Origin of the sequence: uncultured Streptomyces sp. (assembly GCF_947488945.1) — a bacterium.
Taxonomy (GTDB): Bacteria; Actinomycetota; Actinomycetes; order Streptomycetales; family Streptomycetaceae; genus Streptomyces.
Genome location: NZ_CANLBS010000022.1, coordinates 57,672 through 113,234 on the forward strand (window position 1 = coordinate 57,672; position 55,563 = coordinate 113,234).

Genomic DNA, 55,563 nt, shown 5'->3' on the forward strand with positions numbered 1-55,563 from the left:
GCCGATATATTCCCAGCACACCGACCATTACCCGAGGCTTCCGATGCCCGCCCAGCGGAATATCGAAAGTTTCGAAAGATCGACAGAAAGTTTTTTGGTCAGGAGTGTTGACGCTACAACGTCACTGCCTCAATCATTCCTGTCGGAATAACCGGTCACGGGCTCGACACGTCGAGCGTGCCGGCTCGAACGACCCGGCCCCGTGGCTAGATCGGCGCACCACCGCTCTGCACATCCGCACCGCACATCCGCACCGCACATCCGCGCACCACCGCACCCCCACCAGCCCGATTCCGGTGAGGTCGCACCGAACCCGTCCCGGCTCTCCACCCGGTGGGAGAGGTACGCGGCGGCGCGCGGCGGCCCCCGGCTGAGCAGCGAGGGAGTACCGCCGTGCCCGCGTGCCGAGGATCGCCCCGCCCCACGACCGCTGTGTCCGGCGACTCCGCACTGCGCGGGCCCCGGTCCGCCCTGTCCGACCGTCCGTCTGTCCGCCCGTCCGTGATTTCTACCTTGGAGGCACAGCCATGGGCTCGTACGCCCTTCCCGGACCCTTTGTCCGCCGAAAGATCCGCGACCTGCTGTTAGCCCTGATCGTCGGAGTCCTCGGCGCCGTCACCGCACTCGTCGCGGCACCGCCTGCCGGCGCCGCCGAGAGCACGCTCGGCGCCGCTGCGGCGCAGAGCGGCCGCTACTTCGGCACCGCCGTCGCCTCGGGCAAGCTGAGCGACTCGACGTACGCGACGATCGCGAGCCGTGAGTTCAACTCGGTGACGGCCGAGAACGAGATGAAGATCGACGCCACCGAACCGCAGCGGGGCCAGTTCAACTTCACCGCTGCCGACCGCGTCTACAACTGGGCGGTGCAGAACGGCAAGCAGGTGCGCGGCCACACCCTGGCCTGGCACTCCCAGCAGCCCGGCTGGATGCAGAGCCTCAGCGGCAGCGCTCTGCGCCAGGCGATGACCGACCACATCAACGGCGTCATGGCCCACTACAAGGGCAAGATCGCGCAGTGGGACGTCGTGAACGAGGCCTTCGCCGACGGCAGTTCAGGAGCCCGGCGGGACTCCAACCTCCAGCGCAGCGGCAATGACTGGATCGAGGTCGCCTTCCGCGCCGCGCGCGCCGCCGACCCGGCGGCCAAGCTGTGCTACAACGACTACAACGTCGAGGACTGGACCTGGGCCAAGACCCAGGCCATGTACGCCATGGTCCGGGACTTCAAGCAACGCGGCGTTCCGATCGACTGCGTCGGCTTCCAGTCGCACTTCAACAGCGGCAGCCCCTACAACAGCAACTTCCGGACCACCCTGCAGAACTTCGCCGCGCTCGGCGTCGACGTGGCGGTCACCGAACTCGACATCCAGGGCGCCCCGGCCTCGACCTACGCCAGCGTGACCAACGACTGCCTGGCCGTCCCGCGCTGCCTCGGCATCACCGTCTGGGGCGTGCGCGACACCGACTCCTGGCGATCGGAACAGTCACCGCTGCTGTTCAACGGCGACGGCAGCAAGAAGCCCGCCTACACCGCCGTCCTCAACGCGCTCAACGGCGGTTCCACCACGCCCACCACGCCCCCTGCGGGTTCCGGACCGATCAAGGGTGTCGGCTCGGGCCGCTGCCTGGACGTGCCCGCCGCCAGCACCACCGACGGCACCCAGCTCCAACTGTGGGACTGCCACAACGCCACCAATCAGCAGTGGACGTACACCGCCGCCGGGGAGCTCCGGGTCTACGGCGACAAATGCCTGGACGCCGCCGGCACCGGCAACGGCGCCAAAGTCCAGATCTACAGCTGCTGGGGAGGCGACAACCAGAAATGGCGCCTCGCCTCCGACGGATCCATCGTCGGCGTCCAGTCCGGCCTCTGCCTCGACAGCGTCGCAGCCGGCACCGCCAATGGAACCCTGATCCAGCTCTACTCCTGCTCGACCGGCAGCAACCAGCGCTGGACCCGCGCCTGACGGGACCCCGCACGAACGCGAAAACGGAACGGCCGCTGCCCGAGCCGGCACCCACCGGCTCCGGCAGCGGCCGGACTGCCACGTCCCGCCCCGACGGGGGCCGCAGGGGTGGTCGCGGCGCACCTGGTCTCGACCGTTCTGCAGAACACCCCCGACTCCTACAACCAAGATCTTCGCCAGTTAACCGAGGGCTGGCCCATACCGGGTTGGCGGTTCTTCGCCCCGAACCCGGGTGTGCAGAACGTCCACCTGCTGGTGCGCGACGTCAGGGCGGGCGACGCTCAGCCGAGCCCTTGGCGCGACGTGACCCCGAAGGTCCCGCACGGGGGTGGACGCAGGTCATCTGGAATCCCGCGAGCCGGGGCCCCAAAGCCCTGTTCGACGCCATGCAGCAGCTCTCCTTGATGAGCGCGAACCAAGCAGGTTTCTCGTGGGTCACGCCTGCTGGAGAGCAGGCGTGGTGAGCGCAAGGTCGACACGGTCGAAGCAGATTTCCGGGGCCTTCAGCTCGATTCCGCTTTCGACGTAGTCACCATGTCCAAGAACACGTTCTTCCTGGCACAGAGCCACGACGAGAATCGAGCTTCTGCGTGCCATCGGGCGGCACCTCAAGCCGGGAGGTGCCGCCCTCCTCGACTGCACCGACCCCGTCGAGTACCTCCGAGCGGACGGGACCGCCCACACCGTCACCTATCCCCTGGGCCGTGACCGGATGGTGACGATCACTCAGACCGCCGACCGGGCGACCCATACACTGCACGCTCACGAAGGATGCTCGTGGTTCTGGAGGCGAAGTGACCGCTGCTCCCATCCTCGCTGCCGAGCGTGCCACGGTCACCATGGGCGACGTCACCCTGCTGGAGCCGACCTCGTTCGCGGTGCTGCCGGGCGAAATCTGGTGCCTTACCGGCGGCAACGGGTCGGGGAAGACGACGCTCCTGCGGGCCTTCCTGGGCAGCCGGAGTCTCACCGCCGGTTCGTGTTCGGTGCGCGGCGAACCCGCGGACATGGCCAAGCCGCAGCACCGACGCCTCGTGGCTTCCTTGGTCGACGCGATCCCGTTCGCCCGTGACATGACACTGCGCGAGCAGGTGACCCTGGTGGCCGCCCCCTGGTACGGCAACAGCGCGACGACCGCCGAAGCCGCAGAAGAGGTCATCGAGCGACTGGGACTGTCCCCGCTGGGCGAGCGGTTCCCCCATCAGGTCTCCTCGGGGCAGTTGCAACTCTTCGGCATCGCGCACGCGGCTGTGCCTCAACGGCCACCTGCAATTCTCCTCCGTGGACGAGTAGCCGCTACCACGAGGCCCTCGCCCATCCCGCCCTGGGTCAAGAGCCCTTCGCGGCAGGCTCAAGGATCGCGACGCACTCCACATGGTGGGTCATCGGGAACAGGTCGAACGCCCGCAGGGTCCGGACCTTGTAGCCGCCGTCCGCGAAGTACGCGAGGTCGCGGGCCAGGGCCGCCGGGTCGCAGGCGACGTAGGCGATCTTGCGGGCGCCGAGGCCGGAGAGGTGCTTGACGACCTGCTTGCCGGCGCCGGCGCGGGGCGGGTCGAGGACGATGAGGTCGCACTCGGTGATGCCGGTGCGCGGGAGGATCTGGTCGACCTTGCCGTGTTCGATGCGGACGCGGTCGAGGTCCTGGAGGTTGTGGCGGGCGTCCTCGACGGCGCGCTTGCCGGACTCGATGCCGAGCACCGCGCCCTTCTCGCCGATGCGCTGGCCGATCGCGCCGGCGAACAGGCCGACGCCGCAGTAGAGGTCGAGGGCGGTGTCGTTCTTGCGGGGCAGCAGTCCCTGCATGACCGCCCGGACCAGGGTGTTGGCCGCCTGCGGGTGGACCTGCCAGAAGCCGCCGGAACCGACGCGGTACGTGCGGTCGTCGGCGACCTCGCGGACGAAGGCGCGGCCATGGACGCGGTGGACGCCGCCGTCCTTCTCGTCGACGCGCAGCACGGAGACCGGCCGGTCGAGCTCCACCAGCGGCAGCCGGCCGCCGGGCTTCGGGGTGAGGATGACCTGGCGGTCGCTGGAGCCGGTGGCGGTGATGGCCTCGACGGCCGCCATCTGGGGCCATTCGCGCTGCTCGACGCCGAGTTCGGAGACGCCGGGCGCCGCGATGAGGCAGCGGTCGATCGGCTGCACCTCGTGCGAGCGGTGCTTGCGCAGCCCCGCACGCCCGTCCTCGGTGACGGCGTACTGGACGCGGGTACGCCACGCCGGCACCTCGCCCGCGGGCAGCTTGTCGCCCTCGGCCGGCATCACGGTGCCGTCCCAGCCGACGTCCTCCGGGGTGAGCCCGGCGAGGCGCATGAGCTGCTCGGCGACCACCTCGCCCTTGAGCCGCCGCTGCGCGCCCGGCTTGGCGTGCTGCCAGTCGCAGCCGCCGCACAGGCCGGGGCCGGCGTACGGGCACGGCGCCTCGACCCGGTCCTTGGAGGGTTCGAGGATGGTGACGGCGTCCGCGCGCAGGAAGCGGGAGTCGGAGTCGCCGTCGGTGATCCGGGCCACGACCTTCTCGCCGGGCAGCGTGTGCCGGACGAACAGGACCCGGCCCGCGTCGGTACGGGCGATGCAGTGACCACCGTGCGCGACGGGCCCGACCTCGACCTCGTACTCCTCCCCGACCAGCGACAACGTCGGCGTGGGCGCCGACGACGACGTGGATGCGTTGGATTCGTTCTGCATGAGGTGAGGCTCCAGGGATCAGGGGGGCAGGGCCAGCCGGAGGGAAGGGGCCAGGGCCGAAGGTCCGGCGGGCGGGCTGCGGGACAGCAGCCCACCAGTCTACGTGCGCTCCGCCGGACCGCTCACCACGCCGGAGGCCGGGTCCGGCAGGCACCCACCCGCTCACCACGCCGGAGGCCGGGCCCGGCAGGCACCCACCCGCACCCACGCCGGAGGCCAGGTCCGGCAGGCGCCCACCCGCACCCACGCCGGAGGCCGGGCCCGGCGGGGCCCACCGCGCCGGGGCCGTGGCGGGGCCGGGTCCGGCCGGGCACCGGGGCGCGCGGGTCAGGTGGCTCGGGTCAGGCCCGAGCCCTCGGAGGCCCGGAATCCGGAATCCGGACCACCGCCGCCCGCCGCCCGCCGCTCCCGGACCACCGCCGCTCCGGACCGCCGCCCGCCGCCGCGGCCCGCCCCGTCCCGCCGCCCGCGGCCCGCCCCGTCCTGCCGCGGCTCTCAGCCCTTGCGCCCCGGCTCCTTCGGCCGGCGCTCGGCCGTTCCACGGCGCTCGACCGGTCCCCGGCGCACCGAGCCCGGTGCGATCCAGTTCGCGCCGCGCCTGGCGCGCTTCTTCGCGGCCTCGGAGGACTCCAGCTGGTAGGGCACCGAGGTGACCATCACGCCGGGGGTGAAGAGCAGCCGGCCCTTGAGGCGCAGCGCGGTCTGGTTGTGCAGGACGTGCTCGTACCAGTGCCCGACGACGTACTCGGGGATGTAGACGCTCACCACGTCGCGCGGGCTCTCGCGGCGCAGCCCCTTGACGTACTCGATGACCGGGCGGGTCACCTCGCGGTAGGGGGAGTCGAGGATCTTCAACGGGACGTTGATGCCGCGTCGCTCCCAGTCCTCCCGGAGCGCCTTGGTCTCCGCGGCGTCGACGCTGATGGACAGCGCCTCCAGGTGGTCGGTGCGGATGAGCTTGGCGTACGCGAGGGCGCGCAGGGTGGGGCGGTGGAGCTTGGAGACGAGCACGATGGCGTGGACCCGGGACGGCCGGACGGTCTCGTCGGACGGCGTCTCGTCGGCGGCGATCTCACGGGCGACCCGGTCGTAGTGCTTGCGGATCGCGGTCATCGTGCCGTAGAAGATCAGCATGCCGAGCAGTGCGACCCAGGCGCCGTGGGTGAACTTGGTGGCCAGCACCACGACCAGGACGAGGCCGGTGAAGAAGGCGCCGAAGGTGTTGATCGCGCGGGAGCGGATCATGTGGCGGCGCTTGGCGGTGTCCTTCTCGGTGCGCAGGTGGCGGTTCCAGTGCCGGACCATGCCGGTCTGGCTCAGGGTGAAGGAGACGAAGACGCCGACGATGTAGAGCTGGATCAGGCGGGTGGAGTCGGCGCCGTAGACGGCGACGAGCGCGATGGCCGCGCCGGCCAGCAGCACGATGCCGTTGGAGAACGCGAGGCGGTCGCCGCGGGTGTGGAGCTGGCGGGGCAGGTACCGGTCCTGGGCGAGGATCGACCCGAGCAGCGGGAAGCCGTTGTACGCGGTGTTCGCGGCGAGGAAGAGCACCAGGGCGGTGGCGGTGGCGAGGACCACGAAGAGGAACGAGCCGTCGCCGAACACGGCGGCCGCGACCTGCGAGATCACCGGGTCCTGGACGAATCCGGCGCCCACCGGGGAGCCGTCGTGGATGAGGTCGGCGGCCGGGTTCTCCGCCATCTTCACCTTGGTGGCCATGGCCAGCCCGATGATGCCGCAGAACATGGTGACGGCCAGCAGCCCCATCATCGCCAGCGTGGTGGCGGCGTTCTTGCTCTTCGGCTTGCGGAAGGCGGGCACACCGTTGCTGATCGCCTCGACGCCGGTGAGCGCGGCACAGCCGGAGGAGAACGCCCGCAGCAGCAGGAAGACCAGGGCGAAGCCGGCCAGTCCCTGGTGTTCGGGTTTGATCTCGAAGGCGGCGGTCGGCGCGTGCATGGTGTCGCCGAGCACCAGGCCCCGGAACGCCCCCCAGACGATCATGATGAAGACGCCGGCGACGAAGAGGTAGGTGGGGATCGCGAAGAGCTTGCCCGACTCCTTGACGCCCCGGAGGTTCATCAGGGTGAGCAGGACGATGGCGGCGATCGCGCAGGTCGTCTTGTGCTCGACCACGAAGGGGATGGCGGAGCCGAGGTTCTCGACGCCGGAGGAGATCGACACGGCGACGGTGAGGACGTAGTCGACCAGCAGGGCGCTGGCGACGGTGAGGCCGGCCCGGGGGCCGAGGTTGGTGGTGGCGACCTCGTAGTCGCCGCCGCCGCTCGGGTACGCGTGGACGTTCTGCCGGTACGAGGCGACGACCGTGAACATGAGGACCACGACGGCGACCGCGATCCACGGGCTGAAGTGGTACGCCGACACGCCCGCGATGGAGAGCACCAGGAGGACTTCCCCCGGTGCGTACGCCACCGAGGACAGCGGGTCGGATGCGAAGACGGGCAGGGCGATGCGCTTCGGGAGGAGCGTTTCTCCCAGCTTGTCGCTGCGCAGCGCCCGTCCGATCAGAATCCGTTTGGGCACGTCGGTCAGTTTGGACACGCAGAGGATCGTAAGCGCTGGCCGGGCCGCTCATCGCGCCGCCGATCCGGCGCACCCCCAATCTCCTGCGATCAGCGGAGAAACACGCTGAATCCTTAACGAAATCCTTGCACGGGGAAGGCCGCACCGGGGCCGGACGGGGACCGGGTGTGGTCGCGCGGTGACGGTCGGCGCACCGCGCATCCGCACCCGCCCGCTTTCCGCCCGCCCCCTCCGCTCCCTCGCCGCTTTCCCCTCCCCGCCCCGTCCGCTCCCCCGCCCGCCCGCTTTGCCCGTGGCCCTGAGTCGGACGCAGACTCGGTGGGGGCGGCGTGGGCGCGGGCGCTTAAGCTCGTGCCCCTGGGCAACACCTGCGGTGGTTGCCCGTTTGTTTGCCCGGCAAGCTGAGGAAGAAGTGTGAGCAGGGTGTTTTCGCAGGTCAGCCGGACGACCAGGAGTGCGGGGTAGGCACGAGGTGCACATCGTCATCATGGGCTGCGGCCGAGTCGGAGCCGCACTCGCGCAGACCCTCGAACAGCAGGGGCACACGGTCGCCGTGATCGACCAGGACCCCACGGCGTTCCGCCGGCTCGGTTCCGGTTTCGGCGGCCGTCGGGTCACCGGGGTCGGGTTCGACCAGGACACCCTCCGTGAAGCGGGGATCGAGGACGCCGGAGCGTTCGCCGCGGTGAGCAGCGGCGACAACTCCAACATCATCGCGGCCCGGGTGGCGCGCGAGATGTTCGACGTGGAGAACGTCGCGGCCCGCATCTACGACCCGCGGCGGGCCGAGGTGTACCAGCGCCTCGGCATCCCGACCGTGGCCACCGTGCGCTGGACCGCCGACCAGATGCTGCGGCGTCTGCTGCCGTCCGGGGCCGAGCCGCTGTGGCGGGACCCGAGCGGCGGGGTGCAGCTCGCGGAGGTGCACACCACACCGGGCTGGATCGGCCACAAGATCAGCACGTTGCAGGAGGAGACCGGCGTCCGCGTCGCCTTCCTCACCCGTCTGGGCGAGGCGATCCTGCCCAGCTCGCAGACGGTGTTGCAGGAGGGCGACCTCGTCCACGTGATGATGCGCACGGACGAGGTCGAGAAGGTCGAGGCGGCCTTCGCCGAGGGCCCCGAGGAGGGCGGTCACTGATGCGTGTGGCGATTGCCGGTGCCGGCGCGGTGGGCCGTTCCATCGCGGCCGAGCTGCTGGAGAACGGGCACGAGGTGCTGCTCATCGACAAGGCGCCCACCGCCATCTCGGTGGAGCGGGTGCCGATGGCCGAGTGGCTGCTGGCCGACGCGTGCGAGATCACGTCGCTCGACGAGGCGGCGCTGCAGCGGTGCAACGTCGTGATCGCGGCGACGGGTGACGACAAGGTCAACCTGGTGGTCTCGCTGCTGGCCAAGACGGAGTACGGGGTGCCGCGGGTGGTGGCCCGCGTCAACAACCCGAAGAACGAGTGGCTGTTCAACGAGTCCTGGGGCGTCGACGTCGCGGTCTCCACGCCGCGGCTGATGTCGGCGCTGGTGGAGGAGGCGGTGAGCGTCGGTGACCTGGTCCGGCTGCTGCGCTTCAGCCACGGCGACGCCAACCTGGTCGAGCTCACCCTGCCGCCGGAGTCGGCGCTGGCGGGCACGCAGGTCGGCGAGGTGGAGTGGCCCGAGGACACCTCGCTGGTCACCATCATCCGCGGCACGCGGGTGCTGACGCCGAACTCCGAGGAGACGCTGGAGGCCGGCGACGAGCTGCTCTTCGTGGCCGCGCAGGCCCGCGAGGAGCAGTTGGAGGACCTGCTGTCGGTGCGCAGCGGGGAGACCGCGGACGAGTGACGCCCCCACCGTCGCCGTACGGGGTACGGCGACGGAGGGCGGCGTGACGTGTGAGGGGCCCGGCCGGTGGAATCGCTTCCACCGGCCGGGCCCCTCGTACGTGCGGCGTCCGCCGGTTCAGAACCCGTCGCGGCCGGTGTCGGCCGGCGTGTCGGGCACGGTGGCGGCGGCCTTGCGGGCCCGCTCCGCCTCCTTCTCGGCCTCCTCCTCCGCTTCCATCTCGGCGAAGACGTCGATGGGCGGCGGCGCCTTGGCGAGGAAGATCCAGGTCAGCCAGACCGCGAGCAGGAAGGGCGGAATCTTCAGCGCGACCAGGACCCAGCCGAGCTGGGCGGTGTCGGCCCACCAGTAGAGCGGGAAGAGGATCGCGCACTTGGCGAGCAGGATCAGACCCCAGGCGTAGCTGGCCCTGGCGTACGCCTTCTTGCGGCCGGGGTTCCGGGTGCGCCAGGAGAGGTTCTCCTTGAAGACCGGGCCGAGGATCAGGCCGAGCAGGGGGACGCCCGCGAGGGTGGTGACCAGGTAGGCGAGGGCCAGGCCGAGCGTGTAGAGCATGCCCGGGAGGTAGAAGTCCTTGGCGTTGCCCGTCATCATGGCGAAGACCACGCCGAAGGCGACGCCGAAGACGCCGCTGAAGGCGTGCTTGACGGTGTCCTTGCGGACCAGCCGGACGACGACGAGGACCAGCGAGATCGCCAGGGCGGCGATGGCCGAGGACTTCAGGTCCTTGTTGATGGTGAAGATCGTGACGAAGAGCAGCCCGGGCAGGACTGTCTCCACCATGCCCCGGACCCCGCCGAACGCCTCGAAGAGCGCGGCTTCGGTGACCGCCCTGTCGGCGGCGTGCTGGGGTGCGGTGCGGTGGGGCTCGTCCGTGTCGGACGTCGGCTTGTCGTGAGACGTCACCGGCTACTCCTTGCCGAGCGGTCGCAGTTCGTATTTGGGGTTGAACAGCACCCGGCGCCCGTGACTCATGGAGAGGCGGCCCGAGGCGATGAGCTTGCGTCCGGGCTCGATGCCGACGATCGAGCGCCGGCCGAGCCAGACCACGTCCAGCGGCGCGGTGCCGTCGAAGAGCTCCGCCTCCAAGGCGGGCACGCCCGCGCGCGGACGCAGGGTGACGGTCCGCAACGTACCAGCAACCTTCACGATCTGGCGGTCCGAGCACTCGGCGATGCGCGTGCACCCGGAGGCGTGCGCGTCCTCGCGCAGCTCCTCGGTGTCGAGTTCCTCCTGGGAGCTGGACAGCCGGTCGAGCATGCGGCGGAACCTGCCGGAGGACCGGCCTGCCTTCTCTGCTTCGTGGGATCGGGAAACAGCGCTCATAACCGAAGGGTACCGCCCGTCGGCGGCGCCGGAGGGTCCGGCCGAACTCCACCCGGACGGGGGACGCGGGGCGGGGTCAGCCGCGCTCGAAGCGGTACCCCATGCCGGGTTCGGTGACGAAGTGGCGGGGGTGCGAGGGGTCGGCCTCCAGCTTGCGTCGGAGCTGGGCCATGTAGACGCGCAGGTAGTTGGTCTCGGTGCCGTACGAGGGTCCCCAGACCTCCTGGAGGAGCTGCTTCTGGCTGACCAGGCGGCCGCTGTTGCGGACCAGGACCTCCAGCAGGTGCCACTCGGTCGGGGTGAGCCGGACGTCACGGCCGGCGCGGTGGACCTTCTTGGCGGCGAGGTCGACGGTGAACCCCTCGGTCTCGACCACGACGACGTCGTCGGCGCCGTCCTGCCCGACGGGCTCGGCGCGGCGTACGGAGGCGCGGAGCCGGGCCAGCAGCTCGTCCATCCCGAAGGGCTTGGTGACGTAGTCGTCGGCGCCGGCGTCGAGCGCCTCGACCTTCTCGTCGGAGGTGTGGCGGGCGGAGAGGACCAGGATCGGGACCCGTGTCCAGCCGCGCAGCCCCCTGATGACCTCGACGCCGTCCATGTCCGGCAGGCCGAGGTCGAGGACGACCACGTCGGGGTGGCGGGCTGCGGCGAGCTGGAGGGCGGTCGCTCCGTCGGGCGCGGCGTCCACCTCGTACTTGCGCGCCTTCAGGTTGATCACGAGGGCGCGTACGATCTGCGGCTCGTCGTCGACCACAAGCACCCGGGTCATCGCGGACCTGCCTTTCTGCTGCTGTAGGGAGCGAGTGTGCTGCACGGAGATGTCGGGCGCGTGACGCGCGGGTCCGGCCCGCCACAGGGGCCGGGCGCGGCGGTCATGTGAGGGCCCGGTCGGAGAGATCCGGGGCCGGGGGGAGGTGTCCCGGCGCGGCCCGGAGGGTGAGGACCATGGTCATGCCGCCGCCGGGGGTGTCCTCGGCGTCGAGGGTGCCGTTCATGGCCTCCGCGAAGCCGCGGGCCACCGCGAGGCCGAGGCCGACTCCGGCGCCGCGCGGGGCGTCGCCGTAGCGCTGGAAGGGTTCGAAGATCCGTTCCTTGCTGTCGTCGGGCACGCCGGGGCCCCGGTCGGAGACGCGGAGTTCGACACGTCCGCCGAGGGCGCTGGCGGCGACGGTGACGCGGGCTTCCTCGGGGCTGTACTTGACGGCGTTCTCCACGATGTTGGCGACGGTGCGCTCCAGCAGGCCGGGGTCGACGGCGACCATCGGCAGCGTCTCGGGGATGTCCAGGTCGACGCTGTCCTCCGGTACGCCTCCGAGCGCCATCGGCACCACCTCGTCCAGGTCGATCTCGCGGATCAGCGGGGTGACGGTGCCGGTCTGGAGGCGGGACATGTCGAGGAGGTTGCCGACGAGGTTGTCGAGCCGGTCGGCGCCGTTCTCGATCCCCTCGAGGAGTTCGGCCTCGTCCTCGTCGGACCAGGCGACGTCGGTGGAGCGCAGCGAGCTGACGGCGGCCTTGATGGCGGCGAGGGGGGTGCGCAGGTCGTGGCTGACGGCGGCGAGCAGCGCGGTCCTGATGCGGTTGCCCTCGGCGAGCCTGCGGGCCTTCTCGGCCTCGCCGACGAGCCGCTGGCGGTCCAGCACGACCGCGGCCTGGGCGGCGAAGGCGCCGAGCACCCGGCGGTCCTCGGCGGGCAGCACCCGGCCGGACAGGGCGAGCGCCATGTGGTCGCCGACCGGCATGTCCACGTCGGCGTCGTCGGGCCGGTCGGCGGGGGCGGGCCCGACCGCACCGGCGCGGGTCCAGGGCGCGACGTCGCTCTGCCGCTCCAGCAGGGCGACCGATTCCATGGCGAACGTCTCGCGGACCCGTTCCAGGAGGGCGTCGAGGGTCGTCTCGCCGCGCAGCACGCTGCCGGCGAGGAAGGAGAGGATCTCCGACTCGGCGCGCAGCCGGGCGGCCTGGTGGGTGCGCCGGGCCGCGAGGTCGACCACGGAGGCGACCGCGACGGCCACCGCGAAGAAGATCACGATGGCGACGATGTTCTCGGGGTCCTGGACGGTCAGGGTGTGGGTGGGCGGGGTGAACCAGTAGTTCAGCAGGAAGGATCCTGCGGCGGCCGAGGCGAGCGCGGGCAGCAGCCCGCCGGTGAGGGCCGCGGCGACGGTGAGGAAGAGGAAGAGCAGGACGTCGTTGGCGAGGCCGGGTCCGTTCTCCAGGCTGCGCAGCAGTACGGAGAGCAGCACGGGGCCGGCGACGCCGACGAGCCAGCCCCAGATGATGCGGTTGCGTCCGAGCCGGGCGCCGCCGGACAGCGGCAGGCCGCGCCCCTTGGCGACCTCCTCGTGGGTGACGATGTGGACGTCGAGGTCGGGGCCGGAGTCGCGGGCGACGGTGGCGCCGACGCCGGGCCCGTAGACGTACTGCCAGGCCTTGCGGCGGCTGGAGCCGAGGACGATCTGGGTGGCGTTGACGCCGCGGGCGAACGCGAGGAGGGCCGAGGGTATGTCGTCGCCGATGACGTGGTGGAAGGTGCCGCCGAGGTCTTCGACGAGGGTGCGCTGGACGGTCAGCTCCTTCGGCGAGGCCGAGGTCAGTCCGTCGCTGCGGGCGATGTAGACGGCGAGGATCTCGCTGCCGGAGCCCTTCGCGGCGACCCGGGCGGCGCGGCGGATGAGGGTGCGTCCCTCGGGGCCGCCGGTGAGGCCGACGACGATCCGTTCGCGTGCCTGCCAGGTGGTGCGGATGTTGTGCTCGCCGCGGTACTGCTGAAGGTATTCGTCGACCCGGTCGGCGACCCAGAGCAGCGCCAGTTCGCGCAGTGCGGTGAGGTTGCCGGGGCGGAAGTAGTTGGAGAGGGCGGCGTCCATCTTGTCGGGCTTGTAGATGTTGCCGTGGGCCATGCGGCGGCGGAGCGCCTGGGGCGACATGTCGACCAGTTCGATCTGGTCGGCGCGCCGGACCACCTCGTCGGGCACGGTCTCGCGCTGGCGTACGCCGGTTATGGACTCCACCACGTCGCCGAGTGATTCCAGGTGCTGGATGTTGACGGTGGAGACCACGTCGATGCCGGCGGCGAGGAGTTCCTCGACGTCCTGCCAGCGCTTGGCGTTGCGGGAGCCCGGCACGTTGGTGTGGGCGAGCTCGTCGACGAGGGCGACGGCGGGGGCCCGTTCCAGGACGGCGTCCACGTCCATCTCGGTGAAGACGGCGGTGCGGTACTCGATCTCGGCGCGGCGGATCTGTTCGAGGCCGTGCAGCATCACCTCGGTGCGGGGCCGGTCGTGGTGCTCCACGAAGGCGACGACGCAGTCGGTGCCCCGCTCGACCCTGCGGTGGGCCTCGGAGAGCATCGCGTACGTCTTGCCGACGCCGGGCGCCGCGCCCAGGTAGATACGAAGCTTGCCGCGTGCCATGGCCCCATTGTCTTCTTCTCCGACGGCTGCGGCCGGTGCGGCAGCCGGTCCCGACGTTACTCCCACGATTGGGGACATCCGGGACGGCGGGTCGCCCCGGGGACCCGTCTTGACGGAACCCTGATGCCGCCCGGCACGTGGGTGCCGGGCGGCATCGGGTCCGTGTCCGGGCGCCGCGCGGGGACGGTCGCCCGGGCACGGTGTCAGGCGCCGTCCACGAGGTCGCGCAGGGCGAGGTTGAGCCGGAGGACGTTGACGGTCGGCTCCCCCATGAAGCCGAGGATCCGGCCGTCGGTGTGCTCCCGGACCAGTTCGCGGACCCGGTCGACGGGGAGGTGGTTGCGCTCGGCGACCCGGCGGACCTGGAGGCCGGCGTACGCGGGCGAGATCGCCGGGTCCAGGCCGGAGCCGGAGGAGGTGACGGCGTCGGCCGGCACGTCGTCGGGGTCGACCGGGTGGCCGGGCACGGAGTTGTCCGCGACGACGGCGGCCTTGGCGTCGGTCACCTGGTCGATCAGCTCCTGGTTGTCCCCGGAGCGGTTGGTGGCTCCGGAGAGGATGAGCTCGTACTCGGTGTTGACGCTGTTGGCGCCGAGTCCGTCGGAGGGACGCGGCTGGAACCACCTGAGGTCGGGGCCGGGTGTCTCCTGGCCGTCCTTCGGCGGCAGGTCGTAGCGCTGGCCGATCAGGGAGGAGCCGACGGACTTCCCCCCGCTGGTGATCTCGGAGCCGTCGGCCCGGCCGGGGAAGAGCCCCTGCGCCACGCCGGTGACGGCGAGCGGGTAGATCACGCCGCACAGCACGGTGAGGACCATCAGGGCCCGGAGTCCGGCGCCGAGCTGCCGGACGGTGGAGGTCACGGATGTGTTCATGGCGGATCAGCCGATTCCGGGGATGAGGGAGACGATCAGGTCGATGATCTTGATGCCGGCGAAGGGGGCGACGAGGCCGCCGAGGCCGTAGATCCCGAGGTTGCGCCGGAGCATGCGGTCGGCGGACGCGGGGCGGTAGCGGACGCCGCGCAGGGCGAGCGGCACCAGCGCCACGATGATCAGGGCGTTGAAGACGACGGCGGACAGGATCGCCGACTCCGGGGAGTCGAGCCGCATGATGTTCAGCTTGTCCAGGCCCGGGTAGAGGGCCGCGAACATGGCCGGGATGATCGCGAAGTACTTCGCGACGTCGTTGGCGAGGGAGAACGTGGTGAGGGCTCCCCGGGTGATCAGCAACTGCTTGCCGATCGCGACGATCTCGATGAGTTTGGTGGGGTCGGAGTCCAGGTCCACCATGTTCCCGGCCTCCTTGGCGGCCGAGGTGCCGGTGTTCATGGCGACGCCGACGTCCGCCTTGGCGAGCGCGGGGGCGTCGTTGGTGCCGTCGCCGGTCATGGCGACGAGCTTGCCGCCCGACTGCTCCCGCACGATGAGGGCCATCTTGTCCTCGGGGGTGGCCTCGGCGAGGAAGTCGTCGACGCCCGCCTCCTGCGCGATGGCCTTGGCGGTGAGCGGGTTGTCGCCGGTGATCATCACGGTCCGGATGCCCATCCGGCGCAGCTCGTCGAACCGCTCCCGCATGCCCTCCTTGACGACGTCCTTCAGGTGGACGACGCCGAGCACGCGGGCGCCGTCGGCGTCGTCCACGGCGACCAGCAGCGGGGTGCCGCCGCCTTCGGCGATCCGGTCGGTGAGCCGCCGGGCGTCTTCCGAGGCCCGGCCGCCGCGCCGCTCGACCCAGGCGAGCACGGAGCCGGTCGCGCCCTTGCGTACGGCGCGGCCGTCCACGTCGACGCCGGACATCCGGGTCTGGGCGGTGAAGGCGACCCAGGTGGCGCCCCGGGGGGCGTCTGCGGCGGCGTCCTGCCGGCGCAGTCCGTACCGCTCGCGGGCGAGGGTGACGACGGAGCGGCCCTCGGGGGTCTCGTCGGCCAGCGAGGAGAGCTGGGCGGCGTCCGCGAGTTCGGCCTCGGACACTCCGGGGACGGGCAGGAACGCGGCGGCCTGCCGGTTGCCGAGGGTGATGGTGCCGGTCTTGTCGAGGAGCAGGGTGGAGACGTCTCCGGCGGCCTCGACGGCCCGGCCGGACAGGGCGAGCACGTTGCGCTGCACCAGCCGGTCCATGCCGGCGATGCCGATGGCGGAGAGCAGCGCCCCGATGGTGGTGGGGATGAGGCAGACCAGGAGCGCCACCAGGACGATCATCGACTGCTTCTGGCCGGCGTGGACGGCGAACGGCTGGAGCGTGACGACGACGAGCAGGAAGACGACGGTGAGCGAGGCGAGCAGGATGTTGAGCGCGATCTCGTTCGGCGTCTTCTGCCGGGCGGCGCCCTCGACCAGGTTGATCATGCGGTCGATGAAGGTCTCGCCGGGTTTGGTGGTGATGGCGACGACGATCCGGTCGGAGAGCACCTTGGTGCCGCCGGTGACGGCACTGCGGTCGCCGCCGGACTCCCGGATGACGGGTGCGGACTCGCCGGTGATGGCGGACTCGTCGACGCTGGCGACGCCTTCGACGACGTCCCCGTCGCCGGGCACGGTGTCGCCGGCCTCGCAGACCACCCGGTCGCCGACGCGCAGGTCGGTGCCGGGGACCCGTTCCTCGCGGCCGTCGACGAGCCGGCGGGCCACGGTGTCGGTCTTGGCCTTGCGCAGGGTGTCGGCCTGCGCCTTGCCGCGGCCCTCGGCCACCGCCTCGGCGAGGTTGGCGAAGATCGTGGTCAGCCAGAGCCAGCCGGCGATGGCCCACCCGAAGCCGTCGGTGGGGTCGAGCACGGCGAGCACGGTGGTGAAGACCGAGCCGACCAGCACCACGAACATCACCGGGCTCTTCACCATCACGCGGGGGTCGAGCTTGCGCAGCGCCTCCGGGAGGGAGGTGAGGAGCTGCCCCGGATCGAAGAAGCCTCCCCCGACCCGCCCGGCGGGCCCCGGTCCCTGCGGGTCGCCCTGGTGCGGCGCATGGGCCGGTGCGGCGGTGGACATCGGTTCCTCGTGTTCCGTGCGTGCGGTCATGACGCCAGCCCTTCGGCGAGCGGGCCCAGTGCGAGGGCGGGGAAGAAGGTCAGACCGGTGACGACCATGATCGCGCCGGCCAGCAGCCCGCTGAAGAGCGGTGTGTGGGTGCCGAGCGTGCCGGTCGTCGCCGGTACGGGTTTCTGGGAGGCCAGCGACCCGGCCAGGGCCAGCACGAAGACCATCGGCACGAACCGGCCGAGCAGCATCGCGAGCCCGATGGTGGTGTTGAACCACTGGGTGTCGGCGTTGAGCCCGGCGAAGGCGGATCCGTTGTTGTTGGCGCCGGAGGTGTAGGCGTACAGGATCTCCGAGAAGCCGTGCGCGCCGGAGTTGGTCATCGAGTCGGCCGGGGCGGGCAGCGCCAGCGCCAGGGCGGTGAAGCAGAGCACCAGCGCCGGGGTGATCAGGATGTAGCAGGCGGCCAGCTTGATCTCGCGGGTGCCGATCTTCTTGCCGAGGTACTCGGGGGTGCGGCCGACCATCAGTCCGGCCAGGAAGACGGCGACCACGGCCATCACCAGCATCCCGTAGAGCCCGGAGCCGACGCCGCCGGGCGCGATCTCGCCGAGCTGCATGCCGAGCATGGTGATGCCGCCGCCGAGGCCGGTGAACGAGGAGTGGAAGGAGTTGACCGCGCCGGTGGAGGTGAGGGTGGTGGCGACCGCGAAGATCGACGAGCCGCCGATGCCGAATCGATTCTCCTTACCCTCCATGGCTCCGCCGGCGAGCTCGAACGCGGGCCCGTGGTGGGCGAATTCGGTCCACATCATCAGGCCGGTGAAGACGAGCCAGATGGCGCCCATGGTGGCGAGGATCGCGTACCCCTGGCGGAGCGAGCCGACCATCCGGCCGAAGGTACGGGTCATCGCGAACGGGACGAGGAGGATCAGGAAGACCTCGAAGAGGTTGGAGAAGCCGTTCGGGTTCTCGAAGGGGTGGGCGGAGTTGGCGTTGAAGTAGCCGCCGCCGTTGGTGCCGAGCTCCTTGATGGCCTCCTGCGAGGCGACCGCGCCGCCGTTCCACTGCTGAGTGCCGCCCGTGAACTGCCCGACGTCGTGGATGCCGGAGAAGTTCTGGATGACGCCGCAGGCCGCCAGCACCAGGGCGCCGACGACGGCGAGGGGCAGCAGGACGCGGACGGTGCCGCGCACCAGGTCGGCCCAGAAGTTGCCGAGTTCACCGGTACGGGACCGGGCGAAGCCGCGGACCAGCGCCACCGCGACCGCCATGCCGACGGCCGCGGAGACGAAGTTCTGCACCGCGAGGCCGCCGGTCTGCACCACGTGGCCCATGGCCTGTTCGCCGTAGTAGGACTGCCAGTTGGTGTTGGCGACGAACGAGGCGGCCGTGTTGAACGCCTGGTCCGGGTCGATCGACGCGAACCCGAGCGAGCCGGGCAGTACGCCCTGGAGCCGCTGGAGGAGGTACAGGAACAGGACGCTCACGGCGGAGAAGGCGAGCACCGCGCGGAGGTAGGCGGGCCAGCGCATCGCGATGCGCGGGTCGGCGCCCACGGCCTTGTACATCCACTTCTCCACCCGCAGGTCGCGGTCGCCGGAGTAGACGCGGGCCATGTGGTCGCCGAGGGGGCGGTAGGCCAGACCGAGCGCCGCGATCAGCGCGAGGACCTGGAGCACACCGGCGAGGACGGGACTCATGACGTTCTCAGAACCTCTCCGGGTGGAGGAGGGCGAGGACGAGGTAGCCCAGCAGGGCGGCGGCGACCACGAGGCCGGCGATGTTGTCGGCGGTCACAGCTTGGCCACCCCCTTGGCGATGAGGGCCACCAGCGCGAAGAGCGCGATCGTGGTGACGACGAAGGCCGCATCGGCCATCGTGAGCTCCCGGGTGAGGTTGGTTTCTCGGACCCCTTGAGCAAACCCCCGTCCGGGCCCGGCACCGTCCGCGTTGACGCCTCCCATACGTCCGGGGCCCGAGCCCTGACGTCGTCCATACGTGCGCGATACGCGCTCTTGACGGCGGCCCCGTCCGCGCGCCGGAGGCCCCGCACCACCGCACCGAAAAGGCCGGTGGGCCGCACCCCCGGGAAAGGGGTGCGGCCCACCGGCCGTGCGTACGGGTGGGATCAGCGGATCTCGCTGATCTCCGGGCCGCGCTGGAGGCGGCCCATGCCGCCGGAGAACTTCGAGCTCTCTTGGTCCTCCTGCTGGACGCCCTCGGGCACCATCTGGGCGTCCTCGGGCAGCTTCAGGACCAGCGGGTCGCGCGGGGCCATCGGCCCGTCGCCGCGGACCACCACGGTGTCCCGGAAGATCGTCTCCAGCAGACCGGCGGCCTCCGGCTGGACGGCTCCCTGGCCGGAGATCACGCCGCGCAGGAACCAGCGCGGGCCGTCGACGCCGACGAACCGCACCAGCTGCACGCCGGTCTTGCCGTCGGGCAGCGGCACCGGCACCTGGGCCCGCAGCTCCCAGCCGAGCGGTCCCTCGACCTCGTCGATGACACCGCCCTGCTTGGTGATGCCGGAGGCGATCTCCTCGCGGACCTCGCCCCAGATGCCCTCGTTCTTGGGCGCGGCGAACGCCTGGAGCTGGATGGCGGTGTCCCGCAGGACGACCGTGGCGGCGACGATGGCGTCCCCGGCCACCTCGACCCTCAGCTCCATGCCCTCGACGCCGGGCACGAACAGGCCGCCCAGGTCGACGCGTCCCTCACCGGGCCGGGAGACCTCGGCGAGGTCCCACGGTCCGTCCGGCCGGGGGGCCGGGGGCAGGTTGGTGCGGCGGCCGCCCGCGGCACCGTCGTCATCGAGCTCGTCGGCGACCTGCTCGGTCTCGCGCGCTTCGTCCGCCACGTCCTCGGCGGAACCACTCTTCTTGCGACGTCCGAACACGTCACTGTCCTTCCCGGTCGGATACGACCGAAGCGTAGTTCTTCCCACCCGGGGTGAGACCGCCCGTGTCGCCGTCCACCGCGGCATGACCGCCGGTGGACCCGAAGCCCCCCTCGGCCCGAGCCGAACCGGGAAGCTCCGCCACCTCGTGGAAGCGCACCTTCTCGACCTGCTGGACGATCAACTGGGCGATCCGGTCGAAACGCTCGAACCGCACGGTCTCGCGCGGGTCGAGGTTGACCACGATCACCTTGATCTCTCCACGGTACCCGGCATCCACCGTCCCGGGGGCATTCACGAGAGCCACTCCGCAGCGGGCCGCGAGCCCGGAGCGGGGGTGCACGAAGGCCGCGTAGCCGTCCGGCAGCGCGATCGAGACGCCGGTGGGCAGCACCGCCCGCTCCCCCGGCGCCAGTTCGGCGGCCTCGGTGGTCACCAGGTCGGCGCCCGCGTCGCCCGGGTGCCCGTAGGACGGCACCGGTACGTCGGGGTCGAGGCGGCGCAGGAGTACGTCGACGGGTCCGGACATCAGGGGTTCACCTCGAAGGCTCGGGCGCGCTTGACCAGGTCGGGATCGGACATCGCGGCGCGGATCTCCTCCGGGCGGCCGTTGTCCACGAAGTGGTCGATCTTGACCTCGACGAAGAGGGCGTCGGCCCGGACGGCCACCGGCCCGTCGGGGCCGCCGATCCGGCCGGTAGCCGAGGAGTAGATCTTGCGGCCGTGCACCGCGGTCACCCGGGCGTCCAGGTGCAGCTCGGTGCCGACCGGTACGGGCAGCAGGTAGTCCGTCTCCAGCCGTCCGGTGACCGCGACGACCCGCAGCAGCCAGCTCAGCGCGCCGAGCGTCTCGTCCAGCGCGGTGGCGAGGATCCCGCCGTGCGCAAGGCCGGGGGCGCCCTGGTGTTCGGGGGCCACGGTGAAGCCGGCGGTGACGTCCACGCCCTGCCCGGCCCGCGCGCTCAGGTGCAGTCCGTGCGGCTGCCCGTCACCACAACCGAAACAGTGTTCGTAGTGCGAACCCAGGAGCTCGCCGGGGGCGGGGGCTTCGGGGTGCCGGACGGGGGCCACCGCGTCGGGGGGAGGCGTCAACGCCGCAGATGTTCCACTCACACGCGCAGACCTTACCCGCGCGGCGGAGCGCGGGGCACGCCGTGCCAAGCTTGGTTCCATGCAGCCTTCGCGACCGCGCTTCGACGAACGTCTCACCACGCCCCGCTCCTGGTGGTTCCTCGCCTTCGGGATCGGTGTGGCGTGCGCCCTGATGCTGCTGCCGTTCGGGGTGCTGCCGCTGCTCGGCGGCCTGGTCGGCGGCACCGCGGCGACCGCCGTCGTGATGAGCGCGTACGGCTCGGTGCGGATCCGGGTGGTGGCGGGCTCGCTGGTCGCGGGCGACGCGAACATCCCGCTGACGGCGCTCGGCGCGGTGAGCGTGCTGGACGCCGAGGAGGCGCGGGAGTGGCGGACCCACCGGGCGGACGCGCGGGCGTTCATGCTGCTGCGCAGCTATGTGCCGACGGCCGTCAAGGTCGAGGTGACGGACCCGGAGGATCCCACTCCGTATCTCTACCTCTCCACGCGTGAGCCCGAGGCGCTGGCGGCGGCGCTGGCCGCCGTACCGGCCGGCTGAGGGCGCACGGCGGCGGCCTCAGGCGCCCTTGCCGGCGCCGCGGTCACCCCCGGTCTCCTCGCCGGCGGCCGGCGGGAGGGTGTTCCCGGTGACCTCGGGGGGCAGCGGGTGGGGGTCGGCGGGCTGTTCCAGCGGGGGCAGCGCGGGCAGCCGGTCCCAGCCGACCTGGTGGGCGCGCAGGTCCTCGCGGACGCGCTCGGCCAGCTTCCTGGTGTCACGGCGGTTCATCACCGCGCCGACCGTCGCGCCGACCATGAACGGGATCAGATTGGGGAGGTTGCGCACCATCCGCTTCATGATCTGCTGGCGCAGCTCGCGCTTCATCTGGCCGCCGAGGGCGGAGTTGAGCGTGGTGGGCTTGGTGACGTCGATGCCGCGCTCTTCGGTCCAGGCCGTGAGGTAGGCGGTGGAACGCTGCCCCAGATTGCCGGGCGGGCGCCTGCCGTAGACCTCGTGCAGCTCGGCGACGAGCTTCATCTCGATGGCGGCGACGCCGGTGATCTCGGCCGCCAGCTCGGCCAGCATGGCGGGGGGTACGGGCATCATCGCCGCGGCCCCGATGCCCGCTCCGACGGCCGCGGTGGCGCGGCCGGCGCCCGCGACGAGCCGGTCGGCGATCTCCTCCGGGCCCAGGCCAGGAAAGTGCCGGCGCAGGGTGGCGAGGTCGCGGACCGGGACGCGGGGGGCGATGTCGATGATCCGGTCGGCCAGCATCGAGACGACCGCCTTGGCGGACTCGCCGCCCTTGCGGATGCCCCGTTTCACCGTGTGCCGACGGCCGGCCCCGGTCGTGCCGTGTTCCTGTCCGCCCGCCACTTCGAGCGAGGCCCTGGGGCCCCGCTCGTCGACGGACGTGCCGGAGGTGTCGAGGGGGGCGGGCCGGTGCTCGGCGGACGCCTCAGCGTCCTTCCCCGGGCCCGTACCGCCCTGTTGCGCCTCCGGCCCTTCGGTGCGCCGTGAGCGCCGCTTCCTGAACGGGTTCTCGCCTGCCACGGCGGCCCCGCCTCAGTCGCAGTCGCGGCAGATGGGCTGACCGTTCTTCTCGCGCGCGAGCTGGCTGCGGTGGTGCACCAGGAAGCAGCTCATGCAGGTGAACTCGTCGGCCTGCTTGGGCAGGACGCGGACGGCGAGTTCTTCGTTGGACAGGTCCGCGCCGGGCAGTTCCAGGCCTTCGGCGGCGTCGAACTCGTCGACGTCGACGGCCGAGGCCGTCTTGTCGCTCCGACGAGCCTTGAGCTCTTCGAGGCTGTCCTGGTCCACGTCGTCGTCGGTCTTGCGTGGGGTGTCGTAATCCGTTGCCATGTCGCTCTCCCCCTCTTGGGTGTCTGCGGGTGTCTCAGCGCACGTAACGCATGAGAGGCCGGACTTGTGCCCGACCTGAGGCGGAGATTTTGCCTCACATCAAGGTCTGTTACTCAATCGACACCCGGCCGGGCCCCGTTCACGGCGGTCGGCTCAGGTGGCGATGGGGACCGTACACGGTCCCCGTACCGCGGTCGTCGGGTGCCACCCCGTGTACTTCCCGTGATAAAGCCCCGGGAAAACTCGGGCGATCCCAGTGTTTCCGGCCCTGCGGGGTTCACGCAGAGTAGAACGTCCCCGATGCGGCACTGTGATCGATCACACAGCGCTCAACCGGTGACTCGTCCCGAAAATTCCGCTTAAAGCGAACGCATCGCCGGAGAACGCGCTCACGGTGCGCAGTCTCTCAGACCGGGAGAGTGACGCGCATCACGAGTCCGCCGCCCTCGCGGGGCTCCGCGATGATACGGCCGCCGTGGGCACGCGCCACGGACCTCGCGATCGACAGGCCGAGGCCGACGCCCTTGTCGCTCCCCGTCCGCTCCGTGCGAAGCCTGCGGAACGGCTCGAAGAGGTTGTCGACCTCGTAGGCCGGGACCACCGGGCCGGTGTTGGAGACCGTCAGCAGCGCCTGCCCGGCCACCACCGCGGTGGTGACCTCCACCCAGCCGTCCCGCGGCACGTTGTACCGGACGGCGTTCTGCACGAGGTTCAGCGCGATCCGCTCCAGCAGGACGCCGTTGCCCTGCACCACGGCCCCGGCCCGCTCACCCCGGATCTCCACGCCCTTGTCCGCCGCCTCGCCGAGCGACTGGTCGACGGCGCGCTCGGCCACCTCGGCGAGGTCGACCGGCTTGCGCTCCACGATCTGGTTGTCGCTGCGGGCCAGCAGCAGCAGCCCCTCGACGAGCTGCTCGCTGCGCTCGTTGGTGGCGAGCAGGGTCTTGCCGAGCTGCTGGAGCTCCGGCGGCGCCTCGGGATCGGAGAGGTGCACCTCCAGCAGCGTCCGGTTGATGGCGAGCGGGGTGCGCAGTTCGTGCGAGGCGTTGCCGACGAACCGCTGCTGGGCGGTGAACGCCCGCTCCAGCCGGTCGAGCATCTCGTCGAAGGTGTCGGACAGCTCCTTGAGCTCGTCGTCCGGGCCGTCCAGCTCGATGCGCCGGGTCAGGTCCGTGCCGGCCACCCGGCGGGCGGTCCGGGTGATCTTGCCGAGCGGCGAGAGGACCCGGCCGGCCATGGCGTAGCCGAAGGCGAAGGCGATGACGGTGAGCCCCACCAGGGCCAGCAGGGCCCGGTTGAGCAGGCTGTCCAGGGCGTGCTGCCGCTGGGCGGCCGTGCACGCCTTGAGGGCCTCGTTGAGCTGGCTGTTGTCCTGGGCGGTGGCGAGCTGCGGACAGGTCTCGCTGGCGATCCGCACATTGGTGCCGGACACCTGGAACGCGATGTTCCCGGCGTCGTGCAGGGCTTGAGCGGCGAGCATGTAGATGATCGACAGCAGCAGGATGCCCGCGATCAGGAACATCCCGCCGTAGAGCAGCGTGAGCCGTATCCGGATGGTCGGACGCAGCCACGGGTAGGTGGGTTCCTGCTTGGGGTCCCAGGTGGGCTTGGGCGGTGCCGTGACCGGCACCTGCGGGGCTGCCATGGGGGTCCTCAGATCCGGTAGCCGGAGCCGGGGACGGTGACGATGACCGGGGGCTCGCCGAGCTTGCGGCGCAGGGTCATGACCGTCACCCGCACCACGTTGGTGAACGGGTCGGTGTTCTCGTCCCAGGCCTTCTCCAGCAGCTGTTCCGCCGAGACCACGGCCCCCTCGCTGCGCATCAGGACCTCCAGCACCGCGAACTCCTTGGGGGCGAGCTGGATCTCCTGGTCGTCGCGGTGGACCTCGCGGCGGTTCGGGTCGAGCTTGATGCCCGCGCGTTCGAGGACCGGCGGCAGCGCCACGGTCGTACGGCGCCCGAGGGCGCGGACCCGGGCGGTCAGCTCGGTGAAGGCGAAGGGCTTGGGCAGGTAGTCGTCCGCGCCCAGTTCCAGCCCCTCCACCCGGTCGCTGACGTCGCCGGAGGCGGTGAGCATGAGCACCCGGGTGGGCATGCCCAGCTCCACGATCTTGCGGCAGACGTCGTCGCCGTGGACCAGCGGGAGGTCGCGGTCCAGGACCACGACGTCGTAGTCGTTGACGCCGACCCGCTCCAGGGCGGCCGCCCCGTCGTACACGACGTCGACGGCCATCGCCTCGCGGCGGAGTCCGGTGGCCACCGCATCGGCGAGCAGCTGCTCGTCCTCGACGACGAGTACGCGCACGGCGCTGTCCTTCCTTCGGTCCTTCGGATCATGGGTGCACGGTCCGTCGCCCCTCCCCGGCCGGCTACGGCGGTGTCCGGAGCGTTCCGTCCGGGGGCGCCGGCACGGGCGTGCGCGTCCATCCTGCCTGCAACGCGCATAAACCGGCGGTAAGACGGCGGGTGACGGCACGGGGGCCGGACGGCCACGCCCGGGAAGACGGCGGAATCTCGGGCCAGTTGAGGTTTCTGCCGGGCACGGGGTGGGGATGACGGTTGCACACCCCGCGATCACGCCACGCATGTGGCGTCCACCACGGCCCGTTCCGTCACCGCCGGAGCCGCGTGATCGCCCGTCCCCGGGCTCGTTGCCCGGGGCACTCCCGGGCACACCCCCGTGCCACCCACCCACGACGAGGGGGCGCTTCCATGGACGCTTTCACCGCAGGTCTGCTGCACCGCATCAGGACCACCGAGTCCGACCTCACCCGGGCGCGTGAGACGGGCGACGACTTCCTCGCCGACGTCGAACAGAGCGAGCTGGAGGACCTCCTCCGCCTCGCCGCCGAGCACGGTGTCGACATCGGCGCCACGGCCGTCTGAGCCACCGCGGGACGCCCCGGCGCCCACCGGCGCCGGCGGAGCCGCCGCCCGCCCGCACGCGAAGCCCGTCGGAGCCCCCACCAGGGGCCCGGCGGGCTTTTCGTGCGCCGGGGCAAGGGGGATTGGCCCCGGTCAGTCGTGCCAGGCGCCCAGCTCTTCGAGGAGCGCCTGGAGGGGCGCGAAGACCGCGGGGGTGGCGGCCACCGTGAGGTCGCCGTCGGCAGGGAGGCCGGGGCGTCCGCCGGTCAGCGCGCCCGCCTCGCGGGCGATCAGGTCGCCCGCCGCCAGGTCCCAGGGGTGCAGGCCGCGCTCGTAGTAGCCGTCGAGCCGGCCGGCCGCCACGTCGCACAGGTCGACGGCGGCCGAGCCGCCGCGGCGGATGTCCCGCAGCCGCGGGATCAGCCGCTGGGCGACGTCCGCCTGGTGCGTGCGGACGGTGGTGACGTAGTTGAAGCCGGTCGACACCAGCGCCCGGTCGAGCGGGGCCGCCGGACGGCAGGCCAGCCGGGCGCCGTTCAGGTGGGCGCCGCCGCCGAGCACCGCGTGGAAGGTCTCGCGCCGCATCGGGACCTCGACGACGCCGGCGATCCGTTCGCCGTCGCGCTCGGCCGCGATGGAGACGGCCCAGGTCGGCAGCCCGTAGAGGTAGTTCACGGTGCCGTCGAGGGGGTCGATGACCCAGCGGACGCCGCTGCTGCCGGGCGAGCCGGCGCCCTCCTCGCCGAGGAAGCCGTCGTCGGGGCGGTGCTCGGCGAGGAAACCGGTGATCAGCTTCTCGGCGGCGATGTCCATCTCGGTGACCACGTCGACGGGGCTGGACTTCGTCGCCGCCACGGCGAGGTCGGCGGGCCGTCCGTCGCGGAGCAGCGCTCCGGCGCGGCGGGCCGCCTCCAGGGCGAGGTCGAGCAGTTCGGTCGGCAGGGGGTCGGTCACGGCGCTCCCGGAGTGGTGGTGGCGGTTCGGGGGTCGGTGGGTCGGGGCCGGGTCAGAACGGGCTGTCGGCGCCCGCGGCGGCGGGCTTCGGGGCCCTGGCCGGGCAGCACCCCACGGGGCACACGTCGTGCGAGGGGCCCAGCAGGCCCAGCGCGCAGCGCTCCACGGACCGGCCGTTCTCGGCGGCGGTGCGCTCCAGGAAAAGGTCGCGGACGGCGGCCGCGAACCGGGGGTCTGCGCCGACGGTGGCGGAGCGGCGGACCGGCAGGCCCAGCTCGGCGGCCTTGGCGGTGGCCTCCGTGTCGAGGTCGTAGAGGACCTCCATGTGGTCGGAGACGAAGCCGATCGGGACCATCACGACGGCGGGGACGCCGTCGCCGTGCAGCGTCTCCAGGTGGTCGCAGATGTCGGGCTCCAGCCACGGGATGTGCGGGGCGCCGCTGCGGGACTGGTAGACGAGCTGCCACGGGTGGTCGACGCCGGTCTGCTCGCGGACGGCGTCCACGACGACGCGGGCGACGTCCAGGTGCTCGGCGACGTACGCGCCGCCGCCGCCGTGGTCCTCGGCGGGGCCGGAGGCGTCCGCCGCGGTGACCGGGATGGAGTGCGTGGTGAAGGCCAGGTGGGCGCGGCCCCTGACGTCCTCGGGCAGCTCGGCGAGCGAGGCGAGCACGCCGTCCACCATCGGCCGTACGAAGCCGGGGTGGTTGAAGTAGTGCCGCAGCTTGTCCACCCGCGGCACCGGCAGCCCTTCGGCCTCCAGTTCGGCGAGCGACTGGGCGAGGTTCTCGCGGTACTGGCGGCAGCCGGAGTAGGAGGCGTACGCGCTGGTGGCGAGGACCGCGATGCGGCGGTGGCCGTCGCGGACCATCTCCCGCAGGGTGTCGGTGAGGTAAGGCGCCCAGTTGCGGTTGCCCCAGTACACCGGGACGTCCAGGCCGTGCTCGGCGAAGTCGGCGCGCAGGGTGCCGAGCAGGTCGCGGTTCTGGGCGTTGATCGGGCTCACGCCGCCGAACAGGAAGTAGTGCTGCCCCACCTCCTTCAGCCGTTCCTCGGGGATGCCCCGGCCGCGGGTGACGTTCCGGAGGAACGGAACCACGTCGTCCGGTCCTTCGGGGCCGCCGAAGGAGAGCAGGAGCAGGGCGTCGTACACAGCGGGATCACGCACATCGGACATGCCTCGATCCTGCCATCCGCCGCCGACAGCGCGGCGACCGACATCCCCTCCGCCGCACGGGCCGGCGCGGACCGGGGGCGTCGTCCGGCGGGCCGGCCCGGGGTGCCGGTGGGCGGGGGCGGAGCGGACGTCCCCGGCCGTAAGCTGTGTCGGCCCTCTTCACGCATGACAGGTCCGACCGGAGTCCCCGTGCCCAGCCCCTACCGCGCCCTCTTCACCGCCCCCGGCTCCACCGCCTTCTCGGCCGCCGGACTCCTCGGCCGGATGCCGCTGTCCATGATGGGCATCGGCGTGGTGACCATGGTGTCCCAGCTGACCGGCCGTTACGGACTGGCGGGCGCGCTCTCCGCGACCCTCGCGATGGCGGCGGCGGTCTTCGGCCCGCAGGTCTCCCGGCTGGTGGACCGCTACGGGCAACGGCGGGTGCTGCGCCCGGTCACCCTGTTCGCGGCGGCGGCCGTGGCGGGGCTGCTGGTCTGCGCGCAGCAGGGCTTCCCGGACTGGACGCTGTTCGTCTTCTCGGCGGCGGCGGGCTGCGTCCCCAGCGTGGGATCGATGGTCCGGGCCCGGTGGGCGGAGATCCACCGGGGCTCGCCGCGCGAGCTGCACACCGCGTACTCGTGGGAGTCGATCGTCGACGAGGTGTGCTTCATCTTCGGGCCGATCGTCTCGATCGGGCTGTCCACCGCCTGGTTCCCCGAAGCGGGCCCGCTGCTCGCCGGGGTCTTCCTGGTGATCGGGGTGTTCTGGCTGACCGCGCAGCGGGCCACCGAGCCGGCGGCCCACCCGAAGTCGCCGCAGTCCGGCGGCTCCGCGCTCCGCTCCCCCGGCCTCCAGGTGCTGGCGCTCACCTTCGTGGCGACCGGGGCGATCTTCGGCTCGATCGACGTGGTGACGGTGGCGTTCGCCGAGGAGCGCGGCCACAAGGCGGCGGCCAGTCTGGTGCTCGCCGTCTACGCCCTCGGGTCCTGTCTGGCCGGTGCGGTCTTCGGGCTGCTGCACCTCACGGGCCGTGCCTCCACCCGGTGGCTGGTGGGGGTCTGCGCGATGGCCGTGAGTATGATCCCCCTCCAACTGGCCGGGAGCCTCCCGTTCCTGGCCGTGGCGCTCTTTGTCGCGGGCCTCGCCATCGCACCGACGATGGTGACCACCATGGCCCTCGTCGAGCAGCACGTCCCCCGCACCAAGCTGACCGAGGGCATGACCTGGACCAGCACCGGGCTCGCCGTCGGGGTCGCGCTCGGCTCCTCGGCCGCCGGCTGGGTGGTCGACGCCTCGGGCGCCGGTGCGGGGTACGTGGTGTCCGCGGCGGCCGGAGTGACCGCGGCCGCGGTGGCGCTCCTGGGGCACCGCCGGCTCGCGGAGCCGGCGAAGACGGGAAGGCGCGGGGAAGATGACCGAGACCTACGCTCGGACGACGCGGGGCACGTGGCACAACTGGGCGGGGAACGTGACCGCGCGGCCGGCCCGGAGCGTGGCCCCGGCATCGGTGGACGAGCTCGCGGACGCGGTCCGCGCGGCGGCCGCTGAGGGCCTGCGGGTCAAGGCGGTCGGCACCGGCCACTCCTTCACCGCGGCGGCGGCCACCGACGGGGTGCTGATACGCCCCGGCCTGCTGACGGGCATCCGCGACATCGACCGCGCGGCCATGACCGTGACGGTCGAGGCGGGCACCCCGCTCAAGCGCCTCAACGCCGCGCTGGCACGGGAAGGGCTCTCGCTCACCAACATGGGCGACATCATGGAGCAGACCGTGGCGGGGGCGACCTCCACCGGCACCCACGGCACCGGCCGCGACTCGGCCTCCATAGCGGCGCAGATCAGGGCGCTGGAAATGGTCACCGCCGCCGGCGAGGTGCTGCGCTGCTCTCCGCAGGAGAACCCGGAGGTGTTCGCGGCGGCCCGGATCGGGCTCGGCGCGCTCGGCGTGGTGACGGCCCTCACCTTCGCCGTGGAGCCGGTGTTCCTGCTGACGGCCCGCGAGGAGCCGATGAGCTTCGAGCGGGTCACCTCGGAGTTCGACGCGCTCGTGGCCGAGAACGAGCACTTCGAGTTCTACTGGTTCCCGCACACGGGCAACTGCACCACCAAGCGCAACAACCGCAGCGCCGGACCGGCCGCCCCTCCCGGCCGGATCAGCGGCTGGATCGAGGACGAGCTCCTCTCCAACGCGGTGTTCCAGGTGGCCTGCTCGGTCGGCCGGGCGGTCCCCGCGGCCATCCCGTCGATCGCCAGGATCTCCAGCCGGGCCCTGTCGGCCCGCACCTACACCGACATCCCCTACAAGGTGTTCACCAGCCCGCGCCGGGTGCGCTTCGTGGAGATGGAGTACGCGCTGCCGCGTTCCGAGGCGGCCGGGGCGCTGCGGGAGCTGAAGGCGATGGTCGAGCGGTCGCCGCTGCGGGTGAGCTTCCCGGTGGAGGTGCGGACCGCTCCCGCCGACGACATCGCCCTGTCCACCGCGTCGGGCCGCGAGTCGGTGTACATCGCGGTGCACCTGTACAAGGGCACCCCGTACCAGGCGTACTTCACCGCGGTGGAGCGGCTGATGACCGAGCGCGCGGGCCGGCCGCACTGGGGCAAGGTGCACACCCGCGACGCGGCCTACCTGTCCGAGGTCTATCCCCGGTTCGGGGAGTTCACCGCGCTGCGCGACCGGCTCGACCCGGACCGCGTCTTCGCCAACGACTACCTGCGCCGGGTGCTGGGCGACTGAGGCGTCCCGGTCCCGGAGCGGCGAGGGCCGGGGCCCCCACCCTCGTGGTGGGGGCCCCGGCCCTCGCGCCGTCGTCGGCCGCGCCGGAGCGCGCCGGTTCACTCGCCGTCGGCGCCGGTCCCCGGCTGCTCGCCGTTCTCGCCGTTCTCGCCGGAGCCGTCGTCGCCGGTCTCCGCCGGCGCCGTGGCCGTGCCGCCGTCGGTGGCGGACGGCGTGGGCGTCGGAGCCTGCGAGGCCCCGCCGTCCGCACCGGACGGGGCGGTGGTCGGCGCGTCGGTGGCGTCGGTGCCCGCTCCGCCCTCCGGGGTCGGGCTCGCGGTGCCGGTGCCGGGGGTGGCGCTCGTCCCGGTGTCCGGGCTCTGCCGCTCGTCGCCCTGCTCGTCGCCCCGCTCGTCGCCGCCGGTGCTGGTGGCGGGCGAGGGGTCGGTGGAGCCGGAACCGCCGCTGCCGCCGCGGACGACCGAACCCACGGTGGTGCCGCGGCCGCCGCTGAGGTCGCTGCCCGAGATCATCTCGAACGCGGTGATCCCGACCATCGCCACGACGAACACGACGACGGCAGCGAGGACGGGCCTCTTCCAGCCGCGCCGCACGGCGTGGGTGGTGCCGTCCGACCAGTCGTCGTCCTGCGGGGCGTCCTGCGCCGGCACGCCCGCGGCGTCCGCCTGCCGCAGCAGCATGGTGCTGTCGGCCTCGTTCACCGGGACCGCCCGGAGCATCCGGGTGCGCTCGGGGTCCGTCTCCGGGGCCGCCCGCAGCATCCGGGTCGCGTCGTCGTCCTCGGGAACGGTGCCGAGGAGCTGGGTGCGGTCGGCGTCGCCGCCGGGCACCGCGCCGAGCAGCCGCGTGCCGTCCGTGTCGTTCACCGGGACGCCCCAGGTGACGGGTCCGGTGGCGGCGCCGGGTGCCGGTACCGGACGGGTCGCGTCGTTCCCCGCGAAGGCCGCGCCGGAGGCGCCGTACGGGTCGGGCTCCCGGGGTCCGGCGGTGCACCGGTCGTCCGGCGGCCACGGCTCCCGGGTGGTCTCACGGGTCCGCACCGAGACCTGACGGCCCGTGGGGTGGGTGACCTGGACGGTGACCTCGCGGATCTGCTCGCCGGTGCGGCGGAAGAAGTGCTGGAAGACCGAGCTTCCGCAGGTGGCGACGATGCTCATCACCCCCGCCCCGACGATCGTGCCGTACACCCCCAGTTGCGAGGCCGCGACCGCCGCCGCCACCGCGGCCAGCGCGCTGCCGGCGACCTGCGGCAGATTCAGATCGATGCGCCTCTCTTCGGGTTCCGTGTCCTTTTCCGCCCTCTGAACCATGACCAGCCCTTGCTTGACATCTCTCCCACCCTGCACCAGGAAGGGACAAACGAGCGAAGGGGATAGTTCCGTTTCTGGTGATTCTGTGAAGCAGGACACGCAACACGGGCAAATGGCGGGCAAGTGGGTAACAGGACCCGCGTGCCCGCCGAGAACTCGAACGGCGCGCCGGACCACCCCGGTGGCCCGAATGGAGTACTGTGACGAGCCCTGGGACCGTGCTCCTGCGTGGGTGGCACGGGACACACGAAGGGGGCCGAAGGCGGCAGTCGAACCGGCGGCGCCAAGGCATCGCACGGCGCTTCCGTGCACGGACGGCCGTCCCGGTCGCCCGCGGCGCGGCAGGTGATCGTGTCAGGACGGTGTGAGGGGCCGCGGCCCGACACGCCGGGCAACTTGGCAAGGTTGTGGCAGGCTGCACCCGGGCAGGCCACACTCGACTAGCGGAAGCAGCGACGCACGTGACGTCGGCAGGCACCACCCGGGAGGTCCCCATGCCCGAACTGCGTGTCGTGGCCGTCTCCAACGACGGCACACGACTGGTGCTCAAGGCTGCGGACAGCACGGAGTACACGCTTCCGATCGATGAGCGTCTCCGTGCGGCGGTGCGCAACGACCGCGCGCGGCTCGGTCAGATCGAGATCGAGGTGGAGAGCCATCTCCGCCCACGCGACATCCAGGCCCGTATAAGGGCCGGCGCCTCCGCCGAGGAGGTGGCCCAGTTCGCGGGCATCCCCGTCGACCGGGTGCGCCGTTTCGAGGGCCCGGTCCTGGCGGAGCGCGCCTTCATGGCCGAACGCGCCCGGAAGACCCCCGTGCGCCGCCCCGGCGAGAACACCGGCCCCCAGCTCGGCGACGCGGTACAGGAACGCCTGCTGCTGCGCGGCGCCGACAAGGAGACCGTCCAGTGGGACTCCTGGCGCCGCGACGACGGCACCTGGGAGGTCCTGCTGGTCTACCGCGTCGCGGGCGAGCCGCACTCGGCGAGCTGGACCTACGATCCGCCCCGCCGCCTGGTCCAGGCCGTGGACGACGAGGCGCGTTCGCTGATCGGCGAGAGCGAGGCCGCCGCCCCGGAGCCGAGCTTCCCGTTCGTGCCCCGGATCGCCCGGCTGCCGCGCGACCGGCCCCTGGACCGTGCTCTCGACCGGCAGATGGAGCGCTACCACGCCCCGGCTTCCTCCGAACCCGAGGAGTACACCGCTCCGTCGGCTGCCGAGCGCGACTCGCTGACCAGTCTCCTGGAGGCGGTGCCGAGCTTCCGCGGCGACATGGTGGTGCCCGAGCGGCCCTCCCCGCCGGAGCCGTCGGCCATGGAACCGGCCGCCGAGGAGCCCGAGGCCGACGAACCGCCGGCCGCCGCGGCCTCCGCGGGTGCCGGTTCGGCCTACGCCGACGTGCTCATGCCCCGTGCGGTCGCGGGCCACCGCGACCGCCTGACCGGGACGACCGACCGGCAGGCCGAGGCGGACGGAGTCCGGCCGGGCCGACGGGCCGCGGTGCCGAGCTGGGACGAGATCGTCTTCGGCACCCGCAGGAAGAAGCAGGACTGATCCGGGCGGAGCCCCGCTCCCCGCCCGCCGCCGGAGGCCCGTCCGCGAGAATCCCTCGCGCACGGGCCTCCGGCACGTCCGGCAGGGCTCACTTCCGGGTGTCCGGCCGGGGGCACCGGGCTACTGCGGGTCGGGGCCGGTGGCGACCGGACGGTGTTCGTCCGCACTCCACTCCGACCACGAGCCGGGGTACAGCACCCCGCGCAGGCCCGCGATCTCCAGCGCGAGCACCTGGTGCGCGCCGGACACCCCGGAGCCGCAGTACACGCCGACCTCGCCGCCGTCCCGCGCGCCCAGCGCACCGAACCGCTCGGCCAGCCGCTCCGCGGGCAGGTACCGCCCGTCGGCTCCCACGTTCTCCCCCGTCGGCGCCGAGACCGCGCCCGGGATGTGCCCGCCGACCCGGTCGATGGGCTCCACGTCGCCCCGGTAGCGCTCCGCGGCCCGCGCGTCCAGCAGCAGCCCGGTCCGGGCCAGGGCCGCCGCGCCGTCCGCGTCCACCACCGGCAGCGCACCGGGCCGTGGCCGGAAGTCACCCTCCTGCGGCGCGGGGATCTCCTTCGACAGCTCACCGGTCCAGGCCGGCAGCCCGCCGTCCAGTACCCGGACGTCCTCGTGCCCGGCCCAGCGCAGCAGCCACCAGGCGCGGGCGGCGGCCCAGCCCTGGCCGCCGTCGTAGACCACCACCGGCCGGTCGGCCCGCACCCCGGCCCGGCGCATGGCGGCGCCGAAGGCCTCCGGGTCCGGGAGGGGGTGGCGGCCGCCGGAACCGGGTGGACCGGCGAGCTCCGTGTCGAGGTCGACGAAGACGGCGCCGGGGAGGTGACCGGCCTCGTAGTCGGGCCGTCCGTTCGGGCCGCCCAGTTGCCAGCGGACGTCCAGGAACACCGGCGGACGGGGGCCCGCCGACTCGCTGAGGCATGCGGATGCGGTGATGATGGGCTTCATGGACGCCATCTTCGCGCAGTGGCCCGTCCGCGCGTAGGGGTACCCGCCCGACATACCGGCGCACCACGTCCGCGCCGGGTCGAGAACCCGCACCGTGCGGCGCGGCAGGGGGCGCCCGGCGGGCCCGGTGGTGAAAGCATCGGGGCCGGGGCTTACTCAGCCGGGCCGTGACCTGGACCCGCTGCCGGCCCCGTTCCCGCGTACGGCCACCACGATGGTCCGAGGAGAGACGACGATGACCGAGGCCGCCACCCGGCGCACGCCCGGAACGCCTTGCTGGGTGAGTCTGATCGTGCACAGCCTGACCGCGACCCAGGATTTCTACGGAGCCCTGTTCGGCTGGGAGTTCCGCCCCGGCCCCGAGCAACTCGGCCCGTACGTAAGGGGCCGGCTGGACGGCAGGGAAGTGGCCGGCATCGGGCAGTTGCCGCCCGACCGGCATCTCCCGGTCGCCTGGACGCCGTACCTCGCCTCCGACGACGTCGCGCTGACCGCCGAGACGATCCGGTCCTGCGGCGGCACCGTCGCCGTCGGCCCGATCGACGCGGACGACGCGGGCCGGCTCGCCATCGCGTCCGACCCGGGCGGAGCGGTCTTCGGGGTGTGGCAGGCCGCCGCGCACATCGGGACGCAGCTCGCGGGCACCGCCGGAACCCCGGTCTGGAACGAGCTGCTGACCCGCGAGACGGCGACCGTCGGCAAGTTCTACCAGGCGGTGTTCGGTTACGAGGCGGAGGCGGTCGTGTCGGCCGACTTCGACTACCAGACGCTGCACCTGGACGGCCGGCCCGTCGCCGCCCTGCACGGGGTGGGCCACGCCCTGCCGCGCGACCGCGGCCCGCACTGGATGACGTACTTCGAGGTGGACGACACCGACGACGCCGCGCGTCGGGTGGTGGAGCTGGGCGGTCACGTCCTGCAACCGCCGCGGGAGGGGTCGAACGGGCGGATCGCCACCGTCTGCGACCCGGAGGGCGCGGTCTTCACGATCGTCCGCACCGAGCGGTCCTGAGACCGGCCGCGGCGCCGGGACCGGCGCCGGGACCGGGCGGGGGGTGGAGCAACGGGGGCGCGGGACCGGGGAGCGCAGGACCGGGAGGTGTAGGACCGGGGGCCGAGCGCAATCGCGACGGCCGCCCGAGGCGCGCGGCCCGCGAGGCGGCTGGAATGGCGGGATGAACTCTTCGCCGCCGCCCGCCGCACCACCGCTACCGTCCGCCGCCGTCCACGAACGGCTGGCCCGGGAACGTAATGCCTGGCTGTGCACCGTGCGCCCGGACGGCACCCCGCACGCGACACCGGTCTGGTTCGTGTTCTCGCGGGGCAGTTGGTGGGTCGGCACGGACGCCTCGTCCGTCAAGGTCCGCAACATCGAGCGGTTCCCTGGCGTCTGTCTGATGCTGGAGGGCGGTGACCGTCCGGTCGTCGCGGAGGGCGAAGCGGTGCTGTACAGGGGCCCGTTCCCCGAACGGATCACGGAGGCGTTCACCGAGAAGTACGCCTGGGACGCGGTCGCCCCGTACGAAGGGGGCGGAGCACGGGTCCTGCTCGAAATCCCGGTACGCCGCTGGTTGTTGGCAGGTACGGCACCGTGAGACGCCGCACGGCGCACGGCCGGACGCTCGCGCGGGGCACGGGGGTGCGCGGCCTTGACGCGGGACATCGCGGGACCCGTATCGGGACCCGTCGCGGCCCCGTCGCGGCCCCGGAAACCGGATGGTGGTGCGCGCGGGACGACGGCTAATCTCCCGGGGTGACGAGCACGGGGGACCCACGCCTGGACACGGCCGTCGACGAGGCGTTGTCGGCGGGCCCGGCCGTCGCGCGGGCGTTGCGCGCCGTCCCCGCGGACCTGCTGGCGGAACGGCTCCACGACCGCCTGGAGGGCGGGGCGTGGGGGTGCCTCGACCTGCTGGACGGCCGTCCGCTGCTGCGTACCCCGGCGCTGGAGCGAGCCCTGGGACGGTTGCGCGACGAGGGGCGGGACGACCTCGCGGACCGGACCCTGCTGGTCGACGGGGTGCTGCGGGACCCGGACGCGGCACGCCGGGACGCGCAGGCGTGGGCGGCGGCGCGGGTTCGTCCGGGGCCGGGCGCGACGCCGCGCGCCGCGTCCCGGCAGGAGTCGCTGGATCTCGCCAGGACCGGGACCCCGACCCAGGTACGCAGGGCGCTGACCCGGCTTGCGGTCGCGCCCGGCGGGGAGGAGGACCCGGAACTCCGCCGTCTGGTGGACGAGTTGCTGCACCACCCGGTGGCCGGGGTGCGGCTGCACGCCCACCGCGCCTCGCGGACCGCGCTGGACCGCCGGACGTACCTCGGGCACACCGAGGTGCTGCTGGGCGATCCGCAGCCCTCCGTGGTCCGCTCGGCGATCCGGATCGTGTGCCACGCCCGCTGGGAGCCCGCCGCACCCGCGGTGACCGATCTGCTCGGGCACCCGCACCCCGTGGTCCGCGAGGCGGCGGCCGAAGGGCTGGTCCGGCTGGGCGCCTCGGGGGTGCCCCCGCTCCGGCACGCCGCCGCCCGCGCCCGGCCGGACCACAGGGCCCGCTACACGGACGTGCTCGAACGGATCACGACCGCGCGGGCCTGATCCGGGCCCCGGACGGTTCCGGCCCTACGCCGCAGAGGCTTCGGGCCGTACGCCGTCGGCTCGGACCACTGGGGAGGCCAAGGGCTCGGAGCTCCGGGGAGGCCCAAGGGCTCGGACCGCTGGGGGGCGGCTCGGCCGCTGGGAGGCCCAAGGGCTCGGACCGTGCGCCCGCCGGCGGTTCCTACGGCGTACGGTCGCTCCGCGGAGTGCGCAAGGCCGCTCGGAGGGCGTACGGCTGTCCAGGGGCGGGGCGCCGGCCGTCCCGGCGGACGTACACTCGGCCCATGCGCCGCACCAGCGTCATGACGGAGGACCGCCCGCACCGGGCCGGCTCCGACGTGCCCGCTGTCCGCCGCGCGCCGCTGCCGGGTCTCGGCTAGCGATCTTCTTCGCCTCCTGGGGCGTTCGACGCACCGTTCCCGGACCGTTCTTCCCGGGCGGTCCGGCAGACGGTTCACCCAGTGGTTCCCGACCGGGGCAAGGCCCCGTCCCGCTGTGCTCCGCGCGCGCCCGCCTCCGTCGGCCGCGCGAGCCCGGCTTCACCACCGCGGTCCCGGCGCACTGCCGTCGGCCGCGTTCCGGCGACGGCCGCACCCCGGCCGCAGCCGCCTTCTGAGGGGATCATTTTTGAAGCTGAGCGAACTCCTGGCCGGCCAGGAGCACACCGTCCTGCACGGGGACCCCGAGAAGACGTGGATCTCGGCCGGTACGACGTTCGACGCCGACCGGGTCGCCCCCGGGTCGTTGTTCGTCGCGGTGCCCGGACACCTGGAGGGCGGGCCCGGAGCCGTCGGTCCGGCACTCGCCCGGGGCGCGGCCGCGGCCGTCGTGGACGGCGACTGCGTGCTGCCGCCCGGCGCGTCCGAGAGGTGCGTGGTACGCGTCCCCGACACCCGGCGCGCCGCGGCCGTGCTCACCTCGCGCTACTTCGGCGAACCGGGCAGGGCGTTCGACCTCATCGCGGTCACCGGAACCAACGGGAAGACCTCCGTCTCGTACATGGTCGAGTCCGTCCTTCGGATCGCGGAGGGCGCCCGGACCGGTGTGATCGGCACGGCCGGCAGCCGCATCGGCGACGAACCGGTCCCGATGCCCCCGTCGGTGCTGACCACCCCGGAATCCCCCGATCTGCAGTACCTGTTGGGGCACATGCGGGACCGGGGGGTGACCGGGGTGGTGCTGGAGGCGACCTCGATGGGCCTGCTGACGCACCGGATGGACCGCACCTTCGTGGACGTGGGGATCTTCACCAACCTCAGTCAGGACCATCTGGACGACCACGGCACCATGGAGAACTACCGGGACGCGAAACTCCGGTTGTTCCAGGGGCTGTGCCGGCACGCCGTCGTGAACGCCGACGACCCGGTGGGGGCCGGAATCGACGCGCTGATGCCGGGCGCGGTGACCACGTACGCCCTCGACGCGGACGCCGACTACCGGGCCACCGATCTGATGGTGGACGCCTCGGGGACCCGCTTCACGCTGCACCACGACGGCCGCGCGTATGCGGCGGCGATCCCGTCGCCCGGCCGGTTCTCGGTGGCCAACGCGCTCGCCACGGTGGCCGCCTGCCATCACCTCGGGCACGACCTGGCCGGGCTCGTGGCCGCGCTCGCACACATGCCGCAGATCCCGGGCCGTTTCGAGCGCTTGACCACGGAGGGGGGAACCTCCGTGATCGTGGACTACGCGCACTCCCCCGACTCCCTCGACAAGGTGCTCCGCACCGTGCGGGGGTTCGCCCCGGCCTCCGTGATCACCGTCTTCGGCTGCGGCGGGGACCGTGACAGCACCAAGCGCGCCGCGATGGGGACGATCGCCGGTACCCACTCCGACCTGTGCGTCCTCACCTCGGACAATCCGCGCCACGAGAACCCCGAGACGATCATGGACGAGGTCGCTCGGGGCATCGGGGCGACCGGCACTCCGTGGGAGCGCTTCTCCGACCGCCGCGCGGCCATCGCCCACGCCCTCTCGGCGGCCGGCCCGAAGGACATCGTCCTGATCGCCGGGAAGGGCAGTGAGCCGCACCAGATCGTGGGCGACGCGCTGCTGCCCTTCAGCGACATGGCGACCGTGCGGGAGCTGACGGGACGGTAGACGCAGCTGCCGACAGGGCGGCGGACGGGAAGCAGTGAGGGCCGTGGAGGGCAGGCAGGGGTGACCGGGCGGTCCCCGCACCTCCCCGCGGCTCGCACCCCCGTACCGCTCGCAACACCGCGCCGCTCGCATCCCCCGCGCGGTTCGCCGCTACGCGCGTTTCGCCACGCCGGCGGCGCGGACCGGACCGGCCTGTCATCATGCTCCTGTCACATCACCGTCCTCCGAGGAGCACCGCCGACCATGCGCACGACCCGCATCGCCACCGCCGTCCTGGCCACCACGCTCGGCCTGGCCGGAGCCCTCGTCACCGCCCCCGCCGCAGGCGCGGCCGCACAGGCAGGCTGCCAGTACAAGGTCGTCTGGCCGACCGCCGGGGTGTACGAGAACCCGAACCCGAACAGCGCGGTCGTCAAGACCAAGTACGCCGGTGACATCGTCGGCGCCTCGACCTGCGAGGGCGCGTCCTACAACGAGTACGGCTATGTCCTGGTGGCCACCGACGCGGCGGCGGACGGCCGGGGCTGGATGCGCGAAGGGGCGGTCGTCCCGGTCTGACGTGCGGCGGGGGTGGCGCCGCCGTGGTTCGGCGGGGCGCACACCCCCGGCGCGGCTCGCCCCGGCACGGGGTTCGCCTCGGACGCGGCCCGGCTTTCGGGCGGCTGGTCCCGGCCGCCGCTTCCGGTGCGGGCCGCAGCCTCCGGTCGGGTCCCGTTTCAGGCGGCCCGCAGGAGCTCGGCGCGACCGAACAGGAGGGCGTAACCCGGGGGAAGGCCGGCGAGCAGACGGTCCATCAGCGCGGGACCGGCGAGGTCGTCCACGGCGCCGAGGACGGCTCCGGCGTCCCAGCGGGCGGTGGCGGGCGTGCCGCCCGTCCGCCGGGCCAGGTCCTTGACGAAGCCCCAGCCGGTGAGCCGCTCCTCCTCGGAGGGAAGCGCCAGCAGCGCGGTGGCGGCCTCCTGCGGAAGGCAGGACGCGAGCGCGGCGCGCACCTCCCCGGTGAGCCGCCGCCCGAGGCACTCCAGCACGGCTCGCGTCACGGCCTCCGCCCGCTCCCGAGTCGGATAGGCACCCTCGTACCTGATCCGCTCCAGCATCCGGTCGAACGTCATGTCCGCCCCCACGGGGGCCGGTTCGAGCAGCGTCGTCATGGGTCGTGACCTTTCTCGCCCGGACAGCGGGCGTCGGAGGACTGGGGGAGATGGCGGCCGGCCGGCGCCGGAGACGTCCGGAGCGGCACGGCGACCGGGGACGGGCGTGGCGGTGCCACCGCCCGCCCCTGCTGCCGCCGCGGGTCGGGTCAGCCGTTGGCCGGCCGGGTCAGCCGTTGATCTGGTCAGCCATTGATCTGGTCAGCCGTTGATCTGGCGGGGCGCGGACGCGCCGCCGATGGTGATCTTGCGGGGCTTCGCGCGCTCGGCGATCGGGATGCGCAGGGTCAGGACCCCCGCGTCGTATGCGGCGCCGATGCGCTCGGTGTCCAGGGTGTCGGCCAGCACCAACTGCCGGGAGAACACGCCCAGGGGCCGCTCGGAGAGCTCGACCTGCACGTCGTCGGCCTTGGCCGCCGGCCGGCGCTCGGCCCGGACGGTCAGCATGTTCCGCTCGACGTCGATGTCGATCGCGTCCTGGTCGACACCGGGGAGATCGAACGCGATGACGTACTCGTCGCCTTCGCGGTAGGCGTCCATCGGCATCGCCGAAGGACGGGACCACGTGCCCGTCGTGCCGGTCAGCTGCTGGGCGATCCGGTCGAGTTCACGGAACGGGTCGGTGCGCATCAACATGGGGAAACACCTCCGGTCAGGGTCTGGCAGAAACTGCTCATGCGCTTCACCTGACATCTGTTGTAGCATGTCATCCGAACGATGACAAGCAAGATGTCATCCGAAAGGTGACAGACGAAGGAGATGGACGATGGCCGGCCCACCCCCGTCCGACGCGGCCGACGACCCCACGTCGTTCCTGGCCGCCGAGACCGCACTGAACGCGATCGACCGGGCCGTGCGCACCGCACGGACCCCGCCGGAGGCCGAACCGGGCGAGGACGGATCCGTCGGCGGCCCCGGGGCCGGGTCGCCCGACGGCAAGGAGATGACCAGCGTGGAGCAGGCGCTGGCCGCGCTGCTGCTCCTGCGCGAGCTCCGCGGCCAACTGGCCGCGTGGGAACCCGGCCTCATCGAGGCGGCCCGCGCCGCGGGCGCGAGCTGGGCCGACCTCGCCCACCCGCTCGGGGTCGCCAGCCGGCAAGCGGCCGAACGCCGCTATCTGCGGGTCCGTCCGGGCACGCCGGGAAGCACCGCCGAGGAGCGCGTGCAGGCCACCCGGGGGCGGCGGGCGGCCGACCGCACCCTGGTCGCCTGGGCCCGCGACAACGCCGCCCCCCTCCGCCAGCTCGCCGGGCAGATCACCGCGCTCACCGACCTGGCGGCGCCGTCCCGCACCCCCGTGGCGCGGCTCGCCGACGCCCTCGCCCAGGACGACGCGGCCCGCCTGATCGACCCGCTGACCGCCACGCACGCGCACCTGACCACCGGCCATCCGGACCTCGCGGTGCGCGTCGACACCCTCACCCGCCACGCCGAGCGGCTGCGCGGTGGCGCGGACGCCTCGGACGTCCCGGGCGCCGCGGACGTCCCGGGCGCCTCGGACGTCCCGGGGCCGGACACAGCAGATATGCCGGGCACACCAGGCACACCGGGCACCGCCACGGCGGCCGGGGAATGAGCGGGGCGGACCCTGCGGTCAGCCCTGTCCGACCGGCAGCACGTCCGGGGACAGCACCCCCGCGCGGGCGCCGGCGGCGGTCATCCGCCGCCGGTGGTGGCGTCGGCACAGGACCTCGTAACCGAGCTGGCCGGTCGGCTGGTTGACGTCGCCGACGACCACCTGGGCGCCCTCGACGACCATCTCGCCGTCCACGGTGCGCGCGTTGTGGGTGGCCCGGGCCCCGCACCAGCAGAGCGCCTCGACCTGGAGCGCCTCTATCCGGTCGGCCAGCTCCATCAGGCGCTGGGAGCCGGGGAAGAGCCGGGTGCGGAAGTCGGTGGTGATGCCGAAGGCGAAGACGTCGAGGTTGAGGTCGTCCACGATCCGGGCGAGCTGGTCGATCTGCTCCCCGGCGAGGAACTGCGCCTCGTCCACGATCACGTAGTCGGCCCGGCCGCCCCGGCTGATGTGGTCCACCAGGTGGGCGTACAGGTCCATCCCCTCGGCGGCCTCGACGGCGTCCGTCACCAGGCCCAGCCGGGAGGAGAGCTTGCCCTCCCCCGCACGGTCGTCCCTGGTGAAGATCACGCCCTGGAGGCCCCGGGCCGACCGGTTGTGCCCGATCTGCAGGGCGAGCGTGCTCTTTCCGCAGTCCATCGTCCCGGAGAAGAACACAAGCTCGGGCATGAGAGGTCGGGCGCCTTTCGGTGATGCGGTGGGGGGGAGGCGGCTCGCCGGACGGGGCCGACGGCGCGGTTACGAGCGTACTTCGAGGAGGGGGACGAACTGCTCGACGGGGGTCAGCGAGCCGTGCACGCCCACCATCGCCGACTCGCGGGGCTCGGTGACGGACGCGGTGATCAGTACGTCGTCGCAGGCGGCCGCGACGACGTCGCCGATCCGTCCGTGCACCCGCTCGTCGATCCGAGGGCCGAACCAGCCGGCCGCGACGGCCTCCTCGCGGCTCGCCACCCAGAACTGCTCACCGAGCACCTCGCGCCAGACGGTGAGGACGTCGTTCTCCGCGCCCGGCACCGCGTACACGTGCCGCGCCCGGCCCTCGCCGCCCAGCAGAGCGACCCCGGCGCGCAGTTCCCAGTCCTCGTCGAAGTCGATCCGGGACTGCTCGTCGAACGGGATGTCGATCATGCCGTGGTCGGCGGTGACGTACAGCGCGGAGCGGGGCGGCAGTTGCTCGGCGAGCCGCTGCGCGAGCCCGTCGACGTACATGAGCTGGCCGCGCCAGGCGTCGGAGTCGATGCCGAAGCGGTGCCCCTTGCCGTCGACCTCGCTGTAGTACGTGTAGACGAGCGAGCGGTCCCCGGCGGCGAGGCGCTCGGCGGCCAGGTCCATGCGCTCCTCGCCGGAGAGCCGGCCGAGGAACGATCCGCCGCTGAGCGCGACCTTGGTGAGCGGGGTCTGCTCGAAGTCCGGCGAGGACACCTGCGCGGTGCGCACGCCGGCCGCGTCGGCGAGCCGGAAGACGGTGGGGTGCGGCTGCCAGGTCTTGGGCTGCGTCCACGGGTACCAGCGGAGCTGGTTCATCAGCTCGCCGGTGCCGGGGTTGCGGACGGTGTAACCGGTCAGTCCGTGTTCGCCGGGCGGCAGGCCGGTACCCACCGACGCCAGCGAGGTGGCGGTGGTGGAGGGGAAACCGGCGGTGATCGGGCGTCCGGTGCCGCCGCGCGAGGACGGCAGCAGCGAGTGGAGGAACGGCGCCTCGTCGGGGTGGGCCTCGATCTGCTCCCAGCCGAGCCCGTCGATCAGGAAGACGCAGTTGCGGTCGGCCGGGGTGAGCTCCGGGATCACCGCCTCGAAGCCGGGCACCTCCTGCCCCGCGACGAGGGTCGGCAGCAGGTCCGCCAACGAGCCGCCGCCGTAGGCGGGCGCGGGGGCGGCGGCGGGGTCGAGCAGTACCGGTTCCTGCCAGGCGGACTGGACCATCAGCGGGCGTTGCCGTTGCCGGCCGCGTTGGCCGCGGTGGCGGCCGTGGCCTCGGACAGCGACTGGGCGAACGCGAGGGTCTGGCGCACGGTGTCCGGGCCGTCGCCGGCCTCGCTGACGCGCAGGCTCAGATCGTCGGCGGTGGAGCTGCCGGTGTAGCCGTGGTCGGCGTCGCACTCGGGGTCGCCGCAGGCGGCGGGCTCCAGGTCGATGCGGGAGACCGCGCCCCAGCCGATGGTGAGCACGACCTCGCGGGGCAGTGTGCCCGGCACGTACTTCTCCGGCTCGGCCACGACCCGGCTGACCACGACGGACGAGATCCGGCCGAGGTGGACGGATTCGGTGGAGGTGGTGGCGTAGGGCGTCGGGGAGCTGGTGTCCGCGGCCTGCTCGTCGGTGTGGCTGACGATGAAGCGGTTCTCCGTCAGGACGAGGACGGTGACGTGCCGCCGGACCTCGTTGGAGTCGAAGGTGGTCTCCTGGTGGACCAGGTACGAGGCGACCGGCTCCCCGCCGACGGCGGCCTCCACCGCCTCGGCCACGAGGGCCGGGTAGTAGCCACTGCGCTCGATCGCCGCGCGCAGCCCCTGGGTCGTCGTACCGGTCTTTGCCATGGCCCCATCCTACGGGGGACGGGTGACTGCCGGGGACGCTGCGGGGCGGCCGCGCGGCGCCCGCGGGGTCAGTAGGCGGGCAGCCTGCGGGGGCCGAGGTCGGTCCTGGGGGGCGGCGGGGCCAGCCGGACGCTCGCTCCGAGGACGGTGAGCCCCTGGGTGGCCACGACGACCGGTTCCAGGGCGACGCCGACGATCTCGGGGTGGTCGTCCACCAGCCGCGAGACGCGCAGCAGCAGCTCTTCGAGGGCGCGGGTGTCGACGGGCGACGACCCCCGCCAGCCGAAGAGCACCGGGGCCGCCCTGATCGAACGGATCAGTTCGGCGGCGTCCCGGTCGGTGGCGGGAACCAGCCGGTGGGCGACGTCGCCGAGGAGCTCGGAGGGGGTGCCGGCCAGCCCGAAGGAGAGGACCGCCCCGGCCGCGGCGTCGATGGATGCCCGTACGACGGTGTCCACCCCGCGCGGTGCCATGGCCTGGACGACCGGCTGGAGTTCGGCCGGCCTGCCCAGCAGCTCGGTCAGTTCGCCGTACGCGCGCCGCAGCGCGTCCTCGTCGGCCAGGTCGAGGCGCACGCCGCCGAGGTCGGCGCGGTGGCGCAGATGGGGGGCGGTGGTCTTGAGCGCCACCGGGTAACCGAGCGTCGCGGCCGCGCCGGCGGCGGCGTCCTCGTCGGGGGCGGGCAGCGTGGGGCGCACGTCGATGCCGTAGAGCGCCAGCAGCGAGCGGGCCTCGTCGTGGGTGAGGGGGCGGCCGCGGGGGTCGGGGTCGGGGCCGAGCAGGGCGGCGATCAGGTCGGCGGCGCCGGACTCGTCGGTGGTGTCGTCGAGGAACTCGGGCACCTTGCCCGGTACGGCGGCCTGGCGCCGCCACTGGGCGTACTTCACCGCCTCCGCCATGGCCCGTACGGCCCGTTCGGCCGCGGGGTAGGCGGGGACGGCTCCGGAGGCGGCCGGGGCCGGCGCGGGTCCGGCGGGCACGGACACGGCCTGCGCGGGTGGGACGGGCGCGGACGCGGCCGGCGCGGGTGCCGGCCGGGCGGCGGGCGGGGCGGCCGCGGGCCCGGCGGCGGGGCGGGTGCCGGACGCGGCGGCCAGCGCCTCGGCGAGACCACCGATCTCCAGGTGGACGACGGCCACCGGCTTGGCGGGGCCGCCGCCCACCTGGAGATCGGCGGCCTCCCGCAGCGCGGCGGCCAGTACCTCGCCGTCGCCGGTCTGCGCCTCGCCGTTCTCCCCCACCCACGGGATGGCGTTCACGATGACGGCGTCGCAGGCGCTGTCCGCCAACGCCTCGGCGAGGGCGTCACGGAAGTCCGCGGGAGCGGCGGCGGTGGTGAGGTCGCGCGGCGGCCGGGGCCGCAGCCCTTCGGTCAGGCAGGCGTCGTAGGTGAGCAGGCCGAGTGACTCGGAGTTGCCGAGGATGGCCACCCGCGGCCCGGCCGGCAGCGGCTGACCGGCCAGCAGCAGAGCCGCGTCGACCATCTCGGTGACGGTGTCGACGCGGATCACCCCGGCCTGGCGCAGCAGCGCGGAGACGGTGGCGTCCGGGATGCGGCTGACGGGCACGGCGTGGCCGGGCGGGGCGGAGCCGCTGTGCCGGGCGCCCTTCACCACGACGACGGGCTTCACGGCGGCGGTCCTGCGGGCGAGCCGGGTGAACTTGCGCGGGTTGCCGATGGATTCCAGGTAGAGCAGCGCGACGTCGGTGTCCGGGTCGTCGAACCAGTACTGGAGGAAGTCGTTGCCGGAGATGTCGGCCCGGTTGCCCGCGGAGATGAAGGTGGAGAGGCCGGCGCCGCGCCGGTGCAGCCCGGACAGCAGGGCGATGGCGATGGCGCCGGACTGGGTGAACAGCCCGATGCGGCCGGGGGCGGGCGACTCGGGGGCCAGCGAGGCGTTCAGCCGGACCGCGTCGGACGTGTTGATCAGCCCGAACGCGTTGGGACCGATGAGGCGCATGCCGTAGGAGCGGACCTGCCGGAGCAGTTCGCGCTGGCGCTCCCTGCCCTCGGCGCCCCGCTCGGCGTAGTCGGCGGACAGGACGACGAGTCCGCGTACGCCGTGCTCGCCGCAGTCCGCGACGGCGGCCGGGACCTGGGCGGCGGGAACGGCGAGGACCGCGAGGTCGACGGGCGTGCCGATCTCGCCGACCGAGCGGTGGGCGGGTACCCCGTCGAGGGCCGGGCAGGAGCCGTCCAGGGCGTGGTTGACGGCGTGCAGGCTGCCGGTGAATCCGGAGGCCAGCAGGTTGCGCAGCACGGTGCGGCCGACCCCGCCCGGGGTGCGGCCGGCGCCGACGACCGCGACCGAGGCGGGGGTGAGCAGCCGCTGCACGGAGCGGGCTTCGGCGCGCTGCTCACGGCCGCGCTGGACGGCGAGGGACTTCTCGGTGGGCTCGATGTCGAGGGTGAGGTGGACGGAGCCGTCCTCGAAGCTGCGCCGCTGGGTGTAGCCGGCGTCCCGGAACACCTTGATCATTTTCGTGTTGGCGGGCAGCACCTCGGCGGCGAACCGCCGGATGCCGCGCTCACGTGCCACCGCGGCGATGTGTTCGAGCAGGGTGGAGGCGACGCCGCGGCCCTGGTGCGCGTCCTGGACCAGGAAGGCCACCTCGGCCTCGTCGGCCGGGGCGGAGGCGGGCATCCCCCGGGCGTCGATGCGGTCGAAGCGGACGGTGGCGATGAACTCGCCGCCCACGGTGACGGCCAGGCCCACCCGGTCGACGTAGTCGTGATGGGTGAAGCGGTGCACGTCCTTGGCGGAGAGGCGGGGGTAGGGGGCGAAGAAGCGGTAGTACTTCGACTCGTCCGAGACCTGCTCGTAGAAGCTCACCAGCCGGTCGGCGTCGTCCGTGGTGATCGGCCTGATCCGCGCGGTACCACCGTCACGGAGCACCACGTCCGCCTCCCAGTGGTCGGGGTACGCGTGATGCGGACTCTGCTCCGGCGTGGGCTGCATGGCCAAAGCCTACGACCGGCGCACCGGTCGCGTGGGGGCCCGCACCGGGGCAGTGTGGGACCGTCCGTCCCGGGCCCCGTCCGGCGCGGAGCCGGGGCCCTGTGCGCGCCGCGTGCGAGAATGGTCTAGACAACCTCTGAACGTGAAGGGCAGAACCAATGGCTGAGCGCCGAGTCAACGTCGGATGGGCCGAGGGCCTGCACGCCCGCCCCGCCTCCATTTTCGTCAGGGCCGCCACGGCCTCCGGCGTTCCCGTGACGATCGCCAAGACCGACGGCTCGCCGGTCAACGCGGCCTCGATGCTCGCCGTGCTCGGACTGGGCGCGCAGGGCGGCGAGGAGATCGTGCTCGCCTCGGACGCCGACGGCGCGGAGGCCGCGCTCGACCGGCTGGCGAAGCTGGTCGCCGAGGGACTCGACGAGCTCCCCGAGACGGTCTGACGCACCACCCGTCCGGAGGCGGGAGGGCGCCGAGCGCGCCGCGTCCCCGTACACCGTGAAGAGCCGCGGCGCCCCGAGGGGCGCCGCGGCTCTTCACGGTGTACGGACGGTTCTCGCACGACGCTTTCACTCACACGGCGACCCGGAATCGGTTCCCGCATGCGTTCCGGAACGGACGCACGGAAACACTCACGGATTCGCCGCCCCCGAAAGAAGTCGCCCGGATCATGACGAAGAAAGCAATCCGCGGGCAGCAAAAAGAAAGCTCCTCGCAATTACTTCGTCTTTGTATACGGCCTCTTTGTTAATGACGCACTCCGGCGGTGTTTACGGGATGTTGCGAAGTGCTCACCCGGGGCGGGCCCGGGACCCGGCCGGTCCGCTCCGGGCGGCGCAGCCGGTGCACGGACGCGGCCCGCTCGGCGTGCTGGGCGGCCAGCGCGCGGGCGCGGTCGGCGTCGCCCCGTGCCACGGCGTCCACGATCGCGCCGTGCTCCGCCCAGGAGTCCACCGGCCGGGCCGGCTGCTCCACCGCGTACATCCAGGCGATCTTGTGGCGGAGCTGGGTGAGCATGGCGATCAGCCCGGGACTGCCCGAGGCCTGGGCGAGCGTCTCGTGGAACCAGCCGCCGAGCGCGCGCAGATCCTCGCCCTCGCCCCGGCGCGCACGCTCCTGACCCAGCTTGACCAGGCCGCGCAGGACCTTGAGATGGGCGTCCGTGCGGCGCTGTGCGGCGCGCGCCGCACCCAGCGGCTCCAGCAGCATCCGCACCTCCAGGAGGTCGACGGCCTCCTGCTCGGTGGGCTCGGCCACGCAGGCGCCGGCGTGCCGGCGGGTGACCACGAACCCCTCGGACTCCAGGGTGCGCAGCGCCTCGCGGACCGGGACGCGCGAGACCCCGTAGCGGCGGGCCAGCAGCTCCTCGGTGAGGCGGCTGCCGCGCTCGTAGACACCGGAGACGATATCGTCCCGGATCGCCGTGCATACCGAGTGCGCCGGAATACGCATGTCCGAACCTCCGCCTTAATCCCCGCGAAACGCGGCCGATCGAAGCCTGCCCCGTGACTCTATTGCAATCTGCCTGAATTTCCGATGGCGGGCCGGAATCCATGCATATCTCTTGGCCGAAGCGGAACGGACCGGAGAGGTTTCGGCCGATATGCCGAAGACCCCGGCGGGAGCCGGGGTCCTCGGGGGGAACAACGGAGCGGACGGGCGGGCCGTCCGGTCACGGAGGGGGTCAGACGGTCACGCCGCGCGCCCGCAGGTAGGCGACGGGATCCATGTCGGAGCCGTACTCGGGCGAGGTCCGCGCCTCGAAGTGCAGGTGCGGCCCGGTGGAGTTGCCGGTCGAGCCGGACAGGCCGATCTGCTCGCCGGCGGCGACGCTCTGACCCACGGAGACGCCGAGGGAGGAGAGGTGGCCGTACTGCGTGTACGTGCCGTCCGTCATCCGGAGCACGATGTTGTTGCCGTACGCGCCGCCCCAGCCGGCCTCGACGACGGTGCCGGCGCCGACGGCGACGACGGAGGTGCCGGAGGCGGCCCGGAAGTCCACGCCGGAGTGGCTGCCGGACGACCAGAGCGAGCCGCCGGACTTGTAGCCGGTGGTGACGTGGGAGCCGGCGACCGGCAGGCGGTAGGCGTTGAGGCGGGCGCGCTCGGCGGCACGCGCCGCACGGGCCTTCTCGGCACGTGCCTTCTCCGCACGGGCTTCCATCTCGGCCTTGACCTTGGCGGCGGCCGCGGCCTTCGCCTTCGCGGCGGCGGCCGCGTCGGCCTGCTTCTGCTGGGCCTCCGCCTGCGCGGCGATCCGCTCGGCGAGACCGGTGCCCATGGCCACGGTCTGGGTGAGCCCGGTGTCGGCGACCGAGCTGCTGCTCGGCTCCGCGGCGAGGGCGGGGGCGGCCGTGCCGCCGATGACGCCGGTGGTGGCCAGTGCCGCGACGGAGACCGCCTGCACACCCTTGCGGGTCAGGCGGTTCGGGGCACGGTGCTTCCCGGTGGCACGGGTGAACGCCATGGAGGAGCTGGTTTCCTTTCCTTCCTTCTCGCCTACCGGGTTAGCTGACGGGTTCGGAGCAGGAAGGTCTCCTACGGGTTCCAGCGGTCTCGACGGAGTCCGCAGGTGCCCGATTCACCCCAGGGACGGTGGGTCCCCGGCTCCCCAGGCTCGCGCCTGACGGGGACTCGGCGATGACTGCCCGGCGCCACGGTTGCGGCTCAAGGTGACGGACAGCCGAGCCGACGGTAGGCGGAGCTCTCGGGCGCTTCCAAACGAACGGCGACTTTTGTCGTACATGCCACAGGACGTACGGCCTTATTGACCATAAAGCGGACAAAGGCCAGGACCCCGACGAGGCATGCCCGTCGGGGTCCTGGGGCGGAACGGGGCCCGGCCCCGGTGGTTCCGCGGAGGTTCAGCCGGTGACGACCGTCACCTCGCCGATCTCCAGGGCGCGCACCGGCCCGGCGATCTGCGAGGCGTCGCCGACGAGGACCGTCACGAGCCGGTCCACCGGGAACGCGTTGACGACTGCGGCCGTCGCCTCGACGGTGCCGGTCTCCGCGAGCCGCGCGTACAGGTGCGACTGGTAGTCGTCCGGCAGCTGCTGCTCGACCTGGTCGGCGAGGGTGCTCGCCACCGACGCGGCCGTCTCGAACTTCAGCGGGGCGACGCCCACGAGGTTCTGCACGGCCGTCTCGCGCTCGGCGTCGGTCAGCCCCTCGGCGGCCAGCTTCCGCAGCACCTTCCACAGGTCGTCCAGCGCCGGACCGGTCGACTCGGTGTCGACCGAGCCGCTGATCGCCAGCATCGCCGCGCCCGTCGCACCGGAGGGGGAGTCCGGCGCGGTGGACCGCAGCACCTGCCCGAAGGCCCGCACCCCGTAGGTGTAGCCCTTCTCCTCCCGCAGCACCCGGTCCAGCCGGGAAGTGAGGGTGCCGCCCAGGCAGTACGTGCCGAGGACCTGGGCCGGCCACACGCTGTCGTGGCGGTCCGGGCCGATCCGCCCGATGAGGAGCTGGGTCTGCACCGCGCCCGGCCGGTCGACGATGACCACGCGGCCGCGGTCGTCGGCCGTGATGGGCGGCACGGGGCGCGGGGTGCCGGCGTCGCCGGTCCAGTCCCCGACCGTCTCGGCGAGCAGCGCGTCCACGTCGATGCCGGTGAGGTCACCGACGACCACGGCGGTGGCGGTGGCCGGACGGACGTGCGCGTCGTAGAACGCGCGCACCGCCGCGGCGTCGATCCGCCGGACGGTGTCCTCGGTGCCGAGCCGCGGGCGCGACATCCGCGCATCGGCCGGGAACAGCTCCTTGGAGAGCTGCTTGGCCGCGCGGCGGGCCGGGTTGGCCTTCTCGTGCGGGATCTCGTCGAGGCGGTTGCCCACCAGGCGCTCGATCTCGCTCTCCGCGAAGGCCGGTGCCCGCAGCGCCTCGGCGACCAGTCCCAGGGCCTTGGCCAGCCGGGAGGCGGGGACCTCCAGGGAGACCCGGACGCCCGGGTGGTCGGCGTGCGCGTCGAGCGTGGCGCCGCAGCGCTCCAGCTCGGCGGCGAACTCCTCGGCGTCGCGCTTGTCGGTGCCCTCGGAGAGCGCCCGCGCCATGATCGTCGCCACCCCGTCGAGCCCCTCGGGCTCGGCGTCCAGCGGCGCGTCCAGGAAGATCTCCACCGCGACGACCTGCTGGCCGGGGCGGTGGCAGCGCAGCACGGTCAGCCCGTTGGGCAGCGTGCCGCGCTCGGGGGCGGGGAAGGCCCAGGGCCGGGCGGTCCCGGCGGTCGGCTGGGGGTGGAACTCCATCGTCACTCCAGTCACGGCGGCGTCGCTCACTTGTCGGCCCCCTCGGGCGCCTCGGCGCCGTCCTCGTCGTCGGCCGGCTCGACGGGCTCGTAGACGAGCACCGCCCGGTTGTCGGGGCGCAGGGTCGCCCCGGCCACCGCGCGCACCTCCTCGGCGGTGACGTCGAGCACCCGGGTGACCGCGGTCAGGGCGAGCTGCGGGTCGCCGAACAGCACCGCGTAGCGGCACAGTTCGTCGGCGCGGCCCGCGACCGTGCCGAGGCGGTCCAGCCACTCCCGCTCCAACTGCGCCTGCGCCCGCTCCATCTCCTCGGGCGTGGGCCCCTCGGCGGCGAACCGGGCGAGCTCCTCGTCGACCGCGGTCTCGATCACGTCGACCTCGACGCCGCCGGACGTCTTCACGTCCAGCCAGCCCAGCGAGGGCGCGCCGGCGAGCCGCAGCAGCCCGAATCCGGCGGCGACCGCCGAGCGGTCGCGCCGCACCAGGCGGTTGTGCAGCCGGGACGACTCCCCGCCGCCCAGCACGGTCAGCGCCAGGTCGGCGGCGTCGCACGCGCGGGTGCCGTCCTGCGGCAGCCGGTAGGCGGCCATCAGCGCGCGCGCCGGGACCTCCTCGTGCACCACCTCGCGCACCTGCTCGCCGATGACCGGCGGCAGCGTGCCGTCCCGCGGCGGCTGCTTGCCGTCGTGGGAGGGGATCGAACCGAAGTACTTCTCGACCCAGGCGAGCGTCTGCTCGGAGTCGATGTCCCCGACCACGGAGAGCACCGCGTTGTTGGGCGCGTAGTACGTGCGGAAGAACGTCCGCGCGTCCTCCAGCGTCGCCGCGTCCAGGTCGGCCATCGACCCGATCGGGGTGTGGTGGTACGGGTGGCCCTCGGGGTAGGCGAGGGCGGTGAGCCGCTCGAACGCGGTGCCGTACGGGACGTTGTCGTACCGCTGGCGGCGCTCGTTCTTGACGACGTCGCGCTGGTTCTCCATGGACTCTTCGTCGAGCGCGGCGAGCAGCGAGCCCATCCGGTCGGCCTCCAGCCAGAGCGCGAGCTCGAGCTGGTGGGTCGGCATGGTCTCGAAGTAGTTGGTCCGCTCGAAGCTGGTGGTCCCGTTGAGGGAACCGCCGGCGCCCTGGACCAGCTCGAAGTGGCCGTTCCCCTTGACCTGTCCGGACCCCTGGAACATCAGGTGCTCGAAGAGGTGCGCCAGCCCGGTGCGCCCCCGCACTTCGTGCCGGGAGCCTACGTCGTACCAGAGACAGACCGCGGCGACCGGGGTCAGATGGTCCTCGGAGAGCACCACACGCAGGCCGTTGGCCAGGCGGTGCTCGGTCGCTGTCAAGCCGCCGGAGCCGGCCTGCGCGGTGGCCGTGTGACCCATGGGCATGTACGTCCCTTCGATCGCGATACTGGACTTGTCGCCAGACCTGTCACTCTAGGCAAGCGCACGGCCCGGTGGCGAAGTTCCCGTTCCGCCGCAGACATGCGCCGGACCACGTGAATTCCGTCGGCGCCCGTGGCGGGCGTCACTCCGACATGCTGCCGCAAACCGCTGTCCGGCGGGCCCCGACGGGGCTGTTGTACCGGGTCGAGGTCGGCGTTGTCGGCGGCGCGGTCCACAATGGTCCGCGTCAGAACCCCAGGTAGCCCGACAGAATCCGTGAAGGAGTCGCAGCCGCGATGGCCCGCCGCAGCACGAAGACCCCGCCGCCGGACGACTTCGAGGAGAAGATCCTCGACATCGACGTCGTCGACGAAATGCAGGGCTCCTTCCTCGAGTACGCGTACTCGGTGATCTACTCGAGGGCCCTGCCCGACGCCCGCGACGGCATGAAGCCCGTGCACCGCCGCATCGTGTCCCAGATGCACGAGATGGGACTGCGCCCCGACCGCGGGTACGTGAAGTGCGCCCGCGTCGTCGGCGACGTCATGGGCAAGCTGCACCCGCACGGTGACGCGTCGATCTACGACGCGCTGGTGCGCATGGCACAGCCGTTCTCCATGCGCCTGCCGCTCGTGGACGGCCACGGAAACTTCGGGTCGCTCGGCAACGACGACCCGCCGGCCGCCATGCGCTACACCGAGTGCCGCATGGCCGACGCCACCTCGCTGATGACGGAGTCCATCGACGAGGACACCGTCGACTACCAGGCCAACTACGACGGCCAGGAGCGGGAGCCTGTCGTCCTCCCGGCCGCCTACCCCAACCTGCTGGTGAACGGCGCGTCCGGGATCGCGGTCGGCATGGCCACCAACATGCCCCCGCACAACCTCGGCGAAGTCATCGCCGCCGCCCGGCACCTGATCCGGTACCCGAACGCGGACCTGGACGCGCTGATGCGGTACGTCCCCGGCCCCGACCTGCCGACCGGGGGCCGGATCGTCGGCCTCGGGGGCATCAGGGACGCGTACGCCAACGGACGCGGCACGTTCAAGATCCGCGCCACCGTCGCGGTGGAGAACGTCACGCCGCGGCGCAAGGGTCTCGTCGTCACCGAACTGCCGTTCTCCGTGGGCCCGGAGAAGGTGATCGCCAAGATCAAGGACCTGGTCTCCTCGAAGAAGCTCCAGGGCATCGCCGACGTCAAGGACCTCACGGACCGGGCGCACGGGCTGCGGCTGGTCATCGAGATCAAGAACGGTTTCGTGCCGGAGGCGGTGCTGGAGCACCTCTACAAGCTGACGCCGATGGAGGAGTCCTTCGGCATCAACAACGTCGCCCTCGTCGACGGCCAGCCCCTCACCCTGGGCCTCAAGGAGCTGCTGGAGGTCTATCTCGACCACCGCTTCGAGGTGGTGCGCCGGCGCAGCGAGTTCCGCCGCACCAAGCGCCGCGACCGGCTGCACCTGGTCGAGGGGCTGCTCGTCGCACTGGTCGACATCGACGAGGTCATCCGCCTCATCCGGGACAGCGACAACTCCGCGGAGGCGAAGCAGCGCCTCATGGACCACTTCTCGCTGAGCGAGATCCAGACGCAGTACATCCTGGACACCCCGCTGCGCCGGCTGACCCGGTTCGACCGGATCGAGCTGGAGAGCGAGCGCGACCGGCTGACGGCGGAGATCGACGCGCTGACGGCGATCCTGGAGTCCGACGCGGAGCTGCGCAAGCTGGTCTCCTCGGAGCTGGCCGCGGTGGCGAAGAAGTTCGGCACCGACCGGCGCACGGTCCTGCTGGAGTCCGCGGGTTCGCAGGTGGCGTCCGTGCCGCTGGAGGTCGCGGACGACCCCTGCCGGGTGCTGCTCTCCTCGACCGGACTGCTGGCCCGCACCGCCAACGGCGACCCGGTGGTCCTCGACGAGGACGCCAAGCGCGCCAAGCACGACGTGATCGTGTCGGTGGTCGCGGCGACCGCGCGGGCCGACGTCGGGGCGGTGACCTCCGCCGGACGGCTGCTGCGCATCCCGGTGATCGACCTGCCCCAGCTGCCGGACACCCACGCAGCGCCCAACCTCTCCGGCGGGGCCCCGGTGGCGGAGTTCCTGACCCTGGAGCCGGACGAGCGGCTGATCTGCCTGACCACGCTGGACGAGCAGTCGCCGGGCCTGGCCCTGGGCACCCTGCAGGGCGTGGTCAAGCGCGTCGTGCCGGACTACCCGGCCAACAAGGACGAGCTGGAGGTCATCTCCCTGAAGGACGGCGACCGGATCGTCGGCGCCGTCGAGCTGCGCACGGGGGACGAGGACCTGGTCTTCATCACGTCCGACGCGCAACTGCTGCGCTTCCCCGCGTCGGTGGTCCGTCCCCAGGGCCGTCCGGCGGGCGGCATGGCGGGCGTCAAGCTGACCGCGGGCGCCGAGGTGCTGTCGTTCGCCGCGGTCGATCCCGCCGCGGACGGCGTGGTGTTCACGGTGGCCGGTTCGCACGGCACCCTGGACGACTCGGTGCTGACCTCCAAGCTCACCCCGTTCGACCAGTACCCGCGCAAGGGGCGGGCCACCGGAGGGGTCCGCTGCCAGCGGTTCCTGAAGGGCGAGGACATGCTGGTCTTCGCCTGGGCGGGTACCGCTCCCGCCCGCGCCTCCCAGCCCAACGGCACCCCCGCGCGGCTGCCGGAGCCCGACCCGCGCCGGGACGGTTCCGGCACCCCGCTGATCGACCCGGTCGCCGCGATGGCGGGGCTGGTGTAGGGCTGGGGCCCTTCGGGGTTCTCACCCCTGGGGCGGCCCGTCCCCGGACGGGCTCCCGTGGGCCCCTCCGGGGAACGGGGCAGGGCGTGCGGGGGGTGGTGCGTGCGGGGGTGCCTCTATGTAGTTCGTCAATCCCGTGCTGCCGGTTCCGGGGGTGTTGGTCTCTTTCATGCGGCGAGGGTG

Annotated in this window: 49 protein-coding genes, 1 pseudogene and 1 riboswitch; of the genes and pseudogenes, 17 read left to right on the top strand and 33 right to left on the bottom strand. The window is 72.7% G+C overall.

The window, feature by feature from the left end:
* Nucleotides 1-527: 527 nt before the first annotated feature.
* Nucleotides 528-1,967 (top strand): endo-1,4-beta-xylanase, encoded by a 1,440-nt coding sequence (locus Q0994_RS27975; RefSeq protein ID WP_299539813.1) that lies wholly within the window; start codon nucleotides 528-530, stop codon nucleotides 1,965-1,967.
* A 435-nt stretch (nucleotides 1,968-2,402) separates the two neighbouring features.
* On the opposite strand, the gene Q0994_RS27980 is transcribed toward Q0994_RS27975, so the two are convergent.
* A complete protein-coding gene (locus Q0994_RS27980) occupies nucleotides 2,403-2,564 on the bottom strand; it encodes a hypothetical protein (RefSeq protein ID WP_299539815.1) in 162 nt (53 codons plus the stop codon).
* Nucleotides 2,565-2,806: 242 nt separating this feature from the next.
* On the opposite strand from Q0994_RS27980, the pseudogene Q0994_RS27985 reads away from it, so the two are divergent.
* Nucleotides 2,807-3,217 (top strand): annotated as a pseudogene (locus Q0994_RS27985) (ATP-binding cassette domain-containing protein); the annotation flags it as partial.
* A 79-nt stretch (nucleotides 3,218-3,296) separates the two neighbouring features.
* Here Q0994_RS27985 and Q0994_RS27990 read toward each other — a convergent pair.
* Complete coding sequence (locus tag Q0994_RS27990) at nucleotides 3,297-4,658, bottom strand: class I SAM-dependent RNA methyltransferase (protein ID WP_299539818.1); 1,362 nt, start codon at nucleotides 4,656-4,658, stop codon at nucleotides 3,297-3,299.
* A 495-nt stretch (nucleotides 4,659-5,153) separates the two neighbouring features.
* A complete protein-coding gene (locus Q0994_RS27995) occupies nucleotides 5,154-7,220 on the bottom strand; it encodes an APC family permease (RefSeq protein WP_299539820.1) in 2,067 nt (688 codons plus the stop codon).
* Nucleotides 7,221-7,674: 454 nt separating this feature from the next.
* On the opposite strand from Q0994_RS27995, the gene Q0994_RS28000 reads away from it, so the two are divergent.
* Both Q0994_RS28000 and Q0994_RS28005 read left to right on the top strand, forming a co-directional pair.
* Nucleotides 7,675-8,343, top strand: a complete 669-nt coding sequence (locus Q0994_RS28000; RefSeq protein WP_299539822.1) for a TrkA family potassium uptake protein — start codon at nucleotides 7,675-7,677, stop codon at nucleotides 8,341-8,343.
* Nucleotides 8,343-9,023: a TrkA family potassium uptake protein gene (locus Q0994_RS28005; protein ID WP_299539824.1), complete on the top strand. Its 681-nt coding sequence runs from the start codon at nucleotides 8,343-8,345 to the stop codon at nucleotides 9,021-9,023. Before Q0994_RS28000 ends, Q0994_RS28005 begins: the two co-directional genes overlap by 1 nt.
* 117 nt (nucleotides 9,024-9,140) lie before the next feature.
* On the opposite strand, the gene Q0994_RS28010 is transcribed toward Q0994_RS28005, so the two are convergent.
* From Q0994_RS28010 to Q0994_RS28065, 12 genes are all read right to left on the bottom strand, one after another.
* Nucleotides 9,141-9,929 (bottom strand): DUF3159 domain-containing protein, encoded by a 789-nt coding sequence (locus Q0994_RS28010; protein ID WP_299539825.1) that lies wholly within the window; start codon nucleotides 9,927-9,929, stop codon nucleotides 9,141-9,143.
* A 3-nt stretch (nucleotides 9,930-9,932) separates the two neighbouring features.
* On the bottom strand, nucleotides 9,933-10,349 hold the full coding sequence (locus Q0994_RS28015) for an OB-fold nucleic acid binding domain-containing protein (RefSeq protein ID WP_299539827.1): 417 nt from the start codon (nucleotides 10,347-10,349) through the stop codon (nucleotides 9,933-9,935).
* A gap of 76 nt (nucleotides 10,350-10,425) precedes the next feature.
* Complete coding sequence (locus tag Q0994_RS28020; protein ID WP_299539830.1) at nucleotides 10,426-11,118, bottom strand: response regulator; 693 nt, start codon at nucleotides 11,116-11,118, stop codon at nucleotides 10,426-10,428.
* A gap of 103 nt (nucleotides 11,119-11,221) precedes the next feature.
* On the bottom strand, nucleotides 11,222-13,765 hold the full coding sequence (locus Q0994_RS28025) for an ATP-binding protein (protein WP_299539832.1): 2,544 nt from the start codon (nucleotides 13,763-13,765) through the stop codon (nucleotides 11,222-11,224).
* Between the two features lie 203 nt (nucleotides 13,766-13,968).
* Nucleotides 13,969-14,637, bottom strand: coding sequence for a potassium-transporting ATPase subunit C (locus Q0994_RS28030; RefSeq protein ID WP_299539834.1), 669 nt, complete (start codon nucleotides 14,635-14,637; stop codon nucleotides 13,969-13,971).
* A gap of 6 nt (nucleotides 14,638-14,643) precedes the next feature.
* Nucleotides 14,644-16,746: a potassium-transporting ATPase subunit KdpB gene (gene kdpB / locus Q0994_RS28035; RefSeq protein WP_299540007.1), complete on the bottom strand. Its 2,103-nt coding sequence runs from the start codon at nucleotides 16,744-16,746 to the stop codon at nucleotides 14,644-14,646.
* 26 nt (nucleotides 16,747-16,772) lie between these two features.
* Nucleotides 16,773-18,437, bottom strand: a complete 1,665-nt coding sequence (gene kdpA, locus Q0994_RS28040; RefSeq protein WP_299539837.1) for a potassium-transporting ATPase subunit KdpA — start codon at nucleotides 18,435-18,437, stop codon at nucleotides 16,773-16,775.
* Between the two features lie 7 nt (nucleotides 18,438-18,444).
* Nucleotides 18,445-18,534 (bottom strand): K(+)-transporting ATPase subunit F, encoded by a 90-nt coding sequence (kdpF, locus tag Q0994_RS28045; protein WP_299539839.1) that lies wholly within the window; start codon nucleotides 18,532-18,534, stop codon nucleotides 18,445-18,447.
* The gene (locus Q0994_RS28050) at nucleotides 18,531-18,701 is read right to left on the bottom strand and encodes a hypothetical protein (RefSeq protein ID WP_299539842.1); all 171 of its coding nucleotides are present in this window, start codon (nucleotides 18,699-18,701) and stop codon (nucleotides 18,531-18,533) included. Before Q0994_RS28050 ends, kdpF begins: the two co-directional genes overlap by 4 nt.
* 164 nt (nucleotides 18,702-18,865) lie before the next feature.
* Nucleotides 18,866-19,633, bottom strand: a complete 768-nt coding sequence (locus tag Q0994_RS28055; protein ID WP_299539844.1) for a DUF3710 domain-containing protein — start codon at nucleotides 19,631-19,633, stop codon at nucleotides 18,866-18,868.
* Between the two features lies 1 nt (nucleotide 19,634).
* Entirely contained in the window at nucleotides 19,635-20,162 is a 528-nt protein-coding gene (gene dut / locus Q0994_RS28060; RefSeq protein ID WP_299539847.1) for a dUTP diphosphatase, read from the bottom strand.
* Nucleotides 20,162-20,746: a PaaI family thioesterase gene (locus Q0994_RS28065; protein WP_299539849.1), complete on the bottom strand. Its 585-nt coding sequence runs from the start codon at nucleotides 20,744-20,746 to the stop codon at nucleotides 20,162-20,164. Before Q0994_RS28065 ends, dut begins: the two co-directional genes overlap by 1 nt.
* Nucleotides 20,747-20,804: 58 nt before the next feature.
* On the opposite strand from Q0994_RS28065, the gene Q0994_RS28070 reads away from it, so the two are divergent.
* Nucleotides 20,805-21,263, top strand: a complete 459-nt coding sequence (locus tag Q0994_RS28070; RefSeq protein WP_299539852.1) for a DUF3093 domain-containing protein — start codon at nucleotides 20,805-20,807, stop codon at nucleotides 21,261-21,263.
* Nucleotides 21,264-21,281: 18 nt separating this feature from the next.
* Here Q0994_RS28070 and Q0994_RS28075 read toward each other — a convergent pair whose 3' ends face one another.
* The 4 genes from Q0994_RS28075 to Q0994_RS28090 form a co-directional block, all read right to left on the bottom strand.
* The gene (locus tag Q0994_RS28075) at nucleotides 21,282-22,256 is read right to left on the bottom strand and encodes a hypothetical protein (protein WP_299539855.1); all 975 of its coding nucleotides are present in this window, start codon (nucleotides 22,254-22,256) and stop codon (nucleotides 21,282-21,284) included.
* Nucleotides 22,257-22,268: 12 nt separating this feature from the next.
* Nucleotides 22,269-22,565 carry a DUF4193 domain-containing protein gene (locus Q0994_RS28080; protein ID WP_003965732.1) on the bottom strand — a complete coding sequence of 99 codons (297 nt, stop codon included), beginning with the start codon at nucleotides 22,563-22,565 and terminating at the stop codon, nucleotides 22,269-22,271.
* A 406-nt stretch (nucleotides 22,566-22,971) separates the two neighbouring features.
* A complete protein-coding gene (locus Q0994_RS28085) occupies nucleotides 22,972-24,210 on the bottom strand; it encodes a cell wall metabolism sensor histidine kinase WalK (protein WP_299539934.1) in 1,239 nt (412 codons plus the stop codon).
* An 8-nt stretch (nucleotides 24,211-24,218) separates the two neighbouring features.
* Nucleotides 24,219-24,872 carry a response regulator transcription factor gene (locus Q0994_RS28090; RefSeq protein ID WP_299539935.1) on the bottom strand — a complete coding sequence of 218 codons (654 nt, stop codon included), beginning with the start codon at nucleotides 24,870-24,872 and terminating at the stop codon, nucleotides 24,219-24,221.
* A gap of 407 nt (nucleotides 24,873-25,279) precedes the next feature.
* On the opposite strand from Q0994_RS28090, the gene Q0994_RS28095 reads away from it, so the two are divergent.
* Nucleotides 25,280-25,453 (top strand): hypothetical protein, encoded by a 174-nt coding sequence (locus tag Q0994_RS28095; RefSeq protein WP_299539937.1) that lies wholly within the window; start codon nucleotides 25,280-25,282, stop codon nucleotides 25,451-25,453.
* 132 nt (nucleotides 25,454-25,585) lie between these two features.
* On the opposite strand, the gene Q0994_RS28100 is transcribed toward Q0994_RS28095, so the two are convergent.
* Both Q0994_RS28100 and Q0994_RS28105 read right to left on the bottom strand, forming a co-directional pair.
* Nucleotides 25,586-26,386: an inositol monophosphatase family protein gene (locus Q0994_RS28100; RefSeq protein WP_299539940.1), complete on the bottom strand. Its 801-nt coding sequence runs from the start codon at nucleotides 26,384-26,386 to the stop codon at nucleotides 25,586-25,588.
* A 52-nt stretch (nucleotides 26,387-26,438) separates the two neighbouring features.
* On the bottom strand, nucleotides 26,439-27,563 hold the full coding sequence (locus tag Q0994_RS28105; RefSeq protein WP_299539943.1) for a ferrochelatase: 1,125 nt from the start codon (nucleotides 27,561-27,563) through the stop codon (nucleotides 26,439-26,441).
* A 189-nt stretch (nucleotides 27,564-27,752) separates the two neighbouring features.
* Between Q0994_RS28105 and Q0994_RS28110 the strand changes: the two genes are divergently transcribed.
* Together Q0994_RS28110 and Q0994_RS28115 are read left to right on the top strand one after the other, a co-directional pair.
* Nucleotides 27,753-29,093, top strand: a complete 1,341-nt coding sequence (locus Q0994_RS28110; protein WP_299539946.1) for an MFS transporter — start codon at nucleotides 27,753-27,755, stop codon at nucleotides 29,091-29,093.
* The gene (locus Q0994_RS28115; RefSeq protein ID WP_299539949.1) at nucleotides 29,038-30,279 is read left to right on the top strand and encodes a D-arabinono-1,4-lactone oxidase; all 1,242 of its coding nucleotides are present in this window, start codon (nucleotides 29,038-29,040) and stop codon (nucleotides 30,277-30,279) included. The genes Q0994_RS28110 and Q0994_RS28115 overlap by 56 nt, the downstream gene beginning before the upstream one ends.
* Before the next feature lie 98 nt (nucleotides 30,280-30,377).
* Here Q0994_RS28115 and Q0994_RS28120 read toward each other — a convergent pair whose 3' ends face one another.
* Nucleotides 30,378-31,589, bottom strand: coding sequence for a hypothetical protein (locus Q0994_RS28120; protein ID WP_299539952.1), 1,212 nt, complete (start codon nucleotides 31,587-31,589; stop codon nucleotides 30,378-30,380).
* Nucleotides 31,590-32,083: 494 nt separating this feature from the next.
* Between Q0994_RS28120 and sepH the strand changes: the two genes are divergently transcribed.
* Nucleotides 32,084-33,142, top strand: a complete 1,059-nt coding sequence (sepH, locus tag Q0994_RS28125) for a septation protein SepH (RefSeq protein WP_299539954.1) — start codon at nucleotides 32,084-32,086, stop codon at nucleotides 33,140-33,142.
* Nucleotides 33,143-33,262: 120 nt separating this feature from the next.
* Here the strand turns inward: sepH and Q0994_RS28130 are convergent, their stop codons facing one another.
* Nucleotides 33,263-34,090, bottom strand: a complete 828-nt coding sequence (locus tag Q0994_RS28130) for a sulfurtransferase (protein WP_299539956.1) — start codon at nucleotides 34,088-34,090, stop codon at nucleotides 33,263-33,265.
* Between the two features lie 235 nt (nucleotides 34,091-34,325).
* Between Q0994_RS28130 and Q0994_RS28135 the strand changes: the two genes are divergently transcribed.
* From Q0994_RS28135 to Q0994_RS28155, 5 genes are all read left to right on the top strand, one after another.
* The gene (locus Q0994_RS28135) at nucleotides 34,326-35,102 is read left to right on the top strand and encodes a VOC family protein (RefSeq protein ID WP_299539959.1); all 777 of its coding nucleotides are present in this window, start codon (nucleotides 34,326-34,328) and stop codon (nucleotides 35,100-35,102) included.
* Between the two features lie 163 nt (nucleotides 35,103-35,265).
* Nucleotides 35,266-35,685, top strand: a complete 420-nt coding sequence (locus Q0994_RS28140; RefSeq protein WP_299539962.1) for a pyridoxamine 5'-phosphate oxidase family protein — start codon at nucleotides 35,266-35,268, stop codon at nucleotides 35,683-35,685.
* A 158-nt stretch (nucleotides 35,686-35,843) separates the two neighbouring features.
* Entirely contained in the window at nucleotides 35,844-36,686 is an 843-nt protein-coding gene (locus Q0994_RS28145; RefSeq protein WP_299539965.1) for a HEAT repeat domain-containing protein, read from the top strand.
* Nucleotides 36,687-37,313: 627 nt separating this feature from the next.
* Nucleotides 37,314-38,786, top strand: a complete 1,473-nt coding sequence (locus tag Q0994_RS28150; RefSeq protein WP_299539967.1) for a UDP-N-acetylmuramoyl-L-alanyl-D-glutamate--2,6-diaminopimelate ligase — start codon at nucleotides 37,314-37,316, stop codon at nucleotides 38,784-38,786.
* Between the two features lie 243 nt (nucleotides 38,787-39,029).
* On the top strand, nucleotides 39,030-39,344 hold the full coding sequence (locus tag Q0994_RS28155; RefSeq protein WP_299539970.1) for a glycosyltransferase: 315 nt from the start codon (nucleotides 39,030-39,032) through the stop codon (nucleotides 39,342-39,344).
* Nucleotides 39,345-39,502: 158 nt separating this feature from the next.
* Here the strand turns inward: Q0994_RS28155 and Q0994_RS28160 are convergent, their stop codons facing one another.
* Both Q0994_RS28160 and Q0994_RS28165 read right to left on the bottom strand, forming a co-directional pair.
* Nucleotides 39,503-39,937: a DUF2267 domain-containing protein gene (locus Q0994_RS28160; RefSeq protein WP_299539972.1), complete on the bottom strand. Its 435-nt coding sequence runs from the start codon at nucleotides 39,935-39,937 to the stop codon at nucleotides 39,503-39,505.
* Between the two features lie 201 nt (nucleotides 39,938-40,138).
* A complete protein-coding gene (locus Q0994_RS28165; protein ID WP_299539975.1) occupies nucleotides 40,139-40,573 on the bottom strand; it encodes an Hsp20/alpha crystallin family protein in 435 nt (144 codons plus the stop codon).
* 130 nt (nucleotides 40,574-40,703) lie between these two features.
* Between Q0994_RS28165 and Q0994_RS28170 the strand changes: the two genes are divergently transcribed.
* A complete protein-coding gene (locus Q0994_RS28170; protein ID WP_299539977.1) occupies nucleotides 40,704-41,513 on the top strand; it encodes a type III effector protein in 810 nt (269 codons plus the stop codon).
* A gap of 18 nt (nucleotides 41,514-41,531) precedes the next feature.
* Here the strand turns inward: Q0994_RS28170 and Q0994_RS28175 are convergent, their stop codons facing one another.
* The 4 genes from Q0994_RS28175 to Q0994_RS28190 all read right to left on the bottom strand — a co-directional run bounded on the left by Q0994_RS28175 (nucleotide 41,532) and on the right by Q0994_RS28190 (nucleotide 47,013).
* On the bottom strand, nucleotides 41,532-42,182 hold the full coding sequence (locus Q0994_RS28175; protein WP_299539979.1) for a thymidine kinase: 651 nt from the start codon (nucleotides 42,180-42,182) through the stop codon (nucleotides 41,532-41,534).
* A 69-nt stretch (nucleotides 42,183-42,251) separates the two neighbouring features.
* Nucleotides 42,252-43,439: an alkaline phosphatase family protein gene (locus tag Q0994_RS28180; RefSeq protein ID WP_299539982.1), complete on the bottom strand. Its 1,188-nt coding sequence runs from the start codon at nucleotides 43,437-43,439 to the stop codon at nucleotides 42,252-42,254.
* Nucleotides 43,439-44,053 (bottom strand): DUF5998 family protein, encoded by a 615-nt coding sequence (locus Q0994_RS28185; protein ID WP_299539985.1) that lies wholly within the window; start codon nucleotides 44,051-44,053, stop codon nucleotides 43,439-43,441. Before Q0994_RS28185 ends, Q0994_RS28180 begins: the two co-directional genes overlap by 1 nt.
* Nucleotides 44,054-44,121: 68 nt before the next feature.
* Nucleotides 44,122-47,013, bottom strand: coding sequence for a bifunctional GNAT family N-acetyltransferase/acetate--CoA ligase family protein (locus Q0994_RS28190; RefSeq protein ID WP_299539987.1), 2,892 nt, complete (start codon nucleotides 47,011-47,013; stop codon nucleotides 44,122-44,124).
* Between the two features lie 158 nt (nucleotides 47,014-47,171).
* Between Q0994_RS28190 and Q0994_RS28195 the strand changes: the two genes are divergently transcribed.
* Nucleotides 47,172-47,453: an HPr family phosphocarrier protein gene (locus Q0994_RS28195; protein WP_299539989.1), complete on the top strand. Its 282-nt coding sequence runs from the start codon at nucleotides 47,172-47,174 to the stop codon at nucleotides 47,451-47,453.
* A gap of 304 nt (nucleotides 47,454-47,757) precedes the next feature.
* Here Q0994_RS28195 and Q0994_RS28200 read toward each other — a convergent pair whose 3' ends face one another.
* The 4 genes from Q0994_RS28200 to Q0994_RS28215 all read right to left on the bottom strand — a co-directional run bounded on the left by Q0994_RS28200 (nucleotide 47,758) and on the right by Q0994_RS28215 (nucleotide 52,636).
* Complete coding sequence (locus tag Q0994_RS28200; RefSeq protein WP_299539992.1) at nucleotides 47,758-48,462, bottom strand: GntR family transcriptional regulator; 705 nt, start codon at nucleotides 48,460-48,462, stop codon at nucleotides 47,758-47,760.
* A gap of 232 nt (nucleotides 48,463-48,694) precedes the next feature.
* The gene (locus Q0994_RS28205; RefSeq protein WP_299539995.1) at nucleotides 48,695-49,477 is read right to left on the bottom strand and encodes a M23 family metallopeptidase; all 783 of its coding nucleotides are present in this window, start codon (nucleotides 49,475-49,477) and stop codon (nucleotides 48,695-48,697) included.
* 14 nt (nucleotides 49,478-49,491) lie between these two features.
* Nucleotides 49,492-49,660, bottom strand: a riboswitch (cyclic di-AMP (ydaO/yuaA leader).
* 214 nt (nucleotides 49,661-49,874) lie between these two features.
* Nucleotides 49,875-51,257 (bottom strand): pitrilysin family protein, encoded by a 1,383-nt coding sequence (locus tag Q0994_RS28210; RefSeq protein WP_299540009.1) that lies wholly within the window; start codon nucleotides 51,255-51,257, stop codon nucleotides 49,875-49,877.
* A gap of 26 nt (nucleotides 51,258-51,283) precedes the next feature.
* Nucleotides 51,284-52,636 carry a pitrilysin family protein gene (locus Q0994_RS28215; RefSeq protein WP_299539997.1) on the bottom strand — a complete coding sequence of 451 codons (1,353 nt, stop codon included), beginning with the start codon at nucleotides 52,634-52,636 and terminating at the stop codon, nucleotides 51,284-51,286.
* 293 nt (nucleotides 52,637-52,929) lie between these two features.
* Here Q0994_RS28215 and Q0994_RS28220 point away from each other — a divergent pair, with 293 nt between their 5' ends.
* Nucleotides 52,930-55,380, top strand: coding sequence for a DNA topoisomerase (ATP-hydrolyzing) subunit A (locus tag Q0994_RS28220; RefSeq protein ID WP_299539999.1), 2,451 nt, complete (start codon nucleotides 52,930-52,932; stop codon nucleotides 55,378-55,380).
* Nucleotides 55,381-55,563: the final 183 nt, after the last annotated feature.

Coding starts and splice junctions, on each gene's coding strand:
- Q0994_RS28070 (WP_299539852.1), top strand. CDS start 20,805: ATGCAGCCTTCGCGACCGCGCTTCGACGAACGTCTCACCACGCCCCGC.
- sepH (WP_299539954.1), top strand. CDS start 32,084: ATGCCCGAACTGCGTGTCGTGGCCGTCTCCAACGACGGCACACGACTG.
- Q0994_RS28180 (WP_299539982.1), bottom strand. CDS start 43,439: ATGGTCCAGTCCGCCTGGCAGGAACCGGTACTGCTCGACCCCGCCGCC.
- Q0994_RS28175 (WP_299539979.1), bottom strand. CDS start 42,182: ATGCCCGAGCTTGTGTTCTTCTCCGGGACGATGGACTGCGGAAAGAGC.
- Q0994_RS28210 (WP_299540009.1), bottom strand. CDS start 51,257: ATGGAGTTCCACCCCCAGCCGACCGCCGGGACCGCCCGGCCCTGGGCC.
- Q0994_RS28160 (WP_299539972.1), bottom strand. CDS start 39,937: ATGACGACGCTGCTCGAACCGGCCCCCGTGGGGGCGGACATGACGTTC.
- Q0994_RS28185 (WP_299539985.1), bottom strand. CDS start 44,053: ATGGCAAAGACCGGTACGACGACCCAGGGGCTGCGCGCGGCGATCGAG.
- Q0994_RS28195 (WP_299539989.1), top strand. CDS start 47,172: ATGGCTGAGCGCCGAGTCAACGTCGGATGGGCCGAGGGCCTGCACGCC.
- Q0994_RS28020 (WP_299539830.1), bottom strand. CDS start 11,118: ATGACCCGGGTGCTTGTGGTCGACGACGAGCCGCAGATCGTACGCGCC.
- Q0994_RS28005 (WP_299539824.1), top strand. CDS start 8,343: ATGCGTGTGGCGATTGCCGGTGCCGGCGCGGTGGGCCGTTCCATCGCG.
- kdpA (WP_299539837.1), bottom strand. CDS start 18,437: ATGAGTCCCGTCCTCGCCGGTGTGCTCCAGGTCCTCGCGCTGATCGCG.
- Q0994_RS28025 (WP_299539832.1), bottom strand. CDS start 13,765: ATGGCACGCGGCAAGCTTCGTATCTACCTGGGCGCGGCGCCCGGCGTC.
- Q0994_RS28165 (WP_299539975.1), bottom strand. CDS start 40,573: ATGTTGATGCGCACCGACCCGTTCCGTGAACTCGACCGGATCGCCCAG.
- Q0994_RS28015 (WP_299539827.1), bottom strand. CDS start 10,349: ATGAGCGCTGTTTCCCGATCCCACGAAGCAGAGAAGGCAGGCCGGTCC.
- Q0994_RS28170 (WP_299539977.1), top strand. CDS start 40,704: ATGGCCGGCCCACCCCCGTCCGACGCGGCCGACGACCCCACGTCGTTC.
- Q0994_RS28220 (WP_299539999.1), top strand. CDS start 52,930: ATGGCCCGCCGCAGCACGAAGACCCCGCCGCCGGACGACTTCGAGGAG.
- Q0994_RS28085 (WP_299539934.1), bottom strand. CDS start 24,210: ATGGCAGCCCCGCAGGTGCCGGTCACGGCACCGCCCAAGCCCACCTGG.
- Q0994_RS28030 (WP_299539834.1), bottom strand. CDS start 14,637: ATGAACACATCCGTGACCTCCACCGTCCGGCAGCTCGGCGCCGGACTC.
- Q0994_RS27980 (WP_299539815.1), bottom strand. CDS start 2,564: ATGGCACGCAGAAGCTCGATTCTCGTCGTGGCTCTGTGCCAGGAAGAA.
- dut (WP_299539847.1), bottom strand. CDS start 20,162: ATGTCCGGACCCGTCGACGTACTCCTGCGCCGCCTCGACCCCGACGTA.
- Q0994_RS28135 (WP_299539959.1), top strand. CDS start 34,326: ATGACCGAGGCCGCCACCCGGCGCACGCCCGGAACGCCTTGCTGGGTG.
- Q0994_RS28155 (WP_299539970.1), top strand. CDS start 39,030: ATGCGCACGACCCGCATCGCCACCGCCGTCCTGGCCACCACGCTCGGC.
- kdpB (WP_299540007.1), bottom strand. CDS start 16,746: ATGTCCACCGCCGCACCGGCCCATGCGCCGCACCAGGGCGACCCGCAG.
- Q0994_RS27990 (WP_299539818.1), bottom strand. CDS start 4,658: ATGCAGAACGAATCCAACGCATCCACGTCGTCGTCGGCGCCCACGCCG.
- Q0994_RS28080 (WP_003965732.1), bottom strand. CDS start 22,565: ATGGCAACGGATTACGACACCCCACGCAAGACCGACGACGACGTGGAC.
- Q0994_RS28140 (WP_299539962.1), top strand. CDS start 35,266: ATGAACTCTTCGCCGCCGCCCGCCGCACCACCGCTACCGTCCGCCGCC.
- Q0994_RS28105 (WP_299539943.1), bottom strand. CDS start 27,563: ATGTCCGATGTGCGTGATCCCGCTGTGTACGACGCCCTGCTCCTGCTC.
- Q0994_RS28190 (WP_299539987.1), bottom strand. CDS start 47,013: ATGCAGCCCACGCCGGAGCAGAGTCCGCATCACGCGTACCCCGACCAC.
- Q0994_RS28120 (WP_299539952.1), bottom strand. CDS start 31,589: ATGGTTCAGAGGGCGGAAAAGGACACGGAACCCGAAGAGAGGCGCATC.
- Q0994_RS28215 (WP_299539997.1), bottom strand. CDS start 52,636: ATGCCCATGGGTCACACGGCCACCGCGCAGGCCGGCTCCGGCGGCTTG.
- Q0994_RS28050 (WP_299539842.1), bottom strand. CDS start 18,701: ATGGGAGGCGTCAACGCGGACGGTGCCGGGCCCGGACGGGGGTTTGCT.
- Q0994_RS27975 (WP_299539813.1), top strand. CDS start 528: ATGGGCTCGTACGCCCTTCCCGGACCCTTTGTCCGCCGAAAGATCCGC.
- Q0994_RS28130 (WP_299539956.1), bottom strand. CDS start 34,090: ATGAAGCCCATCATCACCGCATCCGCATGCCTCAGCGAGTCGGCGGGC.
- Q0994_RS28205 (WP_299539995.1), bottom strand. CDS start 49,477: ATGGCGTTCACCCGTGCCACCGGGAAGCACCGTGCCCCGAACCGCCTG.
- Q0994_RS28200 (WP_299539992.1), bottom strand. CDS start 48,462: ATGCGTATTCCGGCGCACTCGGTATGCACGGCGATCCGGGACGATATC.
- Q0994_RS28095 (WP_299539937.1), top strand. CDS start 25,280: ATGGACGCTTTCACCGCAGGTCTGCTGCACCGCATCAGGACCACCGAG.